Raw genomic sequence first — 56,140 nt, 5'->3', positions numbered from 1 at the left:
CTGGAGCGGTTCGACACCCTGCCCGGCCGCCGCGTCGACAACGTGGGCTTCTTCGCCGTCGACGACATCAGCGACGTACCGGATGCGGAACTCTACGACCGGCTGCTGTCCGAGTTCCCGTCATGGATGCGCGAGGCGAAGCGGCTGGGCATCATCTGAGGCGATGAACGGCCTGCTGTCGTCCCGCCCAGGCGAGCCGTAATGCCCGGGGGCCGGTCCACGGCAAGCAGTCGCCACCAGACGGCATCTGCGGGGCCGTTGGGGTCGGATGAAGGACGAAGGGCCCGGTGCTCCTCTACTGGCGGCAGGGACCGGAGCGCGAGCTCGTGGCGGGGGCCGGGAGAGCGACGACGTGTGGTGCGGCCCGGTCCCAGGGAAAGCCGTGGTGCAGTTCGAGATACGGGGCCGGGCCCTCACCTGCGGGCAGGGCCACCGCGGCCAACACACGGGGCACCGGCTCCAGTTCCACGAACCGCCAACGCCCCGCCGCATCATCGACAGGAGGCTGGAACGCGAGGACCCCGGTCTCCTGGTCCAGAGTGAAGGAGAACTCGTCAAAGGGCAGCCCCAGACCCACTCCTCGCGCCTTCGTGTACGCCTCCTTCAGCGTCCACAACCGCAACACCCTCCTGCTACGCGACTCCCCCGTCGGCATCTCCGCCGCCCACTGCTGCTCCTCCGGCGTGAACGTCGTCAGAATGGTCTCCAACGCGCGCGGCTCACGATCCAGGTGCTCCACATCCACCCCGATACGCGACGCCCGCACGATGCCCAGCAAGCTGTAACCTCCCGCGTGAGAGAGGTTGAAATCCAGGTGATGGCCGCCTCTGGGCAGCCCTTCGGGCAGCGGCTGCAAGAACGGCCGGCCACGCGAAGAGCGCCAGATCACCTGCTCCGCCTCCGCCAGCCCCGCCTCCAGCGCCAACGCCCGCCGCACCAACGTATGAGCCAGCAAATACTGGCGTCGATCGCGCTCGAACAGGAACCGTGCAGCAACCTCGCGCTCTCCCGAATCCAGCCAATGTCCCGCCAACACCCCCACCACGTCAGGTGAAAGAGCGTCGTTGGCGCACACCCACAACTTCACCGCGGGCGCGCTGCCCTCACCCCCTGAGCCGGCACCCACAGACCCTTCCGATACGCGTGTCATGAAGCCATCTCATTCATCGCCAGATACCCCACACACCTCAGGGTGAGATGCCATTCCCCGCGGTCCCCGTCAGAGTCACAAGGAGCGACCCGCCAACAGAGCGGCGGCCTCGTCGACACCGATCCGCTCCCCACGCACGGCATCCAAGAGCGCCAGCATCTCTTCCTGCGACAGGGCAGGCTTCCCCTCGGCCGGCACGATCGAAGCCGTCGACTCACGCTCGGCTCGCGATGCGCTCGTCGCAACGTCGGCCGTCGGCACTTCGGCCGCCGCTTCAAGTCCACTTCGTCGAGGCGTTGTTACGGCGTGAGCCTCCGGCCTTACGCGAACCATCGATTCAGGCATCGCTCCCGCCGAGGTGGGTGCGTCGCCGGAGTCCGGGGCCATCGGCGTCGGCCTCGGCGTCGCGTCCACGACTACGCCCCGGGTGCCCGCCGCGATGTAGGCGGCCATGGCGGCCAGACTCCGTTGCTCGTGGGCAGTGACCGGGCTCTCGTCCAGGCCGTAGGCACGGTTCACCCCGGCGACGAAGTCGTCGGCCAGCTGCGAGCCGATGCCCAACTCGGACAGGAAGGCAGCGCCCTCGATCTCCCATGGCTCACAGTGCAGGACCGTCGCCAAGCGCTCCCGCAACTCGGCCAGGACCTCTTGTACATCGCCCGACGCGCCGGCGGTGCCCAGCCCCTCGGTCCGAGTGCTTCCGGCGTCAGGGGCGTCGTCGGTACTGAGGACCACCGCGGGCGCGTCGGGGGTAGCCGTGGCCGTGTTGGTGTGGGCGCTGATGTACGAGGCCATGGTGGCCAGAGTCGGATACTCGTGGAGGGTGAGGGGGCGTTCACTCAGTCCGTAGGTGTCATTGATGCCAGCGACGAAGTCGGCGGCCAGGATGGAATCGATCCCCAGAGCCACGAATGGGGCGTCGGCGTCGATCTCCCACACATCACAGCCCAGACGGCCTGCCAGCTGGAGGCGGAGTGCCTCGAGGACCGGGGGCGAGGCATCGGGAGTCCGAACGGCCGACACCGAGGCGCCACGCAAGGCCGACAGATGGCCGGCCAGCAGCGCGGGCGTAGAGTATTCGTACAGGGCCCCACCCGTGATCCGGACCCCGAAGTGCTGAAAGATGGCGGCGACGAGTTCGGCCGCCAGGAGCGAGTCCAGACCCAGAGCGGCAAACGGCTGACGGGGATCCACCCGCTCAGCATCAGCGCCCACCACACCGGCCAGGACGTCCCGCAGTTCACCTACGACGTCCCCGCCGTCCGGCACAAACAGTTCACCGCTCATACTCCGCGCCTCCAGAACGCCAAGGAATCCGACCTCGCACCGTTCACCCGCACAGCCACCTCAGCGAACCGGCGCGAGCGAAGCGCCCCGCACAGCACGCCCGCCCTCCACCTCCACACCGTCCACGTCGATGCCGTCGGTCCCGGAGATGGCGCCGATGTCGGCGCCGGAGCCTGCCTGACCGGAGGTGCGGCCGACGCCCGAGTCGCCGGCAGCGCTGGAGCCGTTGCCGAAGCCGCTTCTGGGGGCGGGGGCGGTCTCGGGGGTGGCCGTCAAGATCGTGTGCTGCAGGCCACGCAGCCGGGGTGAGGGCTCAAGCCCCAACTCGCGCCCCAGCGTGGCACGCAGCTGCAGGAACACGTTCAACGCCTCACCACGCCGACCCGATCGGTGCAGCGCGATCATGAATTGGGCGTGCAGGTTCTCATGCGTGCGATAGCGGCTGGTCAGAACCGTCAACTCGGCCAGCACCTCACGGTGGCGGCCCAGTCGTAGATCCGCCTCGATCCGCTGGTCCAGGGCGCACAACCGGCTCTCCTCCAGCCGTCGTACCTCCATCGCCAGCTGCGCACCTGCCTGGACATCCGCAAAGGCTGTTCCCGACCACAGGCCCAGGGCCGACGTGAGCGTCCGAGACGCACCCGCGAAGTCGCCACCGTCCATCGCCCGATAGCCCAACCCAGCGAGCCGCTCGAACTCCCGCACATCGCTGAACCCGCCAGCCGACGACAACAGGTAGCCGCCCGGCAGCGTCACAAGAACGTCCTTGGCTCCACAACTCGCCGCCCCATCGGCTGCACGGGCCGTGCCGACCTCAACGTCTCCGAAGCCCGAGAGACCTTCACCCGCCGCGCCGCCGACATCTCCCCTACCGGGGGGAGTGCCCGTACCTGAAGCGGAGCCCACGTCGGCCGCGCCGGTGGCAAGGGCTGCCGCGATCAGCTCGCGCAGCTGCAGGACATACGTCTGCAGTGTCGTCCGCGCACTACGTGGCGGATGACCCGCCCACAGCTCCTCGATCAACGACGCGACCGGCACCACCCGGTCCGCGTGCAGCGCCAACAGCGCCAGCACCTGCCGCGGCTTCGGCGCCGACGGAGCCACCGACACCCCGTTCACCCGTACATCCAGCGAACCCAGCACACCGATGTCCACGCCGTCCCCCAATCCGCCCAGCCCGTCTGACACTCCACCATTCAAAAACAGCACGAACGGTATGTCAATACAGAACCGACCGTCCTGTTTCTTAGGGCTGCCATCAATTCTCGCTGACGGCCACACGAGTCACTAGCAATCGACTAAAACCCCCTCACGTCGGGCTAGTTACAGGCCAAACGGGCCTCCTTGCCCACCACGGCGAACCCCACCGTCGGGGCGGACACGCTCTCGCAACCGAGAGGAAACCAGCCAGACGCTTCAGACGCATCCGCGCTAAACAAACCGTACGGTCTAGTTAGCAAGCAGCGACTAGCCACACCTCAGCTCAGAGTGCACTGCGGCCACGACCCCCGGCTCCCAGGACGTCACAGCCACACGGACATCCCACACAGAGAGCCCTGACGCCGAACACGGTCACCATCGGTCTCCGGCGTGATCAAAGAGCGCCAGACATCCATAGGTTTCGAAGCTCTTTGCACCAGGTTCGGTTGGCGTCACTCGCACGAGCGATGCCGTCCGTACGGTTCGACGCACGAACGGGGCCGGAGGAGACCGGTCCCGCGCAGCCGGCAGAAGCCGCAGGAGGACCGTCATGACGAATGTGGAGATCTCCCTCAAAGAGACAATGACCATGGTGGAGGGGGCACTTGGCGCGGCAGTCGTCGACTACACGAGCGGCATGGCGCTCGGCACACTGGGCGGCGGCAAGGATCTCGACCTGGCCGTGGCCGCCGCGGGCAACACCGACGTGATCCGCGCCAAGGTCCGCACCATGGAGCACCTGGGACTCAAGGGCGAGATCGAGGACATCGTGATCACTCTTGGAACTCAGTACCACCTGATTCGACTGGTGCAGGGACGGCAGGGCAGTGGGTTGTTCCTCTACCTCGTCCTGGACCGAAACCGCTCCAACCTCGCGATGGCCCGTCACCAGCTGAAGCGGATCGAAATGGACCTAGAGGTGTAACTGCCCGTGCGGCTACGGCTTCGCATGCCCACGAATTGAAGATTTCTTCATCTCGGCACATCCACATCCGTGCATCACCGGGGCATGCGGAGCCCGCAGTCGCCAGGATCGTGACGGACGCAGGACCTCGAGAGCGGTAGGGAGCGAGCGTGCAGGTTCCCCTGTATCAAGCCAAGGCCGAGTTCTTCCGCATGCTGGGGCACCCGGTGCGCATCAGGGTTCTCGAGCTGCTTCAGGGTGGGCCCGTCGCGGTGCGGGACCTGCTCGCCGAGATTGAGATCGAACCAAGCAATCTGTCCCAGCAGTTGGCCGTGCTGCGCCGTTCAGGGATCGTGGTCTCGATCCGGGAGGGCTCAACGGTCAGCTATGCGCTGGCCGGTGGTGACGTCGCCGAACTGCTCCGCGCGGCGCGGCGGATCCTGACCGAACTGATCTCCGGACAGAACGAGTTGCTCGCTGAGCTACGACACTCGGAGTCGCCGGTGCCGGCACCTCCGCTCTCCTGACATCCGTAACCATGCAGCGCAAGTTTCGCCACCTCTGAGCGCTTCTCCAGCGCAGCCTCCCACGCTCCACTACGACCCACCGGGACCGGGCCGCACGATTGCGTGCCGGTGCATGCGACGTCGTTGACAGGCCAGGACTCAGTCTCTTCGCGGTTGAGACCGCTCGACGCAGTTCCTGCCCGCCCCACGACGACGTTCTGCTGGGAGACGGATCGACTCCACGATGCACCGAACCGTGCCATTCGAGTGAATGCGAGAGGTTCACGCTCATTCCGGCGTGTCTCGTGGAACGGATACGTGCTGGGTGCTACAGCAGCCCCCTTCTTCCCGTGTGCGCCGTCCCGGTCTGCCGGTGGGCGCGAAAGGAGCACGTTGTGACGCGTACTCGGCTGACGTTCCCCCTCGTTGTAGCCGCCGCGGTGTGCGGTATAGCCGCAGCCCCCGCGAGTGCCGGCGCTGGGAGCCCTCAGGACGACACGTTCGCCAGGGCGGCCCATCAGGGGAATCTGGCAGAGATAGCCGCCGGGCGGGACGCCCAGAAGCACGCGACGACTGCGTGCGTGAAGACCGTCGGTGCGACACTGGTGCGCGACCACGGCAAGCTCGACTCCGATCTGCGCATGCTCGCGCACAAGCTGGACATCACGCTGCCGGGCATGCCGACCGCGGAGCAGCGGCAGGAGCTCGCAGCAGTCCAGGCCAAGGCCGGCACGCAGGCGTACGACACAGCCTGGCTGAAGACCCAGGACGCCGCGCACACCGCAACTCTCGCAATGATCGACAGCGAGCTGAAATCCGGGCAGAACGCTGAGGTGCAGGCCGCTGCCCGAGCAGCAAGGCCAGTGGTGGCGATGCATCTCGAGATGGTCCGGGGAGGCACCTGTCACGCCGGAAAGGACGCGGGCATGGTCAAGGCCGGCAACGGCGGGCAGTTCGCCCAGGCCGCCGACGACTCGCGGAACAGCAAGACGGCCGTCGTACTTGGCGACGGACTCGTCGCGGGCGCGGGTGCCGTGTGGCTGATGCGCGGCCGCCGTGGTGCGTCACGCGAGCGTTGATCTCGCATCACGTGCGAGGCCCAGCGACGGTCGCCGCGGCAGTCGGCCTTGGCGCTGCGGCCGCGGCCGCCGGATGGACGTTGCTCACCGGCCCGCTCCTCTCACGGGATGCGGGTAGGGTGCCCCCAACGGCGGCTCCCCACATCGCGAATGCGGGCGCCCGAATCCCCTCCCCGCCGCGTGAAGTCCAGGGCCCTGGAGACTTCCGGGCCACTGTCGTCCCAGTAGCCGCCTCAGCCGACGGCGAAGTGATCCTCCCCAAGGATGCTCAGCGCGGCGGATGGTGGGCGTTGGGCTCCCCAGCGGGCGCCTCGCAAGGGACCATGCTGATCGCCGGGCACGTCGACACTCCGGCCGGCCTCGGGGCGTTCGCGGCCATCCATGACCTGCGCCTGGGAGCCAGGCTTACGGTGACCGCCGCCGACGGCCACACCTATCCGTACATCGTCGCTGCCCGCCGCACGTACCCACAGCGAAACCTGCCACGCGATCTGTTCACCCGGCAAGGCGCGCCCAGACTCGCGTTGCTCACCTGCGGCGGAACCTACGAACGCGAGGCGGGCGGCTACGACAGCAACCTCGTCGTGTACGCCACGCCGGCGCCGGATTGAAGGGACGCGCACGGTCTGTTACCCGCGTCGTACCAGATGTGCGAGCAGGAGTTCGGCGAAGCGTTCGGGTGCGCGCAGCGGCAGGTAGTGGTCGGCTTCCGGTATTCGTTCACCGACGGCATCGGGAATGCCGTCCACGAGCCGGTCGGCCAGTACGGCAATCCCGGGATGGTCGCAGTCGCCGGCGATGACGAGCGTCGGCACGGCGATCTGCTTCAGGTCGTTGACGGCGTTGCGACCCAGATCCGCGAAGTGCCGCTCGCTCACAAGGCGTTGCCGGGCGTTGTCCTCGATCATCGACTTGATCAGATCTCCGCCCGGCGCGGTTCCTCCGAGGGGCGCCCAGATGGACAGTTCCAGTTCGGCGAGCCCAGCCGCATCCTGGTCACGGCGGGCTGCGGCGTACGCAGCGAGCGATGGATCTTGTGGCCAGGTATGGCCGCTTGCCGAGGCCGCGACCAGGACCAGGGAGCTGACCCGCTCGGGATGCGCGAGAGTGAAGTCCAACGACGTCTCCCCGCCCATACTCAGGCCGGCCAACGCGGCTTGATCCAGGTCGAAGTAGTCCAGGACGGCGAGGAGGTCTTCCACGTCGTCGAACACATCCTCCGGTGGCGTGGACAGGCCCAGGCCACGGGCATCGAAGCGAACAACGTCGTGGTGTCGCGCCAACTCGGGAACGACGAGATCCCACAAGCGCGCGTCCATACCGGCGCCGTGCAGAAGCACCACCGGACTGCCCTCCCCGCAGCGTTCCGCCCACAACCGGCCGCCACCAGAGACGGGGACCCAATGGATGTCCGAGCCCTGCGCAAGCTCCTGCTCACGGGTGTTCTGCCTCATGCCGCGATCATCGCAGAGCGTTCGGACGAGGCTCTGCCCCGGGCGAGTTCGTCGAGTTTCAACCCCGACGTCCGCTCTCGCCGACGTCATACTTCTACTCCCAGTCGACCGAGTACCCCTCATGCCGCACACACCCGCCGTCAGCCGTAAGGACCGCTTCGCCGGAATACCAGTCGGGCCTGAGAGACAGTTCGATGCCGTCCTCATTCGTGACGCGGATCCCAGGCAAGCCGCCCCCCGGTTCGCCCTTCGCCGGAGCCGGAATGCTTTCCACGGACAGGCCTTCCGCAGACCAACTCTTGCGAAGGACGTCGACGGCCGCGGTGTACGCACCGCGATCCGCGAAGTCGGGGGCCCAAGTGACGGTCGGCTGGTCCCGGGTCACTCCGTTCGAGTCGAATCCGAAGTCATCCACACACGAAGGGTCGGCCATGTCCTTCTGGTCGATGACCGCGTCCGGCTCACTGCCCACCGTCCAGACGGCCTCTTCACCGGCTTCCTCGGTCTGGGCCATACGCTCGCGAAACGCCGTCTCGGACATGACCTGACCACCAGCCAGTGAATCGTAGTAGCCGGCAAGTCCCACAAGGAGAAGCACGATCGCCGCTCCGCCGATGGCCAAGGCCACCCCGCGGTACCAAGTCCGTGAAGCTGGATCCTCGGAGACCGGAGCAATGTTCGAGGGTGTCGTCATAGCCACATCCCAGCAGGCGGGCACCAGCGCTCAACACTGCTCGCATACTCAGCTATTGGTGAGTACACCGACGGTTCGCGTGCACGCAGTACGACCGCACGCAGCTCTGAACGCCACGACACGACGGCACCCTCACCAACCGGTGGGGTGCCATCGGCCCGGCCTCCCGGCTGAGCCGGATCTTTCGGCCGCTCAGCCGCCGGCGGTGACTCGTCGATTCACGGCAACCGCCCGTTCGATCAGGGCCGGGTCGGTCAGCGTGTCCGGATGGGCAAACATGTACCCGACCGCCTTGAGTGCCTCCGCTACCGTCTCGTCCGTGGCCGAAGCCAGGGCGAGTTGGCCCATCTTCCATCGCTGGCGCTGAACCTCGTCCGGCACCTCGATCCCCTGCAGGATTTCCGTGCGGGCGGCGTCAGCGCCCGCGGACACCGCCCATACCGCGTCCATCGCCGTCTTCTGCAGGGAGAAGTACGTTTCTGCGGGCGCCGCCAGGTCGGGCTCGCCGCCGAGGTACTCGGACAGGCAGGACGCGTGCAGTGCGGCCGAGGACATCCCCTGGGCGTATGTCGCGTTGAGGGATATGGCGGCGTCGCCGACACTGACCACGCGGGCGGGGAAGCGTGTCAGACCCGTGAAGTCACGGCGTCGGCTGTCCGCTTGCCGGAAGGTCAAGACCTCCCGGGTGACAGTCCCACTCGCCGCTTTGCCGAACGGCTCCGGGAGCTTGTCGCACAAGGAGCGGAACTCCTCGAGAGTCCTTGGCGGCTGACTGTCTCCGTACACGGTCAGCCCGATCATCCACTGGTCGTCCTCGATAGGCGTGATCAGCCCCACGGACAGACCACCCGGTCCTGGCAGCATGGGGAACCGCGCGCCCGTGAATCGCAGGTCCAGATCGGTACCGGACCTGTCGAACATGGCGGTGGCGTAGTGGACGCCGGTCTGCATGCGGTGGAGCGTCGGCCGGGTGTAACCGCCCTGCTCGAGCCAGTCCGAGAGCTTGCTCGCCCGGCCCATCGCATCTACTACGAAGTCCACGGCCATCTCGCGCTCCGCACCTTCAGTCACGTAGCGGACGGCGCTCACGGCGTCGTCCCGGTACGTGAGGCCCGTGGCCTGCGCCGACAGAGCGGACACGTTGGGCAGAGCCAGGACGCGACGGCGCAGCGCCGACTCGAGAAGGGGGCGGCTGCACTGAAGGAGGCTGGTGTCGCCGCTCTGCAGTTGTTCCACACCGTCGACGTACATGTCGACCTCTTGCGAGGTGAGGACGACTCCTCCCAGGCTGCGGATGTCCTGAGTGATGCCGGGGATCCAGCGCTCGAGTTGCGCCAGCCCTCCCGGTAGCAACCCGTGCACCTGACGGTCCTGGGGCGTCCCCGGCCGCGGGCTCACAGCCGGCTCCAGGTGATCTCGCTCGACGATCACCAGCTCACGGGAGTGGTCGGCAAGCACCCTGGCCGCCAGCAGGCCGGCAATGCTTCCGCCCAGCACGCAGACCGTGTCGAACAGGACGGGCGTGCGCCGCGGGGGATCACGCCGGACGAGTCTGGCGAAAGCCGCGGTGGGCGCCTCAGTCACGAAAACTCCTATGCCTGGTGTCGAGCGGATCACGGTTCGTGCCTCCGCTCTCGGTTGGTGTGGCCCGTCGATGAAAGCGTTGCGTCTGGACGGCAGTGCGAGTCAAACGAATTCATCGAATGTCAACTCGCGTTGTAATGTCGGCTTCCGGCATTCGAGTGCGTTGGCCAGTCAGGAGCCACCTCCCCGTCTGAGCGAGCACACGGTCGGCATCCATGCAGGCGGCCGAGATGAGTCACCGGACCGGAACCCATCCCAGCCCCCTACTGCTGCACCGCCGAAGCCGATGGCGTCCGAGCGGACGAGGTCAGTCCCCGGAAGGCAGGTCCGACGGGGGAATGAAGATGCCGAAGCGCTCCATCAACTCCGGGTTGAGGGTGGGAAGGTTGTCCATCATGTGCGGGGCGGGCTGTCCGCGCTCGGCACGCGGAGCGCCGTCGAAGAGCATCTCTTCGAAGCCACCGGGCAGGAACATGAAGATCATCTTTGCTGCGTGCAGGCCTCGGTTGAAGAACCCGTGCCGAGTGTTGCTGGGAACGTAGTAGAAGGAGCCCGGCCCCGCGGTGATGGTGTCGTCACCGTTCACGAACTCCAGTTCGCCGGAGATCAGATAGAACGCTTCCTGATGCTTGCCGTGTACGTGCGGAAAAGCGCCGGCACCGGCGGGAACGGTCGCCTCCACGAACGTAAGCGCACCATCGGTCTCCGGTCCACCCACCTTGAGGGTGTAGGTGTCCCCCACGATCCACCTGGTGTCGCCTTCGCCGGGCGGAACGAAGATGCCCTTCCTCTTCATGTACTCGGGCTTCTCCTGCCCTTCGGACTCAGCATGATTGGGCGTGACGATGCTCAAGACGTCTCCTAAGTCGGGAAGGCCGCCCACTGGGTCGGCATCCCCGACAGTAGAGATCAAGTAGTTGAGTAGTCAAGGAAAGAATGACAGTAGTAGCGGCTTCAGTTAGCCAGAGTGGTCAGGTGGGCTGCGGCGCACTCCACCTGCCCACACAGTGGGTTCGTCGCTCGACACGGCACGCCTGATCGCACCTTCGGCGCGTTCGGGCGGCTCCGTGTCACCTACCGCACCTGGCCGCGTGGACGGTCATCGCATACGCAACAGACAGGGCCCACCGGTTGATCGTGCGGCGACGGGCAGCCTCGCCATCACCCGGGTGGCACAACGCCGCACAGGCCGGTGTCACTCACTGCTTTTCGTGACACCTTTAGTTGCGCACGCAAGTAGACAGATACATAGTGAACGTTGCACACGCCTTTTCTGCACCGCCATTGATGGAGCGTCACGAAATGAGATCGAGTGGTTCCTCACCGTCGCCCTGCGGCGTCGGGAGGCAGAAGCGCACCAGCGGCCGCCGCCTGCACTTCGTGGGGACGATGCCCCAGTTCGGCACGGCGGCCGAGGCGTTCGCGTGGCAGGTCGGCGAACTGGGGCCGCGGATACGGCGTTTGAGCGGCGGAGAGACGGGCCCGCGGCTGTCCTGGTTCGTGCCGCTGGTCAAAGACCTCAAGAACAACCCGAAGATTCGCACGCTTCGTGAGGGCGAGTGGACCGCCTATGACGACGTGGACCGGTTGGCCGTCCGACGCGGGGCGCGTCTCACGCGAGAGGACATACCGTTGCGTCTGGCCGAGTGGGCGGAGGAAGAACTCGCGATCCTGGAGGACGCCGGCACCCCGGCCACGCGTGAACGGCCGTTGCAGATCGGGGTGCCCAGTTACCTCGACCTAGCCCTCTTCATCCTGGGTCCGGCGGGAGCCCTGCGTCATTCCGCCGCTTTTCTGGACGCGGTGTGCACCGAAGTGGACCGTGTCGTCTCCCTGGCAGGCGACAGGGTGGTGCTGCAAGTGGAGACACCCGCCGCCCTCATCGCCGTCGCCTCCGCGCCCGCGCCCCTGCGCGCCGCCGTCGCGCGGATCTTGGGCCGCCTGCTGTTGAGACAGATACGCCGTGCGGAAGACGGGAGCAGGTTGGGTCTGCACCTGTGCCTCGGCGACATGGGACACGAGGCACGAGTGCGGTTGAAGAGCGCCGACCCGCCGGTACGGCTCACCGTGGCGCTTGCCCGGCGGTGGCCGACGGGCCCCACGCTGGAGTTCGTTCACCTGCCCCTGTGCGGTGGAGAGCATCCCCCGTCCACCGACCCGGCCTTCTACGCTCCCCTGCGCCGCCTGAGAAGTCTGCCTCCCCCGGTCACCCTGATCGCCGGCATCGCCCACGAGAACCAGTCGCCGGAGCAGCAGCTGATGGTGCGCGGCATGGTCGAGTCGGCCGTCGACCGCCAGGTGGACATCGCCACCGCGTGCGGACTGGGACGCCGTACCGGGCACCGAGCGCAGCAGGCCGTCGACCGGATGCTCGCGCTGCTCAACTGATCGCACATGCCGAACGGCATCCTCCCTGAGTCACCGCTGCGACTACGCCGGGGCCGATTCCGTCCCGTCACCGGCGGCGAGACCGTCCAGGAGCAGCCCGATGAGCCGGGAGGCAAGGTCGCGCTGGCGCTCGTGCCCAGTGATGAGGGTGATTCCGCCGAGCGCCATGAGTACGTCGTTCGGCGCCGCGTCCTCGCGTACCTGTCCGGTGGCGATCCCGGCCTCGAGCAGGGTCGCCACCGCGGTGCCGAGGGCGTCACGGCTGTGTCGGCGCAGCCCTTCACGAGAGGCAAGGATCGCGGGAAGAGCGTCAGCCATGCCACGCTTGGTGAGCATGTAGTCCACGAAGGCCTCTGACCACTCGCGCAGAGCGGCGACCGGCGCACGGTCGGCGAGCAGCTCGCGGACCGAAGCGCACAGCCGGTCCGTCTGGTCGCGGTAGGTGGCCTCGATGAGGTCTTCCCGAGCGGGGAAGCGGCGATAGAGCGTGCCGATCCCGACCCCGGCCTCCGCGGCGATCGCCTTCAGCGAGGCGTCGGCCCCCTCCTGCGCGAAGGCGCGGGCGGCCGCTTCCAGCAGACGGTCGTGGTTGGCCTGGGCGTCCGCCCGAAGCGAGCGCGGCATGCTTCCCCCTTGCAAGCGGACCCGGCTCCGCTTATGGTGGACGAGTAAGCGGACCCGAATCCGCTTACCTGTCATCGTAGGCGACCTTCCCGTATTCGCCCAGCCACGCCAGCAGGAACCGATCTAAGGAACACGGCCATGCCACCAAGCGTCACCACACCTTTCGACGCGCACTCCACGGCCTCCGACGTCATCGCCGGTGTCGACCTTTCCGGTCGCCGAGCTGTCGTCACCGGCGCCACCGGAGGTCTGGGCCGGGAGACAGCCCGCGCCCTGGCAGCAGCGGGCGCCGAGGTCACCGTCACAGGACGGACCCCGCAGGCCGCCGCGACGGTCGCACAGGAGATCGCCACCGAGACCGGCAACCCCCGGACGCGTCCCGGCCACCTGGACCTCGCCGATCCGACGACCGTCACCACCTTCGCCGCGTCCTGGACCGGACCGCTGCACATCCTGGTCGACAACGCCGGGATCATGGCCACGCCCGAGCGACGCACCCCCGCGGGTCGGGAACTGCAGTTCGCCACCAACCACTTGGGGCATTTCGCCCTCACCGTCCTCCTCCACGACGCCTTGGCCGCAGCAGGGGACGCACGCGTGGTCGTCGTCAGCTCGGTCGGCCATGTCAACGGCCCCGTCCGCTTCGACGACCCCGACTTCATCGCGGAACCCTACGATCCGTGGCTGGCATACGCCCAGTCCAAGACGGCGAACATCCTCTTCGCCGTGGAGGCGGCCAGGCGCTGGGCGGCGGACGGCATCGCCGTCAACGCACTGAATCCTGGGCGCATTTGGGAAACCGGACTGAGCCGGCACATGGACGCACCTCCCGCTTCCTTCGACCCGTCCGGAGCGTCCGGGGTCTCTGAAAAGACCATCGCCCAGGGCGCCGCCACCTCCGTACTGCTGGCATCGTCCCCGTTGGTCGACGGGGTATCCGGCAAGTACTTCGAGGACTGCCAGGAAGCCGGCCCGTACACCCCGGGCGTGCGCCGAGGCGTCGCCGCCTACGCTCTCGACCCCGACAATGCGCGCAGGCTCTGGGACCTGTCGGTGCAGCTCACGACCGGAGGCTGGTGAGCCCCCGGCACAACAGTCGACGGCGGACGTCGAGCCGGTACGAAGACCCACCCGCTTAGTCCGCCCCCTCAGTCCGCCTCCTCAGTCCGTCCCCCTCAGTCCGCATCTCACCGGCAAGACTCCGGCCGAGCAGCGCGCAGCCGGACACGATGCGCGCTCTGCTCCCGGCCCTGCCTTACCTCCCTCGACGTGAACCACCGTCGGGCGGACAGGTCCCCGCAGGCCCCGTTCCTCTTCGCTACCCGAGCGCCAGCATCGCCTCGATGACCTCTCCGACCGCCGCGTCGGGGATCGTCGTCGCTGCCTCATCCAGGACGAGCAGCCGTGCCCCGGGGATCTCGTGCGCGATCGCCTCGCCGTTGTCTACAGGAAAGAACCGGTTCCGGCGGCCGTGAACGACGAGCGTCGGGACCTCGATCTCGGGCAGGCGCTCACGCCAACGGGGCCCGCAGTCGAGCCTGGCAAACACCAGGCCCATCTGGTTGGCCATCTGAATCGAGGATGCGGTGCCTGGCGTGCGGTCCCAGATGCGCGTGGCGACCGCGCGCGCGGCGACGGGATCGTCACCGAGGGTCTCCGCGCCGACGGCGGCATACTCCGCAACCGCCTCGCGGTCGGCCCAGTCGGGCATCGGACGCCCGAACAGCCGGCCCATCGTCGCCTGATCATGGCCGGAAAGGTCGTCGTCGGGCGGACCCGGGGCGACAGCTCGGGTGTTGACCAGAGTGAGGGCCGAGAACGCGCCCGGAGCGTCGAGCACGGCCACCTGGGCGACCATCCCGCTGACGCCGATCCCCGCGAGGTGCGCAGGGCCCCCGCCGAGCGCACCGGCGAGGGCCGCCGCGTCGGCGGCGAGGCCGCGCAGGCTGTAGGCGGGCGCCACCGGATCCTTCGTCGTCGACTCCCCGCTGTCGCGCAAGTCGTAGCGCACGACACCGAACGACTCGATGCCCAAGGCGATCTCATTGACGTGGACAGTAGTCATCGGATCACCGGAAGACGTCTTAGGCCTGATGCGGCGAGGTCGAGGTCGCTGTCCACAACGCGCTTCGCTGCGTGGTCGTGCGCAGCGACTCGCGGGTTCGCAGCGGTGGCCCGACGCCCGACACCTGGCGTGCGGGATACCGCAACAGCGCGGAGGAGCTGCGTGGAGCAGGGCGCCGTGCCGGCAAGGCCCAAGCCGGCGCCCGGGATGGCATCCGATCTTCCTCGGAAGCAGCCGAGAGCGGCCGGCCGGTCAGCGATGGTTCGAGTCATGCAAGGGAGACCCGATCCGCCGTACAAACTCATCGCCGAGACGTGCAGCGGGATGTGGTCCCCGCACGGGAGTCACCCGGGCGCGGTTCCCCTGCCGGCCGCACCCGGCCGGCTGCCACCCCGGTGCTCGCAGTGGATGGGCCGCTCGGGCGGTCCCGTTTCCGGGCTCCGGTGCGGTTGCCGTTCGCGGCGGCTCGTCTGGACATGATGTGACGACCCATGACCCCTGCACGACGAAGCAACTGCCACACGGCCCGGCCCGGGGGAAGAACACGTATGCCGAAGCTGCCGTCCGCATCCGAATCCATCGGCGCCGGGCGGCGCGCAGTACGCGTCACGGTGGCCGCGGCCGCGGGCTTCTACCCCGCGGCCCACCTGCTGGACCGACCCGTCCTGGCCGTGTACGCCCTGTTCACCCCCATCGCCTTCGGGCTTCTCTCCCCACTGCCCGGATCGGGGCGCCGACGAGCCGGAACCGTGCTGCGGGCGGTTCCGGCCGCCGTCGTGCTGGTCCTGCTGGGAACCGTCCTCGCGGTGGCGACCTGGTCTGCCGTCGTCGGCATGTTCGGGGTTGCCGTCGTGCTCACCTTCGGTGCGACCTGCGCGCCCCGCCTCGCAGGCGTCGCCCCAGGGTTGCAGCTCTTCTACATCCTCGCCTGCTTCCCGCCCTACGCCCCCGACACCTTGCCGGAGCGGCTTGCCGGACTGGCCGCCGGCACGATCCTGACGGTCCTGTGCGAACTGTTCCTCTTCGCGGAGCCGGCGCAGCCGCCGGACCGCGAGCGGATCGCCGACGCCCTCGACCTCGGCCGACACGCCGCGACCCGCCTCGTACGGGGAGAGGCGACGGATCCGCACATGGCGGCGCGACTGCGTGCGGCCGGCCGCGGCCTTCGGCTGTCGCGGCAACCGCCCGCGAACAGGCCGACCGGCGCGGGGCGGACGGACCGCGCACTGGCGCAGGCCGGCTCGGCGACCCGCCGTCTGCTGGACCAACTGGCCACGCTGACACGGCTCGCGCCCGTACCCGCGGACCTGGCCTCGGAGACGCTCCTGCGCGGAATCGCGAGTACCTGCGCCGACACGGCAGGCATCCTGCGCGGCCGACGTCCCACCGTCGGCCCCGGTCTGATCGAGGAGATGATCGCCGGGTTCCTGACCGAGCGCGGCACGACTTCGGGCAACCCCGGAGACTCCCTGCACGGGCTGTTGCGCCGCCAGTCGACGGTGCTGACAGTCGCGGTGTCGACCGTGACCGCGCGCACCGCTGCCGCCCTGGCGTCCGGCGTCCGCCAGTCGACGCCCGGACTGCCTCATGAGCAGTTCTGGTATGCCGGGGCGGCCCCGGTCTCCCTGTGGTGGGTCCGCGTCCGGGGCAACCTCACCCCGCGCTCCGTCGTCTTCCAGAACACCGTCCGTACGGCCACCGGCCTCGCGCTCGCCCGTCTGGTCGCAGGATCGCTGGACCTCTCGCACGGCTTCTGGGTGCTGCTGACCGTCCTGACCCTGGGACGCACCACCGCCGGCGCCACGTGGTCCGCCGTCCGCTCGGCCGCCGCCGGCACACTGATCGGCGTGACGACCGCAGGCGTGCTCCTCCTCGCCGCGGGGGACGCCACCGCCGTGTACGAGTACCTCCTGGTGCCGATGATGCTGGTGGCCTTCTCCGTGGGGCCCGTCGGCGGACCAGCGTGGGCCCAGGGGCTGTTCACCCTCGTCGTCTCCACGGCCTTCGCCCAGATCGCTCCCGTGACCTGGCGGCTGGCGGAGGTCCGGCTCATCGACGTACTGACCGGCAGCGCGGTCGGACTCGCCTGCGGCCTGCTCGCCTGGCCCTCCGGTGCACGCGCCGAGATGCGGCGGAGCGTCGCGGAGCTGTTCCGGGCCGCCGCGCCCGTCGTCAGTGCCACCACCGAGGCGGCCACCGGACCCGTCGGCCCCGCGACCCCCCGCACGGCTGCCGCCGTCTCGCTCCGGCCGACCGTGCACCGGCTGCGTATCGCTGAAGCCGCCTACGCGCAGTACCGCACGGAGCCTTCGTCCCACACCGGCGAAGACGGTCCCGACTGGCTCGCCGCCCTCAACTACGGCGCCCGCGTCCTGGTCGGTTCCTACTGGCTGCCACCGTCGCACGGTGCGGCGGGCTTGCCTTCCCCACTCCTGCACTGGGCGCACGAGGCCGCCACGAGACTCGCGTCGGCGACTCATGAGGCGGCAGACCTGCCGACGGGAGGGGTCCACGTCCGACTCGCGCCCCTGCCCGCAGACATATTGCCGCTGGCCTCACCAGCCGCGCTGTCACTGCTGATCGACGTCGAGGTCTGGTTGTACGCCCTCGCCACGGACCTCACCGCCGCCTCCGGCGCCGACGGCAGCGCCGCATCTCCCCCGTTGCCTCCGGGCGAGCCGCTGACCTCCGGTGCGGCGGCCGACGCTCGGTGAACCACGGTCCGGGTTCCGCGTACTTCGACGGTTGCGCTGGTACGGCATTGGGATGGCCCCGACGCGGTGGGCGCACCAGGCACGGCGAGGTCGTCTCACGCACGGTCCGCAAGTGGCGGACGTCGGCGAACGGTTGGCCTGCCAAGAGCTCAACTGCCGTGCCGGAAGGGATGAGAGCCGACTATCGTTACCGTCATGGTCTCCCAGCCTTCGGTACAACCCACCGTCTTCCAGGCGCCGTTCCGTGAGCAGTTCGAGGCGTTTCTCGATGAGCATCGGTCCGCGCTGCACGACTGCCTGAACGGGCTGACCGAGGAGCAGGCCCGCAGGTCGCTGGTCGCGTCCAAGACCACCCTCCTGGGGCTGGTCAAGCACGCCACGTTCGTGGAGAAGGTCTGGTTCGACGAGGCGATCACCTGCCGGTCTCGTGCCGAGATCGGCATCCCCGGTTCTCCCGACGAGTCGTTCGAACTGCACGAGGACGACACGATCGCGTCAGTCCAACACGCTTACGAGCAGACCTGCGCAGCCTCCCGTCGAGCGACGGCGGAGCTGACGCTCGACGACCTGCTCCTCGGAAACCGCCGCGGCCCCCTGCCGCTGCGCTGGGTCTACCTGCACACACTGCGTGAACTGGCGCAGCACTGCGGCCACGCCGACATCCTGCGGGAGCAGATCCTCAACAGCGCGGCCGCCGAAGGCTGAACGCATCCCGGTCCCGCGTGCGGCAAGCCACCGGCGTCCGGCAGGTGCCACGTCGCGCGCGGCTATTCCGGCGGTGAGCAGTCGATGTCGGCGACGGCCGCGGTCGCCGTGGGCGTCTCTGCGGGCGTCGGCGCGGCGCCATCGTCGAGTCCACGCCCGATGTGGATGCGCAACAGCCCCTCGATGCCCCGGATCAGGGTCTCTCCCGCCTGGGCGGGGTCGCCGAGGTAGCCGGCGCTCATCGCGCCGTCGCGGAGCATCACGTAGTGCCGTCCGGCATGCTCGGGGGGTGCGTCCGAGGCTCGTGCGAACAGTTCCGTAATGGTCTGCAGGTACCAGTCCCGGTGCTGCACGACGGCCCGGTGGACCGGGTGGTCGGGCGCGGGAAATTCCGCCGCCGCGTTGAGGAAGGCACAACCGCGGTAGCCGGGCGAGCGGATCTGCTCGACCAGGGACGCGCCGATGCCCTGCAGGATCTCCACGGCTGACAGGTTCGCCGCCATCAGGGAGTCGATCTGCGTGCGGATCACCTGGTCGACGCTTTCGATGTAGGCGACGGCCAGGTCCTCTTTGCTGGGGAAGTGGCGGTAGAAAGTCGCGTTGGTGACCTTGGCCTCGGCCACGAGGCGGTCGACGCCCACCGTGTGGATGCCCTCCGCGTAGAAGAGCTGCCCCGCGGTCTTCAGGAGCCTCTCTCGGGCGGCGGACACCCTCTTGCCGGTGCCGGCTTCCGTCTGCGTCATACCCCCGAGGTTAGCAGGTAGAACGCTCTCTCTTGTTTTGCGGTCGGGACTGTGCCAGGCTGCAAACAAGAAAGAGCGTTCTACCCCCCTCGGTCTTCCGCCCATCCTGAGGGAGAAGTCTCAGATCGAGCCGCCCCGGGCCAGAGGGCCTGCACGCTCAGCCGCGCCTCGGCCATCGGCTGACCGAACCCGGTCAGCCGAACCCGCTCCCCCTCCCAAGCACGTACTCACCACGCACACACTGGAGAACCCCATGGCATCCGTCGCCTCCCCCGAGCGCACCGGCACCGGCACCGCCCTCAGCAGGCTCTACCTCATCCGTTTCGTCTTCGCCGCCGCGTGGGCCGCGTTGCTGCTGTTGCTGGGCTCGGATCTCTCCACCGGTGCCAAGCTGCTGCTGTTCCTGTATCCCGCCTTCGACGTCGTGGCCGCCGTCGTCGACCGCCGGTCGGCGCACGCCGCCGGACCGGTCAAGGCCCTTTACGCCAACATGGCCGTCAGCGCGATCGCCGCCGTCGGCATCGCCATCGCCACCACCTCCGGCATCGCCGGCGTACTGCGCGTGTGGGGCGCGTGGGCGATCGTCTCCGGCCTGGTCCAGCTCCTCGTGGGGGTCGCCCGCAGGTCGATGGGCGGTCAGTGGCCGATGATCCTCAGCGGCGGCATCTCCGTCCTGGCCGGCGCCTCCTTTTTCCGGAGCGCCACGCAGGAGGACCCGTCGCTGACCGCGCTCGCCGGCTACGCGGTGCTGGGCGGGATCTTCTTCCTGGTCTCAGCGATCCGTCTTTTCCGCTCGACCTCCGAGCGCTGACCAGCGCCCGTCAGGACGCGCGACGATCCGCACAACAGCCGGCAGGTCCGCGGCTCGGCGGGCGGCCGGCGGTTGTGGGCGAGTACCGGGATCTGAGGTCACTCGCCCACAACCACGCCTTCAAGCGCCGGACCGCTCGCGGCGGTCTCCCGCCGGGGTTCCCCCGGGACCTCTCCCGTCACTTGCGCCAGAACAGGTGGTGCGTCATTCCGCTCGGGCTGGGGACGACGTCCATGTGGAACCGGTCCAGCAAGTCCTCGGGCGAGTCCCAGAGGCGCAGCCCGGGCCCCAGCTTCAGCGGTGAGACGGCCACGTGCAGGGTGTCGACGAGGTCGGCGTCGAGGAACTCCCGCACCGTGCTCACACCGCCGCCGAGCCGGACGTCCTTGCCCTCGGCGGCCTCCCTTGCCTGCGCGAGAACGGTGGCGGGGTCGCCGTCCACGAAATGGAACGTGGTGTCGGAGAGGGTGAACGAGGGTCGCTTGTGGTGGGTCAGGACGAACACCGGTGTGTGGAAGGGCGGCTCGTCCCCCCACCAGCCGCGCCACTCGTAGTCGCTCCACGGGCCACGCTGGGGTCCGAACTTGTTGCGGCCCATGATCTCGGCCCCGATGTTGTGACTGAAGTCCCGGGTGAAGTAGTCGTCGAGGCCCCGGCTTCCTCCCGGCTCGCTCCGATTGGGCCAGCTCGCCGTCGCCCCGGCCCAGGCGAAGAGCTCGCGCGGATCGATGTGATGGCCGAAAGGCCGCTCCAGGCTCTGGTCCTCGCCGGCGGCTACGCCGTCGCTCGAGACGGTGAAATTCTGTACGCGCAGCAGCTGATTCATGTGTTCCCTCATCGGTCGCTTCCTCGTAGGGCGATGCGTCCTACGTCAGGATGTCGAACGGGACGAGCCTGGATCGACAGCGGCGCCGAAGTTCTTGCGAAGAGTGCCCGGTACGGCGGTTCACCTGCGTCGTTCGGCGGTATCGCGGCGCCGACGGGACGGGACGGGGTGAGTCGTCCGGAGGCGCGAAGCCGGCGTTGGGCCGCTCCCCGCCAGCGGGCGGGATGCCGACCGTCTGGACAACGACGCCCCAGTCGTCATCGCTGTGCGGACGGCCGGCATCCCGCCCGGTGAGGTCCGAGCAGCCCAGCTCCTGTGCGCGTCGACGCGGTGGCTCACATCGCGTACACCGCTGCCGCATCGGCGCACCGGGCTGGGCCACCGCACGGACCGGCTCCCACCGCACGACCGGCGTACCCGCGCGTTACCTCACTCGACGCGGACCTCTCAGGTGCCCAGAGCCGCGAGCACCATGGACCGTGCCTCTTCCTGGACCAGGCGCAGGTGGTCCGCCCCGTGGAAGGACTCCGCGTAGATCTTGTAGGTGTCCTCGGTGCCCGAAGGCCGGGCGGCGAACCAGGCGTTGTCGGTGACGACCTTGATCCCGCCGAGAGCGGCGCCGTTGCCCGGGGCCTCGGTCAGCACGGTCGTGATCGGCTCGTCGGCGAGGGTGTCGGCGGTGACCTGGCGCGGGGACAGCTTGGCGAGGAGTGCCTTCTCCTCCCGGGAGGCCGGGGCGTCGATGCGCTCGTAGGCGGGGGCGCCGAAGCGTTCGGTGAGCTGCGCGTAGTGCTGCGAGGGCGTCTTGCCGGTGACCGCGGTGATCTCGGAGGCGAGCAGCGCCAAGAGAATGCCGTCCTTGTCGGTGGTCCACACCGAGCCGTCACGGCGCAGGAAGGACGCGCCGGCCGATTCCTCGCCGCCGAATCCGAGCGTCCCGTCGAACAGTCCGTCCACGAACCACTTGAATCCGACCGGGACCTCCACCAGCTGTCGGCCGACGTCCGCGGCAACCCTGTCGATCATGCTGGACGACACCAGTGTCTTGCCGATCCCCGCGCCCACGGGCCACTGCTCCCGGTGCTTGAACAGGTACGCGATCGCCACGGCGAGGTAGTGGTTGGGGTTCATCAGTCCCCCGTCCGGTGTGACGATGCCGTGCCGGTCGGCGTCGGCGTCGTTGCCGGTGGCGATGTCGAACCGGTCGCGCTGCTCAATGAGCGAGGCCATGGCGTACGGCGAGGAGCAGTCCATGCGGATCTTGCCGTCCCAGTCCAGCGTCATGAAGCGCCAGGTGGGATCGGTGAGCGGGTTCACCACCGTCAGGTCGAGCCGGTGCTCCTCGGCGATGCGCCCCCAGTAGGCGACCGAGGCGCCACCCAGCGGATCGGCGCCGATCCGGACACCGGCGGCACGGATCGCGTCCAGGTCCAGCACGTTCGGCAGGTCGGCCACGTAGTCGCCGAGGAAGTCGTGGCGGCCGGTGCCGGATGCGGCCAGGGCGCGGGCGTAGGGAATGCGCCGTACGTCCTTGAGCCCGGCGGCGATGATCTCGTTGGCGCGGTCCTGGATCCAGGACGTCGCTTCGGAGCCGGCCGGACCGCCGCTGGGCGGGTTGTACTTGAAGCCACCGTCGGCGGGCGGGTTGTGCGAGGGGGTGACCACGACGCCGTCGGCGAGGCCGGACGTGCGGTCCCGGTTGTGGGTGAGGATCGCGTGCGAGACCGCGGGGGTGGGCGTGTAGCCGTCCGCCTGGTCGATGAGGACGCTCACGTCGTTGGCCGCGAACACCTCCAGCGCCGTGATCCGGGCGGGCTCGGACAGGGCGTGAGTGTCGGCGCCGAGGAAAAGGGGGCCTGTGGTGCCCTGGTCGGCGCGGTACTCGCAGATGGCCTGGCTGACGGCCGCGATGTGGTCCTCGTTGAATGCCGTGCCGAGGGAGGATCCGCGGTGTCCCGAGGTGCCGAACGCCACGCGCTGCCCGGGATCGGCCGGGTCGGGATGCAGCGCGTAGTACGCCGTGACGAGGCGGGCCACGTCGATGATGTCCCCGGGGCCGGCGACCTGCCCTGCTCGCGCGTCCTGCATGTATCCGCTCCTCCGCATGGTCAGTCTTGAGGCTTCGACCATTCTTCCCTGGCCGGCGCACTTGCACCCGCATCGAATGGCCGTTGCCGGACGTCCGACGGACTCTGCGCCACCGGTCCGCCCGTGACGGTCACCTGCATCGATGACACCCCGGCCGGCCCGTACGTGCCCTGCGAGCGCCCCCGTTCCCCACTTCCCTCAGGACGCTGGGACGCGGGTTCGCGCCCAAATGGACAGTTCCGGCAGGTTGGGAAAGCATTGATGCCAGGTTCGATCGTCTCAGCAGAATCTTGTGCCCTGGCCGAGTCCAGGCATGCGTCGCCGCCCGGTGCCCACCCACGAGCCGGGCAGTCGCGCACGCCTCGGACCAGGGAGTTCCAGGGCGACCACCCTGCTCGATGCCATCAGACGGGCGGCGACATGAACACGTTCTCTCCAGGGTTCCACGGGCGGACTCACCGCTTCGAAGGGCGCCTTCCTCCCGGCCAGTACCCGACGGAGGACTTTCCCGTCCTTTCCGCCGGACCCACCCCGCGCGTCTCGACCGACAACTGGGAGTTCTCGATCACCGCCGAGGACGGGACGGCCGTCCGTTGGACGTGGGAGCAGATGATGGCCCTGCCCCAGGAAGAGCCGACGGTCGACATCCACTGCGTCACCCGGTGGTCGAAGTTCGACACCCGTTGGCAGGGAGTCCCGCTCGACGCGCTCCTGGACGCTGTCGAGACCTCCGGGGAGTTCGCCATGGTGGAGAGCTACGGCGGATACACCACCAATCTCCCGCTCGAGGATCTGCAGGACGGGAAGGCCTGGCTCGTCCACTCCTTCGACGGATACCCGCTCTCACCGGAGCACGGAGGTCCGGCCCGTCTGCTGATCCCCCACCTCTACCTGTGGAAGTCCGCGAAATGGGTCAAGGGGATTCGCATGATGCCGCAGGACGACCCCGGGTTCTGGGAGTCCGCCGGCTACCACAACCACGGCGACCCCTGGCGCGAAGAACGCAGCTGGACCGACTGACCGTGACAGGCACCTGGAGGCCGGCCCGTCTGGTCGCACGGCATGCGCAGACCACGACCGCCCGCACCCTCGTCCTGGACACGCCGAACTGGCCCGGGCACCTCCCGGGCCAGCACATCGACGTCCGCCTCACCGGCGAGGACGGATACCAGGCCGTCCGCAGCTACTCCCTGGCCGGTCCGCCCACGGACGACCGGCTGGAACTGGGCATCCAGCCGGCGCCGCACGGCGAGGTCTCCCCCTACCTCGCCGACGACCTGCCCCTCGGCGCCCAGGTGGAGATCACCGGACCGCTGGGCGGCTGGTTCGTGTGGCGGCCCGGCGATGCCGCAGCCGTGCTGCTCGTCGCGGGCGGCTCGGGGATCGTGCCCCTCATGGCCATGGTCCGCGCCCATCAGGCCGCCAAGTCCACCACGCCGTTCCACCTCGTGTACTCCGTACGCAGCCCCGAACAAGCCTGGTACCAGAAGGAACTGGCCTCCGGCAGCGGCCCACTGACCGTGAACGTCCTGTACTCCCGTCACGCGCCGTCGGGCAACGGCCGGCCGGCAGGCCGCATCCGAGCCGATGACCTACCGGCTCCCGCCCGGCCCGACCTCGCCCCCGGGCCTCAGTGCTTCGTCTGTGGTCCCACTCCCTTCGTGGAACACGTCAGTGATGTGCTCGTCGCCAAGGGCCACCTGCCCGGCCACATCCGCACCGAGAGATTCGGCTGACCCCATCCCCCCGGACCTGGAGGCCTCATGTCTGTCCCCACCTACCGCGACGGCAACAGCCTCGCCGGACCCTTCGCCGACATCCTGGCGCTCGAACCCACCACCGCCTGGCGCCGGTGCCCCCAGTGCCGTCTGGTGTCACCGATGGCAGAGCTCCGCGTGTACGGCACCGAACCCGGGCTGACCGGCCGCTGCCCCGGCTGCGACGGCATCGCCGTACGTCTGGTACGTCAACCCGAGCACGTCTGGCTCCAACTGGGCAGCCCCCAGGCGGCGTTCCGCTTCGATCTGCCTGCCTGACGGCTGATCGAACCGACCAGCGTCCACGTTCTGGCCACGGCGTCGAACGTGGCACGAAACGGCCACTCACGGCGCGCAGCAGGCGGAGGCTCACCGGCCGCGTCGTCCGCTTCTCCGGCGCCCCGTGCCCAACCGGCTTGCGGCGCCGTCTACTTGACGACGAAGTCGGCCGCCTTCGTGTTCAAGGTCTGGGTGCCGTCCTTCGCGGTGGCCAGGACGGCGACGTGCCAGACGCCGCGCGGGGACGACTTGGCCTCCGACGTGGTGGCCTTGGTGGTGTAGGTGCAGTGCACGGTGTCCTTTACCGAGGGCTTGCAGACGGCCTGCTCGGCGGAAGCCATGTCCTTGACCGTCAGCTTGTCCTTGGCGAAGGACGAGTCCTGCGGCCAGGCCAGCACCTTCACGCTCTTCACGCCGGAGGACACCTTGACGTCGGTGCCGAAGGTCAGCGAGCCGTCCCGGTCACCGTCGGGAGCCGTGTAGGTGGCCGTGCTGTGCGCCAGCGACGGGGGCTGCTCCCCGGCGTAGGCGAGAGCGAAGGCACCGGCTCCGCCAAGGACGACGACACCGGCGGTCACGCACAGAGCAATACGTCGGGACATGAGGATCTCCGTAACTGTTTCAGCTGGATCGGATGGGCGCCTCTGGGCCGCGCCGCTGCACCGATACTCGCCGGGCGAGGTCCTGCCGGGCATCGGGGCACGTACTCAGCTCGGCCTGAGTACGCCCGCCGCAGTCAGCAACTCGTCGGCGAGACCACGCCGTTGGGGGCGTCGGCAACAGGCCCGTATGTGCGGCCGGCACCCCAGGGGCGCCGCCCGCTACATGGACGTCGGCCGAAGCCATCGCGCGGCTGCCGGACGGGGTCCCGCATGCCCCGCCCGGTCGCGATCTCCCCACCCGGCCTGTCAGCCGACTGGCGCCGCGCTCGCCTCGCCTGTCGCAGCTCGCACGGCCGTCGCGGCCGGTGTACGGGCCGACCGCGGGACGGCGCCGCGATCGCGTTCATTGGGACACTGCCACCCACAACTACAGAGACGAGGCGCTATACCCGCCCGGCCGTCCAGGTGTCATGCTGCTGCATTGCCGAGCGGAAGGACGAGTGGATGACCAGCAGCAGACAACCCCTGAACGCAGTGGAGTTCGGACGGTACGTCACCCGACGGGCGCGCGGGGCGGGCTACGACCTCACCACCGCAGCCGGCCGGACCAAGCTCGCCAAGGAGACCGGCATGCCGGAACGCGACGTCACCGCGATCGCGGAAGGCAGATTCAAGGCTCCGGCCGACCCATGGAAGACGCTCGCCGAGAAGCTGGGCGAACAGCACAAGGATCTGCTCCGCATAGCGGGCATCCTGAAACCGGGCAGTCGGCCGGCAAAGAAGACCTCGAGGGACACCGCACTCGACCTGGGCATCACCTCGCCGAAGAACGTGGCCATATTCGAGGCCCTGGTGACCGCGCTTCTCAACGCCGAGAAGTAGCGCGTCACGCCCTGTACAGCGATGCGCGGGCGTGTCAGGCGCTCGTCCGGTGTCCGCCCTCGGACGGGGGCGCCGGACTCGTCAGGGCAGCCTCCCGCTCGCCCTCGGCGACGACCGGGGTCCCCTTGCCTCCGGGGTGCCGCACGGCGATGAGGAAAGCGATACCGAGGGCGATGGCCATGCCGTAGAAAACCCATTGGTTGGCCTCGGCGAAGTCCATGCGGACGCTCGGCATCGCCTCGCGCGCGGCGGTGGCGGCGGGCCCGGTGCCGGTGGGCCGGCGGTCGTCGCCGTTGCCCGTCACGGCCTCCGCGATGTCCTTCGCGACCCCGTTCGCGGTGCCCGACGGAATTCCCCGGGACGTCAGCGTCGACACGACGTTCTCCGTCGTCCGGTGGGTGAGAATCGTGCCGAGGACGGCCAGGCCCACGCTCGCCGCGTAATTGCGCACGGTCTGCGTGATACCGGTGACCTCACCGTACGAGGCTCCGATGGCCCGGTTGACGGCGTCGGTGGAGGCGGGAGCCAGGATGAAGCCGATGCCGGCGCCGGCGAGGGCCACGTAGGGCCACTGGTCGTGCATCGACAGGTCTGTCAGCTTGTTGGCCCACAGGGCGAACCCGACGGCGCCGACGATGGTGCCGATCTTCATAGGCCCCCGGGCTCCCTGCTTGTCCAGCATGCGGCCGCCCCACTGTGAGGCGATCGCGAAGCCGGCGAAGAAGTACAGGAGGTAGAGCGCGGCCTGGTTGGGGGAGGCGCTGAGCGAGACCTGGGCGTAGACCGAGGCGAAGAAGAAGACCGGGACGAAGGCCAGCATGGCGAAGAACAGCACCAGCGCGTCCACGGTGAACGCCTTGTCACGGAACACCGTCAGGTTGACCAGCGGGTGCCGCCTGCCCCGTTCATAGCGCCAGAACAGGACGAGCACCGCCAGACCGCCCACGATGCAGGCCCAGGTCGCCGCGCTGTCCCAGCCCCAGATGGCGGCCTGCTGGAAACCGAGCACGCTCACCCCCATGCCGACCGCGATGAGGACGGCGCCGACTCCGTCCAGCGACTCGTCACGCCGCCGGTCCGGGATACGCGCCATCATCGTCAGGACGAGGGCCACGATCGCGACGGGCACGTTCACCCAGAAGATCGCCCGCCAGGTCCAGGACGTGAGCCAGCCGCCCAACAGCGGTCCGATGGCCGTCAGTGCTCCGGACAGGCCGAAGAACAGCGCCAGGGCCCGGCCGCGCCGCTCCACCGGGAAGACCGCCACCACCACGGCCAGGGCCGCCGGGAACAGGAGTGCCGCTCCCAGCCCCTGCGTCGCCCGGAAGATGATCAGCCAGGTCTGCGCGAAGTCCCCCTTGGGGACACAGCCGCAGAGGACGGACGAGATCACGAAGACCAAGGTGCCGATGACGACGACCCGGCGTGGCCCGAAGAGGTCCGCCAGGCGGCCGCCCAGGGCGAAGAACGCCGCCAGCGACAGCAGGTAGGCGTTCACGACCCACTGCATGCCCGACGCCGACAGGCCCAGCTCGTGCACGATGTCCGGGGCCGCGACGGAGACGATCGTCTGATCGATGAACGTCATCGACACCGCGAAGAGCATGGCCGCGAGAGCCAGCGTCTGGTTCGGGGTCCTGGGCGCCGGTTCAGCGGCCGCGCCCCGCATCGCATGAGTGCCTGTCACCCGAACATTCTCAGTCGGTTCCCTGGACGTCGCATCCCAGGACGATCACCGAGCCCCGGACCGCTCGGGCTGCCCTGCCGGCCCTACCACAGCCGCTCCCGTCGGCGTACATCCTCTCGATAGGCACGTGGCGTCCGACGCCGTGAAGCACACTGAGAGCTGCCGCGCCAACGGCGGGACTGCCCGGCGTCATGCCGAGCCCTGGGTCCCGCCGTCACCAGCCTCGCCGCATCCCTGGGGGGATCATGAGCAACCCGTACGGCCCGTCCGGCCCCATACCGCCCTCAACTCCGCCGAACCGCCCCGACACCCGACCGCTGCGCAAGCGCAAGCGGGTGTGGGCATCCGGCGCCGGTCTGCTGCTGCTCGGCGGCATGTTCGGTGCGGCCGGCGAGAACCCGGACACGGCAAACGCCGCCGCGAGACCCAGAGCCACCGTCACCGCCACCCGGTCGGTGACCGCAGCACCCGAACCCGCCGTCACCGTGACCAGGACGGCCAAGGCGAAGCCCGGTCCGACCGTGACCGTCACCAAGACGTCACGCCCCGCGAACAGCACGAATGACGACTCGGCATCAGCGACCAACAGCGGAGGGAGCAGCGCCAGAAAGACAGGCACGTGCTCGATCACGTCGAACTCCGGAAACTGTTATCAGGCGGGGCAGTACTGCCGGAACACCGACCACGGCGCGACCACCACGAACGCCTCCGGCGCCGAGATCACATGCCGCTACCGATCGGGCGCCTGGCGCTGGTCCTACTGATACCGCCCGGCGAGTCCGAGGAATCTCAACAGCGAGTGCGACAAGCGGACTTGACAGACGGCGGGACTCGCTCGTGCGTTTCCCGCCTTCCGTCAGCGAGACCGCCACGCAGCATGACGGAGCCGTGCACTCAGGGCTTCCAGCGCGGCAGCACCACGAATAGCGCCGCTAATTGCGGATCTGAGGATGCGATGCACCGTGCCTGCCGACCGGCTGATTGCGCATCGAGCCCGCAGGGGCAGGTGCGAACCATGGCAGCGGCTCACGCTCGCCGCCCGCAAACGGCAGACACCGTCGGCGCGACGGCCAGGCCACGGCTCTGGACTCTCGGCTCCGCCCCTCAATGAGAACGAGCAACAGGCGGTGTGCGGGCGAAGTACCCCTGTGGCCGGAGGGGGCGTGGCGGTCGGTGACGCCAACTCATTGTGCGGCTCTGGGAGAGCAACCCAAGAGCGCAAGCGGCGGCGTCCATGTGAAGTCCCTTACCACGCACAGCAGTTACGACGTGCTCTGCATCCGGGCCGGCCCGGCCCCGCGTCTCGGCGGCGGTCGGCCGCCCGGCTCAGCTGAACCAGCCCGCGTCAGTGCCGGGCGAGCCACTCGTCGAACGTCGTCGGCCCGATCCGTGCCCCGTCGCCGGGCAGAAGTACATTCCCTGCCATCTCCGGACCGAGCACGGACGACCATGTCGGTACCAGCTTGACCGGGTGACCGATCACCTCGTTCGTACGCCTGGCCATGTCCACCAGATCCTGCGGTTCCGGGCCGGCGAGGTCGCGGTAGCGTCCCTGCGGGCCGCCCACCGCGACCTCCGCGAGTACGTCGGCGACATCCTCGGGTGCGATCGGCTGGACGAGCAGCGGCGGGATCGTGGCGACGCCGTCCTGCTCCGTCCACATCGTCACCTTCGAGGCGAAGTCGTAGAACTGTGTCGCCGGGACGATCGTCCACGGCACCGGCCCGTCGGACACGAGTCGTTCCTGCTCCCGTTTGCCTGCGTAGTGGGCGTTGCCCGCGACCCGGTCGGCTCCGACGATGGTGAGCAGCACGTGGTGACGTACGCCCGCACGCTCCTCGGCGGCCAGAAGGTTGCGGGTGGTGGTACCGAAGTAGGTGATAGCCGCGTCCCGGTCCGTGCCCTCGTAGCTGGTCACGTCCACGACGGCAGCGACTTCGCTCAGGGCGGCGTCAAGGCCCTCAGCCGTGGTCAGGTCCACGCTGAGTGAACGGCTGATACCCACGACTTCGTGCCCGGCGCCGCGCAGTGCGGCGACGATAAGAGTCCCGATGTTTCCGGTCGCACCGGCGACAGCGATTCTCACAGCGGTTCCACCTCTCCGAGTCAACATCGCACTTCATGGCTTGCCCGTTGTGGGCCAACTGCGCACCGCGACGCGCCCCGCCGGAGCACCGCGTCTAACCTGAGGCCGTGGGGCCGGAACCCCGAGCCCGGCCCCACACCCAGCTCACGCGCTGCGGCGCGACCTCTTCGCCGGAGCCTTCTTCGCAGCCGTCTTCTTGGCGGGCGCCTTCGTCGTCTTCTTGGCCGCGGCCTTCTTCGCGGGCATCTCGTGCACGGTGGCGTCCTCGCCCTCGCCCCGGGCTTCCTTGGCTTTGCTGACGGAGGCCTGCAGTGCTGCCATCAGGTCCATGACCTTGCCGGCGGGCTCCTTCTCCTCGGGCAGCTGCGGAGGCGCCTTGCCCTCCACCTTCGCCTCGATGACCTGCTCCAGCGCCTCGCGGTACTCGTCATGGAACTCGCTGATGTCCCGCTCACCGATGACGTCCATCAGCGCCACCGCCTCGCGCAGCTCCCGCTCGGAGATCTCCACCGGCTTCGGTGCCAGTTCCTGCGGCGAGCGGACCTCGTCCGGCCAGTACATCGTCTGCAGGGCGATCACCCCGTCGCCCACCACGCGCAGCTGCCCGAGCCGCTCGCGGCCGTGCCACGCCATCTTGATGATCGCGACCTTGTCCGTCCGCTCCAGGGCCTTGCTCAACAGCTTGTACGGTTTGGCGGCGACCTGGCCGTCGTACTGGAGGTAGTAGCTGTCCCCCAGGCGCACGGCGTCGATACGTTCCGCGGGGACGAAGGCCACCACGTCGATCGCCTTCGCGGTGGGCAGCGGCATCTCCCGCAGTTCCTCGTCCGCGACGGGGACGATCGTGTCCTTGGTGAGCTCGTAGCCCTTGCCGATCTCGTCCTCGGTCAGCACCTGTCCGTCCAGCTCGCAGACCTTGCGGTAGCGCACCCGGGACAGGTCCTCCAGGTGGATCTGGCGGAACGAGATCGAATGGTTCTCGGCCACGCTGATCACCTTGACGGGAATGGTCACCAGCCCGAACGAGATCGCACCGGACCACACAGGACGGGGCATGCCGAACCTCCATGACGAGCCCTGAGAACACCGACTGCAGGGCCTCAGATCCGGGTGGCCGAATGTCGCGCCGGGTCGGCCACCGTGTGGCCACTTGGCCATGTGCCTGGGACGCGCGCGAGGGTGAGTCACTCGTTCCGGTGCCGCCAGGTCCGAGCGCTTCCCCGCACTCCCTCACCGTAGAGCGCCGGGCCTGCGGGCGCGCGTCTTGGCCGTACGGGGGTGACGTACGGACCTGTTCGATGCGGCGTGAGCCGCCGCTGTCCGGGCGGCGACCTCTTCGACCCGTGTACGGCGTATCACCACCATCGGCGCACCGCACGACGGTCTCCGCCTGAGCGAGCGGATCACGCGCGGTTAGGTGTAGAGAGGAGTCATGTCGCCGGGTTTCGACGGGTTTCGTCGGCCGATGCGGGCGGGGCGGGCGCTGGTCGCCATCCCGATCGCGTGGATCGTCGTGGTGTCCGTGATCGACGTTCTCGCGCCGCCCGACGTCCACCTGGGTCCCCTGCTCGTCGCCGCCCCGGCGATCACGCCCTCTTTCGGCGGGCCCCGAACGGTGGGGCTGGTGGCAGCGCTGGCGGTGATCGCCCAGACGATCATCGGGGTGCTGCGCGATCCCGACGAGTTGCTCTCCGCCAATCACCAGGCGCAGGTCATGGCCTTGGTGCTGGTGGGGGTGAGCCTCGTCCTCTTCTGCGTGGTGCGCGAGCGTCGCGCGGCAGAGCTGACACAGGTCCGGTACGTGTCCGAGACCGCCCAGCGTGTGGTTCTGCCTCCGCTGCCCGGCCGGATCGGTCCGCTGCGCGCCGCCTCGCTCTACCTCGCGGCGGAGGCCGAGGCCCGGATCGGCGGTGACCTCTACGCGGCGGCGCGCACCACGTCCGGCACCCGGCTGATCGTCGGTGACGTGCGGGGCAAGGGGATGACGGCGGTCAGTGACGCCGCACTGCTGCTCGGGGCGTTCCGCGTCGCGGCGCACCGCGAGGCGAGCCTGGGCGAGCTGGTGGCCTATCTCGACCGAAGCGTGTGCTGGGAGCTGATGGAGCCGGGCGAGGCGGGCACCTACGGGGAAACGTTCATCACCGCCACCGTCCTCGACATCCCCGACCGCGACGGCCACGTTCGAATGGTGTCGTGCGGGCACCCTCCGCCCATCGTCCTCCGCGAGGGCCGGCCGATGACGATGAACGCCCGTCATCCGGCGCCTCCGCTAGGGCTGGGCGAACTGACGATCCCCAGCTACCACGTGGACAGCTTCCCGTTCGCCCCAGGAGACCTGCTGTTGCTGTACACGGATGGCGTCACCGAGGCCCGCGACTCCGCAGGCACCTTCTACCCGCTCGCCGACCGCCTGACAGGCTGGACCGGGAGCGATCCCGACGCCTTTCTCGGCCGCTTCCGCCGTGACCTGCTGCGTCACGTGGGCGGACACCTGGATGACGACGCCGCCATGATCGCCATTGAGCGCCCGGCCGCGTAGGGGTGCTGCGGAAAGCCAAGCGTTTCAGCCCCGCTTCAACGAGGCCGTGTACGGACTCCTTCAGCTGCGGGCCGCGTTCAGGAGGTCAACTCGACCGTGCGTGACCGGTCCGGGGAAGGGCGCAGGACGCCGGCCGCCGCAGCGGCGGTCGCGCACAACAGCGTGAGCAGCAGGAAGGTGTGATTGAGCGCCGTGACATGGGTCAACCAGCCGATGACGGCGGGGCCCGCGAGCATGCCGATGTAGCCGAGGCCCGCGACCCGGGACACGTTGGTGCCCGCGGCCGCGGGGTCGGCGTGGCCCGCGGCGCTGAACAGTTGCGGGATACAGCCGGACAGGCCGAGTCCGAACAGCGCCCAGCCGGTCAGCGCGGCCCAGATCCAGGGCGAAAGAGCCACTGCGGTGATGCCGACGGCGGCCAGAGCCGCGCCGTAGCGAAGGACGGCGACCGGCCCGAAGCGCGCGGCCGTCCGGTCCGCCAGGAGCCTGCCCGCAGTCATGGCGGCCGCGTAGGTCCCATAGGCGAAGGCCGCGGTGCTCTCCGGTGCGTCCAGGACGGTCTTGAGGTGCAGGACGCTCCAGTCGTTGGCGGCTCCCTCGCACAGCATGACCAGCAGGGCCAGGACGGCCAGCAGCCAGATCCGGGAGGCGACGGCGCGCTTCTCCCCCGCGGGCCGACGCTCGGCGTCGTCGGCGGGGTCGGTCGGGGCAGCGGGCAGAAGCGCGCGGGCCGAGGCCAACGCGATGATGACGCCGATGCCCGCAGCGGTGCCCAGTGTCGTGGCCGGGCCCCAGCCGATCCCGACGGCAGCGGCGCCGGCGAGCGCGGCCAGGACGCCGCCGACGGAGAACGTGGCGTGGAAAGCCGACATGACCGGCCGCTCGTACGCCTTCTCCACCTGTACGGCGTGGGCGTTCATGCTGACGTCGAGTGTGCCGTTCCCAAACCCGAAGACCAGCAGGGCGGCCCCGAGGGTCCATGGCTGGTGCGCGAGCGCCGGCAGCACCAGGGTCGCGCTGCACAGCACTCCGGCCAGGGGGACGACGGCGCGCGCGCCGAGCCGGTCGGACAGACGGCCGCCGACCTGCATGCCGGCGAACGCCCCAGCCCCCAGCAGCACCAGGAACCCCCCTAGAGCCGCGTGGCCGATGCCCACGCGCTCTTCGATGGCCGGGATCTGCACCACCCACATGCCCAGCAACATGCCGTTGAGTACGAAGTAAACAAATGTCACAACGCGGGATGCGCGCAGCGCTCGTTCCATGCGCCCACCATAACGAACATCTACGCTGTTTGAAAGTGCCCACTTCGAACATTGCGCTTGTTCGTTTCGAGTGGTGTTGAATCTCGGTATGAGTACCGTGCAGCGTCACCGACTGATCACCCAGGCCGTCCAGGAGGCGGGCACGGCCACGGTCACCGAGCTGGCCGCCCTGACGCGCGCTTCGGAGATGACCATCCGGCGAGATCTCGACCAGCTGGCGGCCCAAGGCGTGCTCGAACGGTTCCGCGGTGGCGCCCGCGCCCTCCTTCTCCGAGGCGACGAGCCCCCCTTCGCGCTGCGCGCTCACGAGGCCGTCGACGCCAAGCGCCGGATCGCGGCAGAGGTGGCGTCACTGATCACCGACGGCGAGACCGTCCTCCTCGACAGCGGCACGACCTGCCTCGAAGTCGCCCGCCTGCTGCACGGGCGGCAGGTCACCGTGATGCCGCTGTCACTGCAGGCCATCCACCTGCTGAGTGACGCCCCCGAACCGACCTCGCTCCTGGTACCCGGCGGCCGGCCCCGCCCCGGCGAGGGAACCCTCACCGGCCCCCTCACCCTCGCCTCCCTCTCGGCGCTGCGCTTCGACACCGCCGTCCTCGGCTGCTGCGGCCTGAGTGCCGGGGACGGCATGACCGCGTACGACCTCGACGAGGCCGCCGTGAAGAAGGCGGCCATCACCTCGTCCCGCCGCGTCATCGCCGCCGCCGACGGCAGCAAACTCGGCCGCATCGCCCACGCGCACGTCGGCTCCTCGACCCTGGTCCACACCCTCGTCACCGACACCACAGCACCCTCCGACGAGGCCGCCGCACTCGAGGAAGCCGGCACCACTCTGAAAATCGCGTGATCCGGCGTTCCGCGGACTGAGGTTCCACGCAGGGTGCCGGGGAAACAGCACGTGCAGCGTTCCCTCGACTACCGCGTCATCTTCCTGACCTCTATGCCGCTGTGCCTGCGCGGGTCGGGGGCGCAGCGCGACATACGAACATCCAGAAGGACCCGGAGGGGTATCGGCGGCCGCCGCGCTTCCCTCAGGGGACGACACGTGGGGCCTTCTGAGGGTGATCGGGCTTAGGTGTCCCGCCCTGGGACGTTGGCAACGCGCGCTGGGTGCTTGAACAACTGAGGGCCTTCTGGGTTCGGTGTGGATTGCAACATCTACATCGACGCTCAGAAGGCCCTCGTATCCCACCGTATGCCCCGCTGACTCCAACCAGCAGGCTGCATCCGGCCCATCGTCGTGCGCTCACTCAGGGCAGGCGTGGGCGTCGCCGAAGTGACGGAGGTCGACTGAGCGTGTCGTCGCTGCTGACGTCGCAACCTCTCGGGACAGCCGCTTAAATTACTTGCTCAAGCAAGCAGTGCTATACTTGCTGAAGCAAGTACATTTTGGATGGGTTCGACGAGAGGTTCAGCCGTCCCGCGTCCACCGGCATCACCGCAACAATCGGAGGTACTGACATGAAGCGTCTAGAGGGTCGCACTGCGCTGGTCACAGGTTCGACGAGCGGAATCGGTCGCGGTGTCGCGGAAGCGATGGCCCGCGAGGGTGCCATCGTCGTCGTGACCGGCCTTGGCTCTGAGCAGGGTACTGAGATCGTCGACGGGATCGTCAGGGAGGGTGGCCTCGCCCACTTCGTCGAGGCCGACCTCTCTGCGGGGGCCTCCGAGATCCGCCGCCTCGCCAGGGAGGCGACGGCCCTGGCGGGTCGACCCATCGACGTCCTGGTCAACAACGCGGCCTTTCTCGTGCCGCCCCACCCCATGACGGAGTCGACCGAGGAACAGATCGACCAGGTGCTGGAGGTCAACATCAAGGCCCCGTACCTTCTGACGGCGGCCCTGGTGCCCGCCATGGTGCAGCACGGCAGGGGCTCGGTGATCAACATGGGCTCCATCGGCGGCGTAGAGGGGATCAAGTTCACCTCGCTGTACGGCGCCAGCAAGGCGGCCCTGCACTCGCTGACAAGGTCGTGGGCCGCGGAATTGGCCGCCGACGGTGTGCGGGTGAACACGGTCGCCCCCGGACCCACCCTCACCGAGGGCAACGAAGACCTCCGTCCCCTCCTGGAGAAGCTCGCGGAGGACAACCCTGACAGGCGTACGGGCAGCGTGCAGGACACTGCTGCGGCTGTGATCTTCCTGGCCAGTGATGACGCGTCGCACATTCACGGTGTACTCCTCCCCGTGGACGGCGGGGCTCTCGCGATCTGAGGGCGGCCACCGTTCGACGTCCGCGTCGGTGATCTTCCTCGATCGCGGGCTGGGTGGCTCGTCGGACAAGCCACCCAGCCCGCGATCGAGGAAGCTGCGCGACCAGGCGGGGACCGTGTCCGCAGTGACCGGGAGCCGGCGCGACACCTCCATGATCGAATACCCATCGGCGCACTCCAGCACAATGGGCCAGCGCCTGAGCCGTCGTGCGACGACATACTCAGCGCTTGAGGACGGCCCGGCTGACCATCGGTCGCCAACAGCGGTGAAATCTCGGACCCGGACGACTCATCCGAACCAACGATGAATCTTCGGCTCAGGTCACTAGTGCTCTGACCGCGTAGGTTCGCCGGGTTGGCGGTAATGTCCACGGATGAACCAGCTCCCGTGCACTTCGGAAGCCCTCGTTGTGCGCACCGACTTCTCGACAGACGGTGCTTGGGAGGCTGTGCGGGAGGCGCTGTGCTCGCCCAGTGAGGACGGGTTCTTGCCCAACGTCGCACTCATCGATGACCGGCAGTACGAGGGCTTGACACCTGACCAGGTTCTCGATCTGGTCCCTGCTGACTATCAGCACCCACTTGTGGTCCTGGCGGACCCTGTCACCGTCGCGTCGACTGAATGGCCGCTCCTTGTGGCGGACCTGCGGGCTGAGCGTCGGCCTTGGGTCCGCGTTGTAGCAGCCGAGTTGTGGAGCATCGAGAACAACCTCGCGGGCGCGAACATGGACTTCGATGAGTTCGCCGACGCCGTCGACGACGACGGCGTGTTTCGAGGGTTTTGAGTCACTGAGCGCCAGGCGGTGTCAGGCTGCGGCTGCGTGGGGGCGTCCGCCCCAGCGGATGCCTTTCTCGCTGCGGATGCGGGCGCGTTCCTTGCGTTGGGCGGCGAGTACGTCGGGGTGGCGGGCGTTGGCGTTGCGCCAGCGCAGGTAGCGGTGCAGTGTTTGGGTTTGTGCTGGGTGGATGCGGTGGTGGGAGTTAGCCAGGGTGAACTGCCGCAGCGGACCGAAGTGGGCCTCGATCGGATTGACCCAGGAGGCGTAGGTCGGCGTGAAGCACAGCTCGACCTGGCTAGGTGAGTTCTTTCCGCATCACCGTGCAGATCGTCTCGTAGCGGCGCAGCGAGCCATCGGGGCCCTCCTGGTCCCACGAGTCTGGCCGGCGGTCGTACGCGACATATCCCAGACGTTCGTAGAGCGCACGTGCGCGGGGATTACTCTCCTCCACCGCGAGCTCCGCCTGCCGCAAACCCCGGCTCCTGATCCGCAGTTCCGCGGCTCCGATGAGGAGCGTGCCGATCCCGCACGACTGCAGTGCGGGGTGGACCGCGAGTTGCCACAGCGTGCCGACGCCGTCCTTGACCTGGTAGTCGATGCCGCCCTTCGCCACCGGGAGGTCGGTCGCCGGGCAGACCGCGAGGTAGTCGACCTCGCCAAGCCGAGCACGTTCCAACTGCTCGGCGACGCGGGCCAAGTGGTGCTCGGAGCCGGCCCATCCGCACGACGCCAGGTCCGCCTCCACCAAGTCACGGACCGACAGCCGCAACACGACGCTGCTCATCTCGGGCACCTCCGGTGAGCCAGCTTCCCCGCCGGTCAGAGGCAGCGCAACGCCATTTCCCCGGCCCGCCGTTCTGGGTCACCCGTCACTATGAGCGGACCCGCTCAGAACGGCCCAGAGTTCTGCCGCGCGGCGTTCGCCGCGGCCACGCCCTGAGCGAGTCCCTGCTCCGCCGCGGCGCCCTGCTGTGCTCCCCGCTCCCCCGACCCGCCCCTGCGGCGCAGAATGACCAAGCACGCGGCAGCCGCGGCCACGAGTACGGCCACAGCGCAGACAATGAAGATCACGAATACTCCGTCCGTCCGAAGGAGCCGTCCAGTGGCACCTCGTCCACCTGCATCATCTCCTGCCGACCGCCCGGGCGATAGCCCGTTGTGCAGCGAGTACGCCGACGCCACCGACGTGAGGGTGGCCTCTGCAACGGGAGCTGGGGGGCGGATGGGCCGGGGACGTTCACTGCGCAGGGCTTCCTGTGTCTGGATGGTGGCTGTCGTCGTCGCGACCTCGGGATGCACGAACGGTGCGCAGGACTCGCCCGGCGACGGCATGGCGCCCACGGCACGGACGTATCTGTCGAAGGCACTGGGCATCATGGAGAAGCACTCCCTCAACCGGCACAAGCTCGACTGGGCCGTCATCCGGAGCAAAGCCTTCAGGCGCGCCAGTGCGGCGCAGAAGCCGTCGGACACCTACCCGGCGATCAGGTCTGCTCTGGCGGCTCTCGGCGACCATCACAGCACCTTCTGGGACCCCGAACAGGCCGACGAGGTCCTGGGGACACCGACGACCACGTTCGACGATCTGGAGGGCCGTTCCCTCAAGAACGGCATCGCGTACATCTCCCTGCCGGGAGTGGACGGTTCCAGGGAAACGCACGACGCGTACGTACGGCAGGGCCGGAAGGCCGTCGCCGAAGCCGACGGCGACGGGGCCTGCGGCTGGGTGGTGGACCTCCGGCGGGAGACCGGTGGCGGTATATGGCCGGTACTGGCCGTGGCCGGCCCGATCCTCGGTGACGGCACCGTGGGCATGTCCGTCGACGCGGACGGCAACAAATCCGTGTGGTCGATCAGGAACGGCGCCCCGTACGAGGACGGCAAGTCGGCCGGCTGGAGCGCCGGCCGCTCCCTCTCGACGAGCAGGCCGCCGGTAGCCGTGCTCACCGGCCGGCAGACGCGCAGTGCGGGAGAGGCGGTCACGGTGGCCTTCCGGGGCCGCCCTGACACCCGCTCCTTCGGCGAACCGACCGCGGGCGTCCCGACGGGAAACGCCGCGTACCGACTCCCGGACGGCGCCAGACTGATACTCACGGGAGCCAAGGACGCCGACCGCACCGGCCGCACCTACGACGAGCCGATCCCACCGGACGAGGAGGTCATCAAGGACCCCCGGCCGGTGGCCCGCCGCCAGGACGCGGTGCTGGACGCGGCCCAAAGGTGGCTGCTCAAGCAGGCTCCGTGCCGCAGGCCGTGAGCAGCCGTCCGGTTCACGAAGTTGCGGCCGACACCGGGACTTGATGCGAGCGGCCGAGAGCTGCCGCCACGGGTGCCGGTCCGGCGACCTGCCGTCGTACGGCCGGGCTCACCCTCGTCTGAACCCGTGGCTCCGCTCGACCTTCGCCACGTGCAGGGTGTAGCTCTCGTACCACTCGGCTCGTCCGCGTTGTTGCGCTGCACGGTGCTCGGCGTCGCTCCGCCACTGTGTGAGGGCGTCGGCGTCGCGGAAGTACCCGACGGTGATGCCGAGCCCGCCGGGAGTCTGCGCGTGGTCCATCCCCAGGAACCCGGGGACGTCCTTCACCAGTTCTTCCATGCGCGCGTTGGTCTCGCCGTAGCCGCTCTGGTCCTGGGTCCGCACCGTAGTGAACACCGCGACGTAGTAGGGGGGTTCGTATGCCTCGACGGGTGCGACAGGGGCTTCCCGGTGATCGCTCATGACGTCACCGTAAGGCGGTCGCGCCGTACGATCCACCTTCTTTACCGGACGGGAGACGTGAGGGATCGGACTCTTGACCAAACCCGTCCACCCTCCCCGCGGCTTCCGAGCAAGCCCGCGAACCGGCTCCTCAGGAAGCGGAGGGAGGATCGCACGAACGCCCGTGACTACGGCGGCTGTTGGGGCAGCCGTCATCCCTTCACGAGGCGAAGCCGACGTTGGTCACGTACTCGTACTGGCCCCACTGCGAGCCGAGGGTCGACCTCCTGCGTTGCCTGGGCGAGCAGCGCGTCGATGGCGTCGAAGCCGGTCATCGCTCACCGCCGGCCTGTGCGGCTGCGGGCCCGGTCGCCCTGGCCCGGCGGCGGGCATGCCGGCGTTGCGCGGGCATCGACTCGGCGGCGCGGGTGGGACCGGCCAGGAGATCCAACGCGTCGATGCCGTAATGCGCGGCCACCGCCTCGCAGTCCGCCAGGCTCCAGGATGCGGCGCCGGACTGACGACGGCTCAACTGCCTCTGCGTGACGCCCAGAACGGCGGCAAGGTCGGACTGCGACTCCCCCGACGCATGCAGCAAAGCGGCCACAGCGGACCTCACCCGGTCATCGAGGCTCATGCCCATGGCGCCGTCTCTACCGCGTGAACCCATCCTCTATGCGTCACGAACATGACCGCGCGCCGAGAGCTCCCGGTCGCGCACAGGCTCCATGTACACGCTGACAGCTTTCCCCTCGTAATGCTTCGGCGGTAACGGACCATGCGTCCCGGGTAGACAGCGCGAGGTGAAATGTCTTCGGCCATGACCTGAAGGCTCCCCTTGCGGAACGTTCAACTGCTGTGCAACGCAGGCGTGCGAGGCTCGCGGCCGGCTTCCGTCCCTCGCAACCTGAGCCCCGCCTCACCTGCCCCGACCATGGTGCGGCCGCGCCCACACCCTGCGACGCCATGCCCGTTTTCGGCCCCACGAAGGAACGCAGCGAAGAGCCGAGGTGCCCGGTTTTGGGCGCATTGAACGGTCATAAGCGATCACCTTAGGTGGCTGGATTGTCACCCAGTGATACCAATCACAAGCAGTAGGGCAACTGTTTACCACCGTAGGGCTGAGGTAGATGGGTTCAGCAGTCACTGATTGGTCATTGCAGGATTAATGCTTCAAAAGGGGAATCCATGCCGAATGGAATACTTCGCGTCGCCGGGCACGTGCCGTCCCGTGTCGTGGACAACCAGCGGATCGGCGCCTGGGCGGGGACCAGCGAGGAGTGGATCGAGGAGCGTACCGGGGTCCGTGAACGGCGGTACGCGGAGCAGGACGCGGCCACGTCCGACCTTGCCGCGGCCGCCGCGACCCGGTTACTGACACCTCCGCACGAGGCTCCGTACGAGCCGAGCGAGATCGACGCGCTGATCGTGGCGACCACGACTCCCGACCAACCCCAGCCCGCGACCGCCGTGTTCGTGCAGGCGCAGCTCGGCCTCGGCGGCGTACCGGCCTTCGACCTGAACGCCGTCTGCTCCGGCTTCCTGTACGCCCTGGACGTGGCCGACGCGATGCTGTGCGCCCACCGCGACTGGCGCAACGTTCTGGTGATCGGAGCGGACACCTACTCCACGATCATGGACCGGACGGATCGCAGGACGGTCAGCCTCTTCGGTGACGGCGCGGGCGCCGTCCTGGTGGGACGCGTCCCCGACGGTTACGGCATCCACGCCACTTCCCTGCTCGCGGACGGGACGACCACCGACCACGTCCGCGTCGAGGGCGGCGGATCCCGCAGGCCGGCTGCCACCGTCCAGGACCCGGGCGCCCATCACTTCCGGATGAACGGACGGGCCGTCAAGGACTGGGCCGTACAGCACGTGCCCAAGGCCGTGCACCAAGCGCTGGACCAGTCCGGCCTGCGTCTGGAGGACATCGACCGCGCGGTGTTCCACCAGGGCAACCTGCGACTGGTGCACACGCTCGCCGACGCGCTCGGCATCGACTCCCGCAAGGTCGCCGTCACCGCGGACCGCTACGGCAACACCGCCGCCGCGTCCATCCCGCTGACCCTGAGCGAGAGCCACCGCGCCGCACCGCTGGAGCGCGGCGAGCGCGTCCTGATGGCCTCCGTCGGCGGCGGCATGACGGCCGGAGCGTCCGTCATGACCTGGTACTGACGGCCCCACGGATCGAAGCCATCGCACGATGGCCACAGCCGGCAAGACAGCTCCACAGGCGGGTGACCCGCCGCACGACTCCCCCCACACACAGCTAGGAGACCCACATGCTTCCCACGGTCAGTCACGGTGACGGCCCGCGCGTCTACGACACCGAAGGCCGGGAGTACCTGGACGGCTGCTCCGGAGCGATCAACACCAACCTCGGGCACGGACTCACCGAGATCACCTCCCGCATGCACCAGCAGCTCGACGCCATCAGCTTCGCCTACCGCACCCAGTTCACCTCCGAGCCGCTGGAGCGGCTCTCCGGGCTGCTGACGGACCTCGCCCCGGGCAGCCTCGGCAACCCCCTCTACTGCAACTCCGGCTCCGAGGCCATCGAGATGGCGCTGCGCCTGACGACCCTCTTCCACGCGCGGGCCTACCGGCCGTTCAAGTGCACGGTGTTGACCGAGGAGCCCAGCTACCACGGGATGACCGCCGGTGCCCTCGGGGCCTCCGGGCACCCGCTGCGCAAGCACAACCTCACGCCCCTGCTGGCGAACCAGGCCACCGTCGCCAAGGTGCGTCCCCGGCACGGCGAGATGCGCGCGGACGTCGAGCAGTGGGAGCAGGCGATCGACGAGGTGCAGGCACAGAACCTGGCGGCCGTGATCGTCGAGCCGGTCGGCGGCGCGTCCTCGGGAGCCGTGCCGTGCGACCCGGCCGTCCTGCGGCGGCTGCGCGAACTCGCCGACAGGGACGGCTTCCTGCTGATCGCCGACGAGGTCATGACCGGGCTGGGCAGGACCGGCGCCTGGTTCGGCTGCGATCACGCCGGGATCGTCCCCGACGTGATGGTGCTCGGCAAGGGCATGACCGCCGGTTACGCGCCGCTGTCCGCCGTCCTGGTCCGCGACGAGATCGCCGCCGCCTTCGGCGAGCCGCTGGGCAACGTGCTGTTCGGGCACACCATGGCCGGCGCGCCGCTCGCAGCCGCGGCCGGCCTGGCGACCGTCGAGTACCTGAGGGAGCACGACATCCCCGCCCGCGCGGAACGTTCCGGGCGCTACCTGCGCACTCTCCTGGAGGGTGTCGCCGCCCGTCACGCCGTGGTGCGCGACGTCCGCGGCCGGGGGCTGCAACTGGCTCTGGGCCTGCACGCCGACCCGAGCCGTACGCCCGGCGTCGCGCACGACCTGGTGGCCGCCGCCCGCGACAACGGCCTGCTGCTGTACCCGTCCGGGGTGAACGCCCTCACGGAGTCCGTGATGGTGGCGCCCCCGCTGAACAGCTCCGAGGCCGACTTGGAGGAGCTGACGGTCCGTCTGGACCGCAGCCTGGCCGACCTCACGCCGACCCCCGCCGCGCGGGTCGACGAACTCGCGACCGCCGCCCGCTGAACCGGTTCCCGCGCACGAGGAACAGACCCCCCACATCCGAGAGGAACACGAACACCATGCTCCAGCACTTCACCGACCCGGCGCTGCGCGCACGTTACGCCGACCTGGCCGCCTCCTCCGTCGCCAAGCGCGCCGACGAATGCCGGACGGAGGGCGTCCTGGACCGGGCGTCCTGGCAGGAGATCAGCGACGCCGGCATATGGCGGCTGGCCGTGGACCGCCGGTGGGGCGGCGACGGCGGCACCTGGTGGGACTTCACCGCCGCCTTCGAGGGCGTCGCGGCAGGCGGTCGCGACCTCGGCTTCTCCCTGTCCATGGTGGCGCAGGCCGGACTGATCCGGTCCCTGCTCATCTACGGCACGGACGACCAGAAGGGCTACTGGCTGCCCCGGCTGCTGTCCGGCGAGGTCGGCGCCACCGCCCTGACGGAGACCACCGGCGGCTCGGACGTCACCCGCATCAAGACGTCCGCCGCACGCGACGGCGACGTCTACCGGCTCAACGGCCACAAGGACCACATCACCAACGGGCCCGTCGCGGACATGGCCCTGGTCCTGGGCCGCGTGCCCGAACACGGCGCCCGGGACATCACCCTGTTCATGGTCGACCTCCACGACGAGGGCATCACCCAGGGGCCCGTGGAGCGCATGATCGGCAACCAGACCAGCCCGACCGGGCCCATCGCCTTCGACAATGTGCGGGTCGAGGCGCGGCACCTGGTCGGTGAGATCGGCGCGGGCATCGAGGCGATCTACAACACCATCGCCCTCGACCGCCTGCTGTACGGGGTACTGGCCGCGGCCTACCTCGACCCGCACCTCGACGAGGTGCTCACTTACGCGCGCCGGCGGCAGGCCTTCAAGCAGCCGATCGCCGACCACCAGTACGTCCAGGGCCGCATCACCGACGCCAAGTTCGCCATCGAGGCGACCCGATACGTCTCCTACGGCGCCCTGGACGCCCTGCTGCGCGGCGACAAGCAGGCCTCGCTGCTGTGCTCCACCGCCAAGTACCACGCCGGCGAGACCCTCAGGCTCGGCACCGAGACGGCGCTGCGCGTCTACGGCCACCTCGGGTACATGGACGGTCCCGCCGCCCACGCGCTCCAGGACGCGCTGGGCACCCTGATCGCCGGCGGCACCGCTGAGATGCAGCGCAAGAACGTCTTCAACCAGATGCGCGCCCTCGCACAGGCCTCCTGACGCCGGGCGTCGCCCGTCACTCCCGCGCCCGACACAGCTGACACCCGCCCGCTTGGGCGCCCAGTCCCTCACCACACGCGAAAGGCAGTCATGTCAGACACCACCGCTCCGCCGCGTCCCGTCCTCGACTCCCTCGTCGGTAGGTCGGCCACCCGCCACCACGTCGTCGGGCCCCGCGACTCCGCGACCGCCTGGGAGAACGAACTCGACGTCCTCGCCACGCCGATCCTGCTGTGGCTCAGCGAGGTCACCGCCATGGACGTCCTGAGCGAGGAGATCACCACGCCCTGGATGACCGTGGGCCTCAACCACGACTCCGCGCACGTGGCCCCGACGCCCGTCGGCGAGGAGATCACCGTCACCGCCACGCTGACCGAGGTCGACGGCAAGGTCCTGACCTTCGCCGTGGAGGCACGCGACAGCCGTGCCGTCATCCTCCGCGGTGTCCACGGCCGGGCCGTCGTCAACCGTGAGGCGTTCGAGAAGAAGCTCGCCGAACGCGCCTGACCACGAGGTCCGTTGGGGACCGCCATACGGCGGTCCCCACTCCCCCGGCACCACCACGTCACAACCCCCCACAGCACCGCACGAAAGGACCTACCGTGCCCCAACTCGTCCTCGGCAACGTGACGAGCGAGTACATGTTCGCCAGCCCGCTCACCGGGTTCAGCCCCAAGGAAGCCCACAAGCAGCACGCCATCTCCACCCGCACGGCCTGGCTGCTGGAGGACGGCGACGCGATGCTCGCCCACCGCCGCCTCACCCCAGACTTCCACGACTACCTCGTGTCACTGCTCGGCCTGGACCCCGCGGCCCTGACGTTCCTCACCCCCGACGGACCGGACGAGGGCGCCTTCCTCGACGCCCGCACCGCGCTCGCCGAGCCCCTGCTGGAGCGGCTACGGCAGACCGTGGGCCCGGACTGGACGCTCACGCCGTACCTGTACGACCGCACCGTCGCCGTACTCGCCGACCGGCTCGGCCTGCGCCCGGCCGCGCCCGCGTTCTTCGCCCAGGGCGGCAGCGACTTCTTCAACAGCAAGTCCTTCTTCCGGGCGTGGGCCACCGGCACGGGCGTCCCGGTCGCCCGGGGCGAGGTCTGCCGCAGCCGGGGGGCCACCGCGCGCGCCGTGCGGGAGCTGCTGCCGCACACCGGCAGCGTCATCGTCAAGCAGGACTTCAGCGCGAGCGGCTACGGCAACGTCCTGTTCACCACCGACACCGGTGTCCCGTCCATCGGTGCGTCCGCCCGGCACGTCGTGGACCCGGACGCCTCCCCCGAGGAGATCGAGGCACTGGTCGCCACGTCCTTCCCCGTCGTCGAGGAGGTCCGCGACTTCCCCACGGGCCTGCGTCCCAGTGAAGCCGTCGTCGAGGTGTACCACCCCCACAGCCGCACCCTCTACAGCGAACTGTTCCTCCCCGGCCCGCCCGACGAGCCGGCTCTGCTCGACCACGGCGACATGCGGATGGAGCCGGTCTGGAACGGCTTCGCCATCCCGCCGGTGGCCCTGGCCGCCGAGGCGGAGCAGCGGATGCTCGACGCGTCGCTGGCGATGGCCCGCACGATCGGCGGACTCGGCTACCGGGGTTATCTGAACTGCGACTCCATCGTCACGCCGGCGGGCGAGGTGCTCTTCAGCGAGGTGAACGCCCGGATAGGCGGCTGCACCCACGTGGACGCCGCGGCCCGGCGGCTGCTGGGTGACGGCTACCAGCGCAGCCACACCGTCCTGACCCGCAACGACCTGCCGGTGCGGGACTTCGCCAAGCTCGTCTGGGCCATCGACCACGACCCGCGGCTCAGCCCGGACGGCGAGAGCGGCGCCGTGATCCTCGTCGACGACAGCCCCTACAACCACACGGCGGAGTATCTCGTCTACGACCGCGATCCGGAGGCGGCCGAGGAGACGGAGCGCCTGCTGCGGCAGACCGCCGCCTCGTTCTGACCGCCCGTCATCAGTGTGGCCCCACGGGGTGAGGACACCGGTTCGGCCGGGGTCCTCACCCCGCTTCCGTGACCGCCGCCCGCTCCTTCTGCGCCGCGCGCATCCGCCGGACCTTGGCGATGCTGCCGCAGGCCCGGCCGCTCTCCCCGGCGTACATGCTGCACCAGGTACGGGTGTTGTTGCGGGACTGGTCGTAGAAGACCCAGCGGCAGTCCGGGCACGAACGGAGCCGGCGCCAGCGTTCGGCGAGCACCAGGTGGGCCGCCTGGCGCAGGACGACGTCGACCGGGGCGGCGGGGCCCTCCAGGCGCAGTTCGCCCTCGCCGATGCGCACGGTCTGCGGCCTGCGCGCTAGCCAGTCGTCCAGCCGCCGGGTGCCTCGGTCGGACACGTCCTCGCGCAGGTCGTCCCGGAGCCGGAGCAGCTCGGCGAGCTCGTCGGCGCGCGGGCGGGGGATGTGCGGCAGTACGCGCGCCCATTCCTGCGCGTCCCCGGCGAGGCCGGGAAGGGTCTCCGTCTCCTCCCGCGTGTCGTTGGGGATCACCCAGGTGTTGAGGAAGGACCTCATCTCCTCCACCTGTGGCCCGGCCACAGTCGTTCCCGTCTGATTGCCCATACGTAGAGCTTAGTCGGTAAACAAGGTTTGCGACCCCGAGGAGCGGTTACCGGTTAACACTATGAGTGGTAACACGCTGCCGACAGCGCCGCCCGCCCCGACCTACCGCGACGTCCTGCGCCGCGAGGGCGGCACCGCCTGGTACGCCGCCATGGGGCTGATCCGGACCCCCGTCGCCATGGCTCCCCTGGCCCTGGTGTTCCTGGGCCACAGCACCGGCTCGTTCGCCGCGGGCGGTGTCCTGGCCGCCGCGCACGCACTCGGGGAGGCAGTGGGAGCGCCCTTCATGGGACGCCGGTTCGACCGCAAACCGTTCCTCGGCCAGCTGCGCGTCGCCCTGCTCGCCGAAGCCCTCGCCTTCGCGGCCCTCGCCGTCCTCACCGGCCACACCCCGATGCCTCTCCTGGTGGCCCTCGCCTTCGCCGCCGGCGCTGTCGCCGCCGGTGTGCCCGGCGGAATGCGCGCGCAGCTGTCCAGCACCACCCCCGAGCACCTGCGGGCCACCGCGCTCGGACTGGAAAGCGCCCTGAACCAGGCCATCTGGGCCGCCGGACCGATGCTCGCCTCTCTGGTGTCCACCCAGATCTCGCCGCGTGTCGCGCTCGTCCTGATGGCCTTCGCCTCGGCGGCGCCGCTGCTCATGGCGGCGCACATCCGGCACCGCGGCCCCGCCGCCCTGGAGCAGGACGACGCTCCCGCCGGAACCCTGAGCGTCGTCAGGATGGCCTGGCCCACCGTGCTGCTGGCCGCGGCCATCATGTTCCTGGTCGGCGCGATGGACGTGGCGCTGCCCGCACGCCTGGAGAGCACCGGGCAGCAGCTCGCCCTGACCGGCGTCATCACCGGTGTGTTCGCCGGGGCCAGCATCGCGGCCGGCCTCGTCTACGGTCGCCGCGCCTGGCCCGGCACCCCCGGCACGCAGACACTCTTCCTGCTGCCCGCCATGACCGTGGCCCTGACGCTGTGCGCCGTCACCGGCCGCCTCTGGGGCTTCTTCGCCGCGTTCCTGCTCGGCGGCCTCTTCTACAGCCCCCTCATGATCATCAGGAACCTGGCGCTCCAGCACCGCCTCCCGGAGAACGTCTGGGCCACGGGCTTCTCCCTCCTGTACGCCGCGGGCGGCCTCGGCTACGGCGCCGCCGCGCTCCTGACGGCCGGCCTCGTCGAAGCCACCACCCCGGCGGTCACCATCGTGGTCTGCACGGCGGTGACCACGCTGATCGGCCTGATCGCGGGCCTGGGCGAGCGCGCCGGCGCCAAGGAGACGAGCGGGACCGCGGCGAGCGAGCCCCGGCGGGAGCGCACGACGACCTGACGGCACACGCCCGCCCACGATGCGCCCGGCGGCGGCTGGACCGCGATCTCACGGCGCCCGGGTCCGAGCGGGAACCGATGCCAGGCGACCCACGATCAAGACGGCGCCGACTCCCGCCACCCCGCACCTGTCCGCAGTGCACCCGGCACCACCGGGCGTTGCGACCTACAGGTGCGGAACCCCCTTGTGGGGCGTGGCGGCCCTCCGTGTCCGGGGGCGGTTGGTGAGGGCGCGCCGTCGGACCGGCCAGAGCGGCGAAGACAGGCGAAGGGCAGAGGCACTCCGGACGCCGCCGTCGTTGGGTCGTGTGGCCCGACCGGCGCGGCCCACGCAACGGAGTTCAGGCGCGGTGGCACCGGTCCTGCTGCTCAAGGGGCGGGCTCGTCCACGCACCGCGCCAAGGACACACAACCGAATCTGTGTGGCTCAAGCGCCCAACAACGGGGCCGCGTTGAGGTGAAGGCGGTGCGGCCGATCGGCAGGTTCGCGCCGTGGTGTGGAGAGTCTGCCATGGCGGTGTGGAGAGTCTGCGACAGATCCACAGGTCTGCCCGGCGGCTTCGGGGGCATACGGCGGTGATCGGGGAGGGCACACCCCCCGGCCGAGAAAAGGAACGCCGCGAGGCGCCGACCTGTGGGAGTTCTGATGCCGACCGCCGTGCCGGAGAGACCCACCGTCCTGCCCGGTGAAACGCCCGGAGCCGTCCGGGCCGCCCGTCTGCGCGCCCTGCCTCGCGGCACCGGCCGCACCGCCGCCCGCATCGGCGCCCTGACAACCTGCCAGGCCGCGCTCATGGTGGGCTTCGGGCTGCTGATCACCGGACCCGCACACGACGTGTGGCCGATGACCGTCGAGGACGACCTCAACGAGGGCCTGGAACAGCACCGCACGGGCCTGCTCACCACCTTCTCGTGGTTCGCGTCGGAGGCGGGCAACACCCTCACGATCATCGCGATCACGCTCGCGGTCTGCCTGGGACTGGTCCTGATACCCCGTCTGCCGATGTGGCGTCAGGCCGTCTTCCTCGCTGTCGCCGTCTCGCTCCAGGCGCTGGTCTTCCTCATCGTCACAGCGTCGGTGGACCGTCACCGGCCGGAAGTACACCGCCTCGACGCGTCCCCGCCCACTTCCAGCTACACCTCCGGGCACACGGGAGCCGCCACCGCCCTGTACGCCGGACTGGCAGCGCTCGCCCTGTCCCGCATCCGCGGACCCTGGCGCAAGGCCGCAGCCGGACTCCTGCTGCTGATACCGCTGTTGGTCGCACTCGCCCGCCTCTACCGGGGCATGCACCACCCCACCGACGTCGTCGGCGGACTCACCAACGGCAGCCTGTCGCTGCTGATCGTCGGCCGGGCCCTGTTCACCGACGCCTCTGTGACCGCCGCTCCCTCGGCCCGCCCCGCGCCGGCCGTCGGCGCCGGCATCAATGGACTGGCGTCGGGTCGCACCGTCGTGGTCTACAACCCCACCGTGACCGACGAGAACCTCTGCGGCGCGCTGCGCGACGTGCTCAACCGGCACGGTCACCGCGCGGTGGAATTCGTGCAGACCACGATCGAGGACACCGGAGGCGGCCAAGCCGCCCGCGCGGCCGCCGACGGCGCGAGTCTGGTGGTCGTCTGCGGCGGGGACGGCACACTGCGCGCGGCCGCCGACGCCATGGCCGGCAGCGGCGTACCGCTGGCCCTGGTGCCCAGCGGCACCGGCAACCTGCTCGCCCGCAACCTCGGCCTTCCGCTGTCACCCGCGGCCGCGCTCGACGCCGCACTTGGCGGAACCGTGCGTCACATCGACCTCGGCCGGATCGAGGGCGACGACCTCGAAGCGACCCACTTCGCCGCCATGTCCGGGGCCGGACTCGACGCCGCGATCATGGAGAACACCGACGACCGGACCAAGTCCTTCCTGGGCTGGCCCGCGTACGTCCTGGCCGGCATCACCACCCTGCGCACCCCCCGGATGCGCGTGACGATCAAGCTCGACGGCGCCCTGGCCCTGCGCCGTACCGCCCGCATGGTGCTGTTCGCCAACGTCGGCACCGTGCAGGGCGGTCTCACCCTCGTGCCCGCCGCTCGGTGCGACGACGGACGGCTCGACCTGCTCATCCTCGACCCGCGCGGCCCCTCCGGCTGGATCCGTGTCCTCGGCGCGCTGCTGCGAGGGGCGAGGACGCCCAAGCCCACGTCGGTGGACACGATCGCCGCCCATGACGCCGACGCCGGCGTACCGGTGGAGTTCTTCACCTTCGAGCGCGCCGAGCTCACCTTCGAGTCCGAGCAGAGCCGCGAACTCGACGGGGACCCGGTCACTCCGGGTCGGCGGCTGACCGCCGAGGTGCGCCCGGGCGCGCTGACCATGCTGCTGCCTGCCGGGGAGAAGTGATGGGTACAGCGACAAAGGTCCCCGAGACCAGGAACATGACGGGCGAGGAACTCTCCGCCGACGAGGCGCTGATGTCCCTGCGCCGCTACGGCCGCTGGCCGCTGCTGCGCGACGCCTTCGTCCGCTTCCGCTACGCCGACGGCTTCACGCACTCCCGGGCCCTCGCCCTGCAGACGGTGCTCTCGGTCATCCCGCTGGCGATCGCCTTCGTCGGCCTGTCCAGCGCCCTGCACACGGAGGACATCGGCAGGCTCGCGGAACTGACGATCCACCGGATCGCCCAGGGGCCCAGCGCCGAGGTGGTCGACGACGCGCTGGACCGCAGCAAGCGCAAGGCGGGCGACGGCGCCCAGCTCGCCCTGTGGTTCGGCCTGCTGTTCTCGCTGGTCAACACCACCACCGCGATGTGCCAGATCGAGCGCGGCGCCAACCGCATCTACGGCAACGAACGCGACCGTCCGTTCCACCGCAAGTACCTGCGCGGCCTGGTGATGTCCGTCAGCGCCGGCCTTCCGCTGGGCGTGGGCTTCATCGTGATGGTGGCCGGCGCGGACCTGGCCTCCGCCGCGGTGACGGTGTACCACCTCCAGGACGGCACGCTCACCGCGTGGAACATCCTGCGCTGGCCCCTCGGCCTGGTCCTCGTGCTCATCTCGGCCAGCGCCATCTTCCGCCGCGCGCCGCGCCGCAAGCAGCCCGGCTACACCTGGCTGGCCTTCGGCGCCGCGGTGTACCTGGTGCTGTGGACGACCCTCACCTGGCTGCTGAGCCTCTATCTGGCGTTCAGTGGCTCCTTCGACACCGTGTACGGCCCGCTCAGCGCCTTCATGTCGCTGCTGCTGTGGGCGTACCTGACCTCCATCGCCCTGTTCCTCGGACTGTCCTTCTCCGCGCAGCTGGAAGCCGCGCGGGCCATGCGCCCCGGTCCGATCGAAGCCGACCCGGGAGTCTGAATGGTTCTTCGGTTCACCACACGTCGTATGCGCGAACGCCGCCGCCGGGAGGCGGACCGGAAGTTCGGCGCCCGCCTGCTCGGCGCGGCCGTCGTGGCCGCGCTCGCCGCGGTGCCGTTCGGGCTGCTGCTGATCCTCGTCGAGGGCCAGTGGGAGCCGTTGCGCCGGCTGGACGCGAGCGCCGCGCGGCGCCTGAACGAGACCGCGCTCGACCATCCCGCCTGGACCGACACCCTGCGTTTCCTGTCGGACCGTGTCTGGGATCCGGTGACCCTGCGCATCGTGGTCGCCCTGCTCACCCTGTGGCTGCTGTACCGCAAGGCGTGGCGGCTCGCCGCCTGGTCGGCGGTGACGGCCGTGGCCGGCGGGCTGATCGGGCTGCTCGTCAAGGTGGTCGTCGAACGGGCCAGGCCCTCTCTCGAGGACCCCGTCGCCCGCGCACCCGGCTTCTCGTTCCCCTCGGGGCACGCCATGACCGCCACCACCTCGTTCGCGATCCTGCTGCTGGTCCTGCTGCCGATGGTGCCGCGCGCCTGGCGGGTGGTGTGCTGGTGCTTCGCGGTGCTCTCGGTGGTCGGCGTCGGTTTCACCCGCGTGGCGCTGGGTGTGCACTGGTTCAGCGACGTGGTGGGCGGCTGGCTCCTGGGGCTCGCCGTCGTGGCCCTCACCGCCTGGGCCTTCGAGGCCTGGCGCACCGACATCGGCCGCCGCACCACCGAGCTGGCCGACGGCCTGGAACCCGAGCTGACCGAGGAGCATCCCGAGCCAGACCCCGTCCTGCGCTCGAAGCGCTGAACGGTCGGCATCGCGCAGACGCCTCGGGGCGGCGACCACACGGTTGCCGCCCCGAGGCGTCTGCGTACGCCATGGAGCCACGGCCACTCTCCGGGGCATGCCGGCGAGCAGGCCGGTGACCGGCGAGCCCGCCGGAAAGGGCACCTGCCCCCGCCTCACCCGTTGTTGGCGGCTTTCGGCCTGACCATCGGGCTCCGGCGCCCACAAACTGTCAGCTACCCGCCACAGGAGGCCGCCGTGAGTCCCTTGCGTTCCACAAGACCCCAGCGAACCGTCGTCCGAGCCGCCACAGTCCTGGCAATCCTCGTCGGCTGGTGTGCCGTCACCGGCCCCGCCGCCCATGCCGGGGACCGAGCAGGGCGCCAGGCAGCCGTCGCGATACGGGGCGGCGACACCCTCTACAGCGGCGGCGCCCGCTGCACCGTCGGCTTCAACGCCCGTTCCGCCACCGCGACGTACGCGCTCGTCGCGGGCCGCTGCGCGCAGGGCACGAGCACCTGGTACGCCGACGCCGCCCTGACCGTCCCCGTCGGCGTCACCGCGGGGGTGAGCTTCCCCGGCGACGACTACGCGAGCGTCCGGTACACGAACACCGCGGTCGCCTACCCGGGCGAGGTCACGCTGGGCGCCGGCGTCGGCACCCGCGACATCACCGGCGCGGCGAACCCCGTCGTCGGACAGTCGGTCTGTCACGTCGGGCGGACCACCGGATACCGCTGCGGGACCGTCCAGGCGGTGAACGTCACCGTCAACTACGGCGGGGGGATCGTCTACGGACTGTTCCGGTCCACCATCTGCTCCGAGCCAGGAGACAGCGGCGGCCCGGCCTTCTCCGGGGGCACGGCCCTCGGCATCATCGTCGGCAGCAGCGGCAACTGCACCTCGGGAGGCTTCACTTACTACCAGCCGGTGGCCGAGTCCCTGTCGGCGTACGGCCTGAGCGTCTACTGAATCGGCCGACCCGAGGCGGCCCGTCAAGCAGGGCCGGCCGGGGTGCAGGGAGCCTGGTGGGCACAGGTGACTCCGCCCACCCGCTCACGGTGCGCACCCTCACGGCGGCTTCCAGCACCCCGGTCGACGTTGCCCCGGGGTGCCGACCACACAAGGCCGGCACCCCGAGAGCGGCACGGCGACGTCAGTCCACGGCGCCGATGCGTTCGACCCGCTCGTTGACGCCGTTACGGAGTTCACTCAGCGTCGTGCCGGGCAGGGCCTTCTTCGGCGTCGAGGACGGCGGCTGCGTCTCGTCCTCGCAGGTCGTGCCCGAGGCGGGAACCTTGAGGTCCACCAGGTAGCCGACGACCGCGTCCGTCGCGCAGGCGCTGCGCCCGAACGCGGTGTGCCCCTCGGCCCGGAACGTGAGCAGCGAGGCGTTGTCGAGTCGCCGGGACAGCGCGACCGCGTCCTGGTACGGGGTGTCCGGGTCGCCGGTGGTACCCATCACCAGGATCGGCGCGGATCCCCGGGCCCGGTAGGAGCCGTCGTAGCGGCTGGTGTGCTCGCCAGTCCACTGGACGCAGGCGGTGGCGTGCTGGTGGTCGTACGTGGGAGGCCCGTACGCCATCGCCGGGCCGAGCAGCGGTGCCGCCTCGGCGTTGGCCTTGACGTTCCGCTCCAGCCGCTGCAGGTTGCGCGGGTAGTCGCGGTCGACGCACTCGACGGCCACGTTCGGACCAAGGAAGTCGAAGCTGGCCGGGGACGGCGGGCGCAGCAGGAAGGACGTGTTGTCCCGCAGTTGTGCCTTGCGCAGTGCCGCGCCGAGCGAGGGCCAGATGACCTTGCCCTCGTTGATGTTGAACATCAGCCGGTAGACCAGGGTGTAGCCGTTGGCCTGGCCGCCGTTCGCGGTGGGCACGGGGCCGGCGTCCAGGTCGGCCTTCAGCTTCTCGAACGCCGCGCGCGGGTCTCCGTCGCCGAACCCGCAGGTGGCCTGGTCTGCGGCGCACCAGTCCAGGAAGCGGCTCATGGCGCCGTCCAGCGCGAGGTACTGCGGCCGGTCGTAGGCGTAGGGACGGTTCGCGTAGTGCACCGGGTCGTACGCGCCGTCGAGGGTCAGGGCCCGTACCCGCTCGGGGAACATGGCCGCGTAGACGGTCCCGATGTACGACCCGAAGGACCGTCCGTAGTAGGTGAGTTGCTTCTCCCCCAGCGCCTCCCTCAGCAGGTCGATGTCCCGGGCGACGTACTCGGTGCCGACGAAGGGCAGCAGCTCGCCCGTGTTGTCCGCGCAGGCCTGGTTGAACTCGGCCGCCTCACGCAGGGCCGGCCCGAAGGCGTCGGGCCCGGGTACACCCTTGGCCTCGGTGACGGCACGGGTGTAGCGCGCGTCGTCGAAGCAGGTCAGCGCGGAACTGCGGCCGACCCCGCGGACGTCGTAGCCGAAGACGTCGAACGAATCGCGGAGCGCGGCCGGCAGGTCGGCGTAGTTGTTCCGCACGAAGTCCACGCCGGAGTTGCCGGGCCCGCCCGGCTGCATGAACAGCGTGCCCTTGCGCTTCGTCTGGTCCGCGGCCTTCTTGCGGATCACCGCGAGGGTGATGGTCTTGCCGTTCGTGTCGCGGTAGTCGAGCGGGACGTCGGCCTTCGCGCACTCGAAGCCGCCCTGGCAGTCGGTCCAGGTGAGCGACGGCACGGGGGGCTTCTCAGGAGTCTTCGGCGAGGCGGCCGACTGGGTCGCCGTGCCCGTCACGGCGGCCATGAGTGCGGCGAGCGTAGCGGCGACGACCGGGAGCCGTCCGAAAGGTCTTGGTATGCGACGTGGAGTGGTCATGGTCCTTTTCCCCCTGTGGTCGATGGATGACAAGTGCTCACCGTGCATGGTGAGTTCGGCCATCTGAACAGACGGGAAAAGAGCGAGATCGGTGCCACCACGGCCACCTGAATCCCTCACCGGTCTCGGGTGAGCGGGCGGTCCCGGCCGTCGTGCGTCCGAAGCCTGCCACGGGTGGTACACACCCGGATGGGCGAGGTCGTCGAAAAGGAGGGCGGGGACCGATGACTTTCCCGGCGGGCCGCCGTCATAGTTCATGGTTGGCGCGCCACGGCCGCGAGGGCGGTGGGAGCGCGCGACCGGACCTGTCAGCAGCACACGAGATACCGAGGAACCTTCGATGCGTACCCTGATCAGCACCGCGTTCATCTCCCTCGACGGCGTGGTCGAGGGACCGGGCGGCGAGCCCGGCTACCGCAACTCCGGGTGGACCTTCAAGAACATCGACTTCCTTCCCGAGGCGTACGAGATCAAGGGCCGGGAGCAGCAGGAGGCGTCCGCCATGATGATGGGCCGCACCAGCTACGAGGCGTTCAGCCCCGTCTGGCCGGACATGGCCGACTTCGCCGACTACAAGGTGATGCCGAAGTACGTCGTCTCGACCACGCTCACCGAGGACGACCTGGTGTCGAACTGGGGGGAGACGACCATCCTGCGCTCAATCGACGACGTCGCCGCGCTGAAGGAGACCGAGGGTGGCCCGATCATCATCCACGGCAGCGCCGCCCTGAACCACGCCCTGTCGGACGCCGGCCTGATCGACCGCTACCACCTGCTGGTCTTCCCTCTGCTGCTCGGTGCGGGCAAGCGGCTGTTCAGCGCCACGGACAAGGACGCGCAGAAGCTGAAGCTCGTCGAGCACGAGGCCTTTGCCAACGGTGTGCAGAAGAACGTCTTTGACGTCGTCCGCTGACCGGCTGCCGCAGGTGTCCAGCTGTCACGTCGCCGGGCGGGCCGCGGGACCGCGGGGTCCTGGTCGC

General features: G+C 69.5%; 53 protein-coding genes and 1 pseudogene (1 of these 54 running past the window's edge). 30 read left to right on the top strand and 24 right to left on the bottom strand.

Annotated features, from left to right (window positions below; genetic code table 11):
* Window positions 1–159, top strand: partial view of a VWA domain-containing protein gene (locus ACFYQQ_RS31970; protein WP_355789376.1) — the 3' portion only. Its footprint begins 1,302 nt before the window's first position; the window shows 159 of its 1,461 coding nt (coding positions 1,303–1,461); its start codon lies off the left edge, out of view; it ends in the stop codon at window positions 157–159.
* A 136-nt stretch (window positions 160–295) separates the two neighbouring features.
* On the opposite strand, the gene ACFYQQ_RS31965 is transcribed toward ACFYQQ_RS31970, so the two are convergent.
* From ACFYQQ_RS31965 to ACFYQQ_RS31955, 3 genes are all read right to left on the bottom strand, one after another.
* Window positions 296–1,075 (bottom strand): 4'-phosphopantetheinyl transferase superfamily protein, encoded by a 780-nt coding sequence (locus ACFYQQ_RS31965; protein WP_355789373.1) that lies wholly within the window; start codon window positions 1,073–1,075, stop codon window positions 296–298.
* A gap of 150 nt (window positions 1,076–1,225) precedes the next feature.
* The gene (locus tag ACFYQQ_RS31960) at window positions 1,226–2,437 is read right to left on the bottom strand and encodes an acyl carrier protein (RefSeq protein WP_356240457.1); all 1,212 of its coding nucleotides are present in this window, start codon (window positions 2,435–2,437) and stop codon (window positions 1,226–1,228) included.
* 60 nt (window positions 2,438–2,497) lie between these two features.
* Window positions 2,498–3,592, bottom strand: coding sequence for an AfsR/SARP family transcriptional regulator (locus ACFYQQ_RS31955; RefSeq protein WP_356240856.1), 1,095 nt, complete (start codon window positions 3,590–3,592; stop codon window positions 2,498–2,500).
* 595 nt (window positions 3,593–4,187) lie between these two features.
* On the opposite strand from ACFYQQ_RS31955, the gene ACFYQQ_RS31950 reads away from it, so the two are divergent.
* The 4 genes from ACFYQQ_RS31950 to ACFYQQ_RS31935 all read left to right on the top strand — a co-directional run bounded on the left by ACFYQQ_RS31950 (window position 4,188) and on the right by ACFYQQ_RS31935 (window position 6,737).
* Entirely contained in the window at window positions 4,188–4,562 is a 375-nt protein-coding gene (locus tag ACFYQQ_RS31950; protein WP_355794051.1) for a hypothetical protein, read from the top strand.
* Between the two features lie 149 nt (window positions 4,563–4,711).
* Window positions 4,712–5,068: a metalloregulator ArsR/SmtB family transcription factor gene (locus ACFYQQ_RS31945; RefSeq protein WP_355794050.1), complete on the top strand. Its 357-nt coding sequence runs from the start codon at window positions 4,712–4,714 to the stop codon at window positions 5,066–5,068.
* A 284-nt stretch (window positions 5,069–5,352) separates the two neighbouring features.
* Window positions 5,353–6,126, top strand: a complete 774-nt coding sequence (locus ACFYQQ_RS31940) for a DUF4142 domain-containing protein (protein WP_388906116.1) — start codon at window positions 5,353–5,355, stop codon at window positions 6,124–6,126.
* A complete protein-coding gene (locus ACFYQQ_RS31935; protein WP_388906113.1) occupies window positions 6,084–6,737 on the top strand; it encodes a class F sortase in 654 nt (217 codons plus the stop codon). Before ACFYQQ_RS31940 ends, ACFYQQ_RS31935 begins: the two co-directional genes overlap by 43 nt.
* An 18-nt stretch (window positions 6,738–6,755) precedes the next feature.
* On the opposite strand, the gene ACFYQQ_RS31930 is transcribed toward ACFYQQ_RS31935, so the two are convergent.
* The 4 genes from ACFYQQ_RS31930 to ACFYQQ_RS31915 form a co-directional block, all read right to left on the bottom strand.
* A complete protein-coding gene (locus ACFYQQ_RS31930) occupies window positions 6,756–7,580 on the bottom strand; it encodes an alpha/beta hydrolase (protein WP_355785271.1) in 825 nt (274 codons plus the stop codon).
* A gap of 94 nt (window positions 7,581–7,674) precedes the next feature.
* A complete protein-coding gene (locus ACFYQQ_RS31925; RefSeq protein WP_355785269.1) occupies window positions 7,675–8,208 on the bottom strand; it encodes a hypothetical protein in 534 nt (177 codons plus the stop codon).
* A gap of 258 nt (window positions 8,209–8,466) precedes the next feature.
* Window positions 8,467–9,858, bottom strand: coding sequence for an FAD-dependent monooxygenase (locus tag ACFYQQ_RS31920; protein ID WP_356240466.1), 1,392 nt, complete (start codon window positions 9,856–9,858; stop codon window positions 8,467–8,469).
* 307 nt (window positions 9,859–10,165) lie between these two features.
* Window positions 10,166–10,711 (bottom strand): cupin domain-containing protein, encoded by a 546-nt coding sequence (locus ACFYQQ_RS31915; protein WP_355785264.1) that lies wholly within the window; start codon window positions 10,709–10,711, stop codon window positions 10,166–10,168.
* Window positions 10,712–11,160: 449 nt separating this feature from the next.
* Here ACFYQQ_RS31915 and ACFYQQ_RS31910 point away from each other — a divergent pair, with 449 nt between their 5' ends.
* Window positions 11,161–12,246 carry a hypothetical protein gene (locus tag ACFYQQ_RS31910; RefSeq protein ID WP_355785262.1) on the top strand — a complete coding sequence of 362 codons (1,086 nt, stop codon included), beginning with the start codon at window positions 11,161–11,163 and terminating at the stop codon, window positions 12,244–12,246.
* A 42-nt stretch (window positions 12,247–12,288) separates the two neighbouring features.
* Here the strand turns inward: ACFYQQ_RS31910 and ACFYQQ_RS31905 are convergent, their stop codons facing one another.
* Entirely contained in the window at window positions 12,289–12,870 is a 582-nt protein-coding gene (locus tag ACFYQQ_RS31905; RefSeq protein WP_355785259.1) for a helix-turn-helix domain-containing protein, read from the bottom strand.
* Window positions 12,871–13,008: 138 nt separating this feature from the next.
* Between ACFYQQ_RS31905 and ACFYQQ_RS31900 the strand changes: the two genes are divergently transcribed.
* Entirely contained in the window at window positions 13,009–13,950 is a 942-nt protein-coding gene (locus ACFYQQ_RS31900) for an SDR family NAD(P)-dependent oxidoreductase (protein WP_356240469.1), read from the top strand.
* 238 nt (window positions 13,951–14,188) lie between these two features.
* Here the strand turns inward: ACFYQQ_RS31900 and ACFYQQ_RS31895 are convergent, their stop codons facing one another.
* Window positions 14,189–14,935 carry an alpha/beta hydrolase gene (locus tag ACFYQQ_RS31895; protein ID WP_355794599.1) on the bottom strand — a complete coding sequence of 249 codons (747 nt, stop codon included), beginning with the start codon at window positions 14,933–14,935 and terminating at the stop codon, window positions 14,189–14,191.
* Window positions 14,936–15,483: 548 nt separating this feature from the next.
* Between ACFYQQ_RS31895 and ACFYQQ_RS31890 the strand changes: the two genes are divergently transcribed.
* Complete coding sequence (locus ACFYQQ_RS31890) at window positions 15,484–17,649, top strand: FUSC family protein (protein WP_356240472.1); 2,166 nt, start codon at window positions 15,484–15,486, stop codon at window positions 17,647–17,649.
* 195 nt (window positions 17,650–17,844) lie between these two features.
* Complete coding sequence (locus ACFYQQ_RS31885; RefSeq protein WP_355785043.1) at window positions 17,845–18,354, top strand: DinB family protein; 510 nt, start codon at window positions 17,845–17,847, stop codon at window positions 18,352–18,354.
* Window positions 18,355–18,416: 62 nt separating this feature from the next.
* Here the strand turns inward: ACFYQQ_RS31885 and ACFYQQ_RS31880 are convergent, their stop codons facing one another.
* Window positions 18,417–19,097, bottom strand: coding sequence for a TetR/AcrR family transcriptional regulator (locus ACFYQQ_RS31880; RefSeq protein ID WP_355785045.1), 681 nt, complete (start codon window positions 19,095–19,097; stop codon window positions 18,417–18,419).
* Window positions 19,098–19,350: 253 nt separating this feature from the next.
* Between ACFYQQ_RS31880 and ACFYQQ_RS31875 the strand changes: the two genes are divergently transcribed.
* Window positions 19,351–19,908, top strand: coding sequence for a hypothetical protein (locus tag ACFYQQ_RS31875; RefSeq protein ID WP_355785048.1), 558 nt, complete (start codon window positions 19,351–19,353; stop codon window positions 19,906–19,908).
* Between the two features lie 178 nt (window positions 19,909–20,086).
* Here ACFYQQ_RS31875 and ACFYQQ_RS31870 read toward each other — a convergent pair whose 3' ends face one another.
* Window positions 20,087–20,734: a dihydrofolate reductase family protein gene (locus ACFYQQ_RS31870; protein WP_355785060.1), complete on the bottom strand. Its 648-nt coding sequence runs from the start codon at window positions 20,732–20,734 to the stop codon at window positions 20,087–20,089.
* 447 nt (window positions 20,735–21,181) lie between these two features.
* Complete coding sequence (gene pgm / locus ACFYQQ_RS31865; protein ID WP_356240474.1) at window positions 21,182–22,822, bottom strand: phosphoglucomutase (alpha-D-glucose-1,6-bisphosphate-dependent); 1,641 nt, start codon at window positions 22,820–22,822, stop codon at window positions 21,182–21,184.
* A gap of 420 nt (window positions 22,823–23,242) precedes the next feature.
* Here pgm and ACFYQQ_RS31860 point away from each other — a divergent pair, with 420 nt between their 5' ends.
* The 3 genes from ACFYQQ_RS31860 to ACFYQQ_RS31850 are packed head-to-tail and all read left to right on the top strand — an operon-like array spanning window position 23,243 to window position 24,858.
* Window positions 23,243–23,842 carry a sulfite oxidase-like oxidoreductase gene (locus tag ACFYQQ_RS31860; protein WP_355791645.1) on the top strand — a complete coding sequence of 200 codons (600 nt, stop codon included), beginning with the start codon at window positions 23,243–23,245 and terminating at the stop codon, window positions 23,840–23,842.
* 2 nt (window positions 23,843–23,844) lie between these two features.
* Window positions 23,845–24,558 carry a ferredoxin reductase gene (locus ACFYQQ_RS31855; RefSeq protein WP_355791648.1) on the top strand — a complete coding sequence of 238 codons (714 nt, stop codon included), beginning with the start codon at window positions 23,845–23,847 and terminating at the stop codon, window positions 24,556–24,558.
* Window positions 24,559–24,585: 27 nt separating this feature from the next.
* Complete coding sequence (locus ACFYQQ_RS31850) at window positions 24,586–24,858, top strand: DUF6510 family protein (protein WP_355791651.1); 273 nt, start codon at window positions 24,586–24,588, stop codon at window positions 24,856–24,858.
* A 149-nt stretch (window positions 24,859–25,007) separates the two neighbouring features.
* On the opposite strand, the gene ACFYQQ_RS31845 is transcribed toward ACFYQQ_RS31850, so the two are convergent.
* Complete coding sequence (locus tag ACFYQQ_RS31845) at window positions 25,008–25,460, bottom strand: DUF5707 domain-containing protein (protein ID WP_355791653.1); 453 nt, start codon at window positions 25,458–25,460, stop codon at window positions 25,008–25,010.
* Between the two features lie 504 nt (window positions 25,461–25,964).
* Here ACFYQQ_RS31845 and ACFYQQ_RS31840 point away from each other — a divergent pair.
* Window positions 25,965–26,342, top strand: a complete 378-nt coding sequence (locus ACFYQQ_RS31840) for a hypothetical protein (protein WP_355791655.1) — start codon at window positions 25,965–25,967, stop codon at window positions 26,340–26,342.
* 34 nt (window positions 26,343–26,376) lie between these two features.
* Here ACFYQQ_RS31840 and ACFYQQ_RS31835 read toward each other — a convergent pair whose 3' ends face one another.
* From ACFYQQ_RS31835 to ACFYQQ_RS31820, 4 genes are all read right to left on the bottom strand, one after another.
* Window positions 26,377–28,011, bottom strand: coding sequence for an MFS transporter (locus ACFYQQ_RS31835; protein WP_356240861.1), 1,635 nt, complete (start codon window positions 28,009–28,011; stop codon window positions 26,377–26,379).
* A 232-nt stretch (window positions 28,012–28,243) separates the two neighbouring features.
* Window positions 28,244–28,660 carry a hypothetical protein gene (locus ACFYQQ_RS31830; protein WP_355783851.1) on the bottom strand — a complete coding sequence of 139 codons (417 nt, stop codon included), beginning with the start codon at window positions 28,658–28,660 and terminating at the stop codon, window positions 28,244–28,246.
* A gap of 714 nt (window positions 28,661–29,374) precedes the next feature.
* Window positions 29,375–30,142 carry an SDR family oxidoreductase gene (locus ACFYQQ_RS31825; RefSeq protein ID WP_388906099.1) on the bottom strand — a complete coding sequence of 256 codons (768 nt, stop codon included), beginning with the start codon at window positions 30,140–30,142 and terminating at the stop codon, window positions 29,375–29,377.
* Between the two features lie 117 nt (window positions 30,143–30,259).
* On the bottom strand, window positions 30,260–31,171 hold the full coding sequence (locus ACFYQQ_RS31820; protein ID WP_355783857.1) for a Ku protein: 912 nt from the start codon (window positions 31,169–31,171) through the stop codon (window positions 30,260–30,262).
* 376 nt (window positions 31,172–31,547) lie between these two features.
* On the opposite strand from ACFYQQ_RS31820, the gene ACFYQQ_RS31815 reads away from it, so the two are divergent.
* Window positions 31,548–32,654, top strand: a complete 1,107-nt coding sequence (locus ACFYQQ_RS31815; protein ID WP_355783860.1) for a PP2C family protein-serine/threonine phosphatase — start codon at window positions 31,548–31,550, stop codon at window positions 32,652–32,654.
* Between the two features lie 77 nt (window positions 32,655–32,731).
* Here the strand turns inward: ACFYQQ_RS31815 and ACFYQQ_RS31810 are convergent, their stop codons facing one another.
* Window positions 32,732–33,919, bottom strand: a complete 1,188-nt coding sequence (locus tag ACFYQQ_RS31810) for an MFS transporter (protein WP_355783863.1) — start codon at window positions 33,917–33,919, stop codon at window positions 32,732–32,734.
* A gap of 88 nt (window positions 33,920–34,007) precedes the next feature.
* On the opposite strand from ACFYQQ_RS31810, the gene ACFYQQ_RS31805 reads away from it, so the two are divergent.
* From ACFYQQ_RS31805 to ACFYQQ_RS31795, 3 genes are all read left to right on the top strand, one after another.
* Window positions 34,008–34,769, top strand: coding sequence for a DeoR/GlpR family DNA-binding transcription regulator (locus ACFYQQ_RS31805; protein WP_355783866.1), 762 nt, complete (start codon window positions 34,008–34,010; stop codon window positions 34,767–34,769).
* A 542-nt stretch (window positions 34,770–35,311) separates the two neighbouring features.
* Window positions 35,312–36,136, top strand: coding sequence for an SDR family oxidoreductase (locus tag ACFYQQ_RS31800; protein WP_355783869.1), 825 nt, complete (start codon window positions 35,312–35,314; stop codon window positions 36,134–36,136).
* A 373-nt stretch (window positions 36,137–36,509) separates the two neighbouring features.
* Window positions 36,510–36,920, top strand: coding sequence for a DUF6924 domain-containing protein (locus tag ACFYQQ_RS31795; RefSeq protein ID WP_356240477.1), 411 nt, complete (start codon window positions 36,510–36,512; stop codon window positions 36,918–36,920).
* A 21-nt stretch (window positions 36,921–36,941) separates the two neighbouring features.
* Here ACFYQQ_RS31795 and ACFYQQ_RS31790 read toward each other — a convergent pair.
* Together ACFYQQ_RS31790 and ACFYQQ_RS31785 are read right to left on the bottom strand one after the other, a co-directional pair.
* Window positions 36,942–37,211, bottom strand: a pseudogene (locus tag ACFYQQ_RS31790) (IS630 family transposase); the annotation flags it as partial.
* Window positions 37,210–37,698 carry an N-acetyltransferase gene (locus tag ACFYQQ_RS31785; RefSeq protein ID WP_356240480.1) on the bottom strand — a complete coding sequence of 163 codons (489 nt, stop codon included), beginning with the start codon at window positions 37,696–37,698 and terminating at the stop codon, window positions 37,210–37,212. The gene ACFYQQ_RS31785 and the pseudogene ACFYQQ_RS31790, both read right to left, overlap by 2 nt.
* Before the next feature lie 546 nt (window positions 37,699–38,244).
* Between ACFYQQ_RS31785 and ACFYQQ_RS31780 the strand changes: the two genes are divergently transcribed.
* The gene (locus ACFYQQ_RS31780; protein ID WP_388906236.1) at window positions 38,245–39,171 is read left to right on the top strand and encodes a S41 family peptidase; all 927 of its coding nucleotides are present in this window, start codon (window positions 38,245–38,247) and stop codon (window positions 39,169–39,171) included.
* Between the two features lie 108 nt (window positions 39,172–39,279).
* Here the strand turns inward: ACFYQQ_RS31780 and ACFYQQ_RS31775 are convergent, their stop codons facing one another.
* On the bottom strand, window positions 39,280–39,633 hold the full coding sequence (locus ACFYQQ_RS31775; protein ID WP_355794402.1) for an antibiotic biosynthesis monooxygenase: 354 nt from the start codon (window positions 39,631–39,633) through the stop codon (window positions 39,280–39,282).
* A gap of 310 nt (window positions 39,634–39,943) precedes the next feature.
* Complete coding sequence (locus tag ACFYQQ_RS31770) at window positions 39,944–40,255, bottom strand: helix-turn-helix domain-containing protein (protein WP_388906092.1); 312 nt, start codon at window positions 40,253–40,255, stop codon at window positions 39,944–39,946.
* 545 nt (window positions 40,256–40,800) lie between these two features.
* Here ACFYQQ_RS31770 and ACFYQQ_RS31765 point away from each other — a divergent pair.
* The 5 genes from ACFYQQ_RS31765 (at window position 40,801) to ACFYQQ_RS31745 (ending at window position 46,326) form a co-directional block, all read left to right on the top strand.
* Window positions 40,801–41,790: a ketoacyl-ACP synthase III gene (locus ACFYQQ_RS31765; RefSeq protein WP_356173610.1), complete on the top strand. Its 990-nt coding sequence runs from the start codon at window positions 40,801–40,803 to the stop codon at window positions 41,788–41,790.
* Between the two features lie 107 nt (window positions 41,791–41,897).
* Window positions 41,898–43,175 (top strand): aminotransferase class III-fold pyridoxal phosphate-dependent enzyme, encoded by a 1,278-nt coding sequence (locus ACFYQQ_RS31760; RefSeq protein WP_356173608.1) that lies wholly within the window; start codon window positions 41,898–41,900, stop codon window positions 43,173–43,175.
* Window positions 43,176–43,231: 56 nt separating this feature from the next.
* Complete coding sequence (locus ACFYQQ_RS31755; RefSeq protein ID WP_356173605.1) at window positions 43,232–44,377, top strand: acyl-CoA dehydrogenase family protein; 1,146 nt, start codon at window positions 43,232–43,234, stop codon at window positions 44,375–44,377.
* Between the two features lie 90 nt (window positions 44,378–44,467).
* Complete coding sequence (locus tag ACFYQQ_RS31750; protein ID WP_355793066.1) at window positions 44,468–44,884, top strand: hypothetical protein; 417 nt, start codon at window positions 44,468–44,470, stop codon at window positions 44,882–44,884.
* A 95-nt stretch (window positions 44,885–44,979) separates the two neighbouring features.
* Window positions 44,980–46,326, top strand: coding sequence for a hypothetical protein (locus ACFYQQ_RS31745; RefSeq protein WP_355793068.1), 1,347 nt, complete (start codon window positions 44,980–44,982; stop codon window positions 46,324–46,326).
* Between the two features lie 55 nt (window positions 46,327–46,381).
* On the opposite strand, the gene ACFYQQ_RS31740 is transcribed toward ACFYQQ_RS31745, so the two are convergent.
* The gene (locus tag ACFYQQ_RS31740) at window positions 46,382–46,942 is read right to left on the bottom strand and encodes a CGNR zinc finger domain-containing protein (RefSeq protein WP_356173601.1); all 561 of its coding nucleotides are present in this window, start codon (window positions 46,940–46,942) and stop codon (window positions 46,382–46,384) included.
* A 61-nt stretch (window positions 46,943–47,003) separates the two neighbouring features.
* Here ACFYQQ_RS31740 and ACFYQQ_RS31735 point away from each other — a divergent pair, with 61 nt between their 5' ends.
* From ACFYQQ_RS31735 to ACFYQQ_RS31715, 5 genes are all read left to right on the top strand, one after another.
* Window positions 47,004–48,257: an MFS transporter gene (locus tag ACFYQQ_RS31735; RefSeq protein ID WP_356173599.1), complete on the top strand. Its 1,254-nt coding sequence runs from the start codon at window positions 47,004–47,006 to the stop codon at window positions 48,255–48,257.
* Between the two features lie 645 nt (window positions 48,258–48,902).
* Entirely contained in the window at window positions 48,903–50,642 is a 1,740-nt protein-coding gene (locus ACFYQQ_RS31730; RefSeq protein WP_388906084.1) for a diacylglycerol kinase family protein, read from the top strand.
* Window positions 50,642–51,595 (top strand): YihY/virulence factor BrkB family protein, encoded by a 954-nt coding sequence (locus tag ACFYQQ_RS31725; RefSeq protein ID WP_355795025.1) that lies wholly within the window; start codon window positions 50,642–50,644, stop codon window positions 51,593–51,595. Before ACFYQQ_RS31730 ends, ACFYQQ_RS31725 begins: the two co-directional genes overlap by 1 nt.
* Complete coding sequence (locus tag ACFYQQ_RS31720) at window positions 51,596–52,390, top strand: phosphatase PAP2 family protein (protein WP_356173593.1); 795 nt, start codon at window positions 51,596–51,598, stop codon at window positions 52,388–52,390. It abuts the gene before it with no gap.
* Window positions 52,391–52,627: 237 nt separating this feature from the next.
* Window positions 52,628–53,341 carry a S1 family peptidase gene (locus ACFYQQ_RS31715; protein WP_355788060.1) on the top strand — a complete coding sequence of 238 codons (714 nt, stop codon included), beginning with the start codon at window positions 52,628–52,630 and terminating at the stop codon, window positions 53,339–53,341.
* A gap of 184 nt (window positions 53,342–53,525) precedes the next feature.
* On the opposite strand, the gene ACFYQQ_RS31710 is transcribed toward ACFYQQ_RS31715, so the two are convergent.
* Entirely contained in the window at window positions 53,526–55,160 is a 1,635-nt protein-coding gene (locus tag ACFYQQ_RS31710) for an alpha/beta hydrolase (RefSeq protein WP_355788057.1), read from the bottom strand.
* Between the two features lie 340 nt (window positions 55,161–55,500).
* On the opposite strand from ACFYQQ_RS31710, the gene ACFYQQ_RS31705 reads away from it, so the two are divergent.
* Entirely contained in the window at window positions 55,501–56,073 is a 573-nt protein-coding gene (locus ACFYQQ_RS31705) for a dihydrofolate reductase family protein (protein ID WP_355788055.1), read from the top strand.
* Window positions 56,074–56,140: the final 67 nt, after the last annotated feature.

The organism is Streptomyces sp. NPDC005496, assembly GCF_042872045.1.
Lineage (GTDB): Bacteria > Actinomycetota > Actinomycetes > Streptomycetales > Streptomycetaceae > Streptomyces.
This window is presented reverse-complemented; position numbering and strand designations above follow the sequence as displayed.

Bases quoted from the DNA above. Each gene is read 5' to 3' on its own strand.
- ACFYQQ_RS31960 (WP_356240457.1), bottom strand. From the start codon at position 2,437: ATGAGCGGTGAACTGTTTGTGCCGGACGGCGGGGACGTCGTAGGTGAA.
- ACFYQQ_RS31950 (WP_355794051.1), top strand. From the start codon at position 4,188: ATGACGAATGTGGAGATCTCCCTCAAAGAGACAATGACCATGGTGGAG.
- ACFYQQ_RS31930 (WP_355785271.1), bottom strand. From the start codon at position 7,580: ATGAGGCAGAACACCCGTGAGCAGGAGCTTGCGCAGGGCTCGGACATC.
- ACFYQQ_RS31910 (WP_355785262.1), top strand. From the start codon at position 11,161: ATGAGATCGAGTGGTTCCTCACCGTCGCCCTGCGGCGTCGGGAGGCAG.
- ACFYQQ_RS31905 (WP_355785259.1), bottom strand. From the start codon at position 12,870: ATGCCGCGCTCGCTTCGGGCGGACGCCCAGGCCAACCACGACCGTCTG.
- ACFYQQ_RS31900 (WP_356240469.1), top strand. From the start codon at position 13,009: ATGCCACCAAGCGTCACCACACCTTTCGACGCGCACTCCACGGCCTCC.
- ACFYQQ_RS31895 (WP_355794599.1), bottom strand. From the start codon at position 14,935: ATGACTACTGTCCACGTCAATGAGATCGCCTTGGGCATCGAGTCGTTC.
- ACFYQQ_RS31890 (WP_356240472.1), top strand. From the start codon at position 15,484: ATGCCGAAGCTGCCGTCCGCATCCGAATCCATCGGCGCCGGGCGGCGC.
- ACFYQQ_RS31885 (WP_355785043.1), top strand. From the start codon at position 17,845: ATGGTCTCCCAGCCTTCGGTACAACCCACCGTCTTCCAGGCGCCGTTC.
- ACFYQQ_RS31880 (WP_355785045.1), bottom strand. From the start codon at position 19,097: ATGACGCAGACGGAAGCCGGCACCGGCAAGAGGGTGTCCGCCGCCCGA.
- ACFYQQ_RS31875 (WP_355785048.1), top strand. From the start codon at position 19,351: ATGGCATCCGTCGCCTCCCCCGAGCGCACCGGCACCGGCACCGCCCTC.
- ACFYQQ_RS31870 (WP_355785060.1), bottom strand. From the start codon at position 20,734: ATGAATCAGCTGCTGCGCGTACAGAATTTCACCGTCTCGAGCGACGGC.
- pgm (WP_356240474.1), bottom strand. From the start codon at position 22,822: ATGCAGGACGCGCGAGCAGGGCAGGTCGCCGGCCCCGGGGACATCATC.
- ACFYQQ_RS31860 (WP_355791645.1), top strand. From the start codon at position 23,243: ATGAACACGTTCTCTCCAGGGTTCCACGGGCGGACTCACCGCTTCGAA.
- ACFYQQ_RS31850 (WP_355791651.1), top strand. From the start codon at position 24,586: ATGTCTGTCCCCACCTACCGCGACGGCAACAGCCTCGCCGGACCCTTC.
- ACFYQQ_RS31845 (WP_355791653.1), bottom strand. From the start codon at position 25,460: ATGTCCCGACGTATTGCTCTGTGCGTGACCGCCGGTGTCGTCGTCCTT.
- ACFYQQ_RS31840 (WP_355791655.1), top strand. From the start codon at position 25,965: ATGACCAGCAGCAGACAACCCCTGAACGCAGTGGAGTTCGGACGGTAC.
- ACFYQQ_RS31835 (WP_356240861.1), bottom strand. From the start codon at position 28,011: ATGCGGGGCGCGGCCGCTGAACCGGCGCCCAGGACCCCGAACCAGACG.
- ACFYQQ_RS31825 (WP_388906099.1), bottom strand. From the start codon at position 30,142: ATGTTGACTCGGAGAGGTGGAACCGCTGTGAGAATCGCTGTCGCCGGT.
- ACFYQQ_RS31820 (WP_355783857.1), bottom strand. From the start codon at position 31,171: ATGCCCCGTCCTGTGTGGTCCGGTGCGATCTCGTTCGGGCTGGTGACC.
- ACFYQQ_RS31815 (WP_355783860.1), top strand. From the start codon at position 31,548: ATGTCGCCGGGTTTCGACGGGTTTCGTCGGCCGATGCGGGCGGGGCGG.
- ACFYQQ_RS31810 (WP_355783863.1), bottom strand. From the start codon at position 33,919: ATGGAACGAGCGCTGCGCGCATCCCGCGTTGTGACATTTGTTTACTTC.
- ACFYQQ_RS31805 (WP_355783866.1), top strand. From the start codon at position 34,008: ATGAGTACCGTGCAGCGTCACCGACTGATCACCCAGGCCGTCCAGGAG.
- ACFYQQ_RS31795 (WP_356240477.1), top strand. From the start codon at position 36,510: ATGAACCAGCTCCCGTGCACTTCGGAAGCCCTCGTTGTGCGCACCGAC.
- ACFYQQ_RS31785 (WP_356240480.1), bottom strand. From the start codon at position 37,698: ATGAGCAGCGTCGTGTTGCGGCTGTCGGTCCGTGACTTGGTGGAGGCG.
- ACFYQQ_RS31780 (WP_388906236.1), top strand. From the start codon at position 38,245: ATGGCGCCCACGGCACGGACGTATCTGTCGAAGGCACTGGGCATCATG.
- ACFYQQ_RS31775 (WP_355794402.1), bottom strand. From the start codon at position 39,633: ATGAGCGATCACCGGGAAGCCCCTGTCGCACCCGTCGAGGCATACGAA.
- ACFYQQ_RS31770 (WP_388906092.1), bottom strand. From the start codon at position 40,255: ATGGGCATGAGCCTCGATGACCGGGTGAGGTCCGCTGTGGCCGCTTTG.
- ACFYQQ_RS31765 (WP_356173610.1), top strand. From the start codon at position 40,801: ATGCCGAATGGAATACTTCGCGTCGCCGGGCACGTGCCGTCCCGTGTC.
- ACFYQQ_RS31760 (WP_356173608.1), top strand. From the start codon at position 41,898: ATGCTTCCCACGGTCAGTCACGGTGACGGCCCGCGCGTCTACGACACC.
- ACFYQQ_RS31755 (WP_356173605.1), top strand. From the start codon at position 43,232: ATGCTCCAGCACTTCACCGACCCGGCGCTGCGCGCACGTTACGCCGAC.
- ACFYQQ_RS31750 (WP_355793066.1), top strand. From the start codon at position 44,468: ATGTCAGACACCACCGCTCCGCCGCGTCCCGTCCTCGACTCCCTCGTC.
- ACFYQQ_RS31740 (WP_356173601.1), bottom strand. From the start codon at position 46,942: ATGGGCAATCAGACGGGAACGACTGTGGCCGGGCCACAGGTGGAGGAG.
- ACFYQQ_RS31735 (WP_356173599.1), top strand. From the start codon at position 47,004: ATGAGTGGTAACACGCTGCCGACAGCGCCGCCCGCCCCGACCTACCGC.
- ACFYQQ_RS31730 (WP_388906084.1), top strand. From the start codon at position 48,903: ATGCCGACCGCCGTGCCGGAGAGACCCACCGTCCTGCCCGGTGAAACG.
- ACFYQQ_RS31725 (WP_355795025.1), top strand. From the start codon at position 50,642: ATGGGTACAGCGACAAAGGTCCCCGAGACCAGGAACATGACGGGCGAG.
- ACFYQQ_RS31720 (WP_356173593.1), top strand. From the start codon at position 51,596: ATGGTTCTTCGGTTCACCACACGTCGTATGCGCGAACGCCGCCGCCGG.
- ACFYQQ_RS31710 (WP_355788057.1), bottom strand. From the start codon at position 55,160: ATGACCACTCCACGTCGCATACCAAGACCTTTCGGACGGCTCCCGGTC.
- ACFYQQ_RS31705 (WP_355788055.1), top strand. From the start codon at position 55,501: ATGCGTACCCTGATCAGCACCGCGTTCATCTCCCTCGACGGCGTGGTC.